Annotated in this window: 48 protein-coding genes and 2 pseudogenes (2 of these 50 cut by a window edge); 21 read left to right on the top strand and 29 right to left on the bottom strand. The window is 61.6% G+C overall.

The features are described from left to right. From hisG to GBEM_RS03575, 5 genes are all read right to left on the bottom strand, one after another. Positions 1-537, bottom strand: partial view of an ATP phosphoribosyltransferase gene (gene hisG / locus GBEM_RS03595; RefSeq protein ID WP_012529161.1) — the 5' portion only. 336 nt of this gene lie to the left of the window's left edge; 537 of the gene's 873 nt are visible here — the first part of the coding sequence; it begins with the start codon at positions 535-537; its stop codon lies off the left edge, out of view. 152 nt (positions 538-689) lie between these two features. After that, a complete protein-coding gene (hisI, locus tag GBEM_RS03590) occupies positions 690-1,067 on the bottom strand; it encodes a phosphoribosyl-AMP cyclohydrolase (protein WP_012529160.1) in 378 nt (125 codons plus the stop codon). Between the two features lie 219 nt (positions 1,068-1,286). After that, positions 1,287-2,084 carry an ABC transporter ATP-binding protein gene (locus tag GBEM_RS03585; protein ID WP_012529159.1) on the bottom strand — a complete coding sequence of 266 codons (798 nt, stop codon included), beginning with the start codon at positions 2,082-2,084 and terminating at the stop codon, positions 1,287-1,289. After that, positions 2,081-2,980, bottom strand: a complete 900-nt coding sequence (locus GBEM_RS03580) for an ABC transporter permease (RefSeq protein WP_012529158.1) — start codon at positions 2,978-2,980, stop codon at positions 2,081-2,083. The genes GBEM_RS03585 and GBEM_RS03580 overlap by 4 nt, the downstream gene beginning before the upstream one ends. Before the next feature lie 194 nt (positions 2,981-3,174). Further along, positions 3,175-4,173 (bottom strand): ABC transporter substrate-binding protein, encoded by a 999-nt coding sequence (locus GBEM_RS03575; protein ID WP_012529157.1) that lies wholly within the window; start codon positions 4,171-4,173, stop codon positions 3,175-3,177. A 532-nt stretch (positions 4,174-4,705) separates the two neighbouring features. Between GBEM_RS03575 and GBEM_RS03570 the strand changes: the two genes are divergently transcribed. After that, positions 4,706-5,908, top strand: a complete 1,203-nt coding sequence (locus tag GBEM_RS03570) for a hypothetical protein (RefSeq protein ID WP_012529156.1) — start codon at positions 4,706-4,708, stop codon at positions 5,906-5,908. A gap of 130 nt (positions 5,909-6,038) precedes the next feature. Here GBEM_RS03570 and GBEM_RS03565 read toward each other — a convergent pair whose 3' ends face one another. Together GBEM_RS03565 and GBEM_RS03560 are read right to left on the bottom strand one after the other, a co-directional pair. Then, positions 6,039-6,815, bottom strand: a complete 777-nt coding sequence (locus GBEM_RS03565; RefSeq protein ID WP_012529155.1) for an NRDE family protein — start codon at positions 6,813-6,815, stop codon at positions 6,039-6,041. Between the two features lie 23 nt (positions 6,816-6,838). After that, positions 6,839-7,525, bottom strand: coding sequence for a PilZ domain-containing protein (locus GBEM_RS03560; protein WP_012529154.1), 687 nt, complete (start codon positions 7,523-7,525; stop codon positions 6,839-6,841). Positions 7,526-7,807: 282 nt separating this feature from the next. Between GBEM_RS03560 and GBEM_RS03555 the strand changes: the two genes are divergently transcribed. Continuing rightward, the gene (locus GBEM_RS03555) at positions 7,808-8,077 is read left to right on the top strand and encodes an acyl carrier protein (protein WP_012529153.1); all 270 of its coding nucleotides are present in this window, start codon (positions 7,808-7,810) and stop codon (positions 8,075-8,077) included. Positions 8,078-8,081: 4 nt separating this feature from the next. Here the strand turns inward: GBEM_RS03555 and GBEM_RS03550 are convergent, their stop codons facing one another. Beyond that, a complete protein-coding gene (locus GBEM_RS03550; protein ID WP_012529152.1) occupies positions 8,082-8,558 on the bottom strand; it encodes a GreA/GreB family elongation factor in 477 nt (158 codons plus the stop codon). Between the two features lie 231 nt (positions 8,559-8,789). After that, a complete protein-coding gene (locus GBEM_RS03545; protein WP_012529151.1) occupies positions 8,790-9,785 on the bottom strand; it encodes a PilZ-like domain-containing protein in 996 nt (331 codons plus the stop codon). A 194-nt stretch (positions 9,786-9,979) separates the two neighbouring features. Between GBEM_RS03545 and GBEM_RS03540 the strand changes: the two genes are divergently transcribed. Continuing rightward, a complete protein-coding gene (locus tag GBEM_RS03540; protein ID WP_012529150.1) occupies positions 9,980-10,288 on the top strand; it encodes a cytochrome c3 family protein in 309 nt (102 codons plus the stop codon). Between the two features lie 6 nt (positions 10,289-10,294). Here GBEM_RS03540 and GBEM_RS03535 read toward each other — a convergent pair whose 3' ends face one another. Together GBEM_RS03535 and GBEM_RS03530 are read right to left on the bottom strand one after the other, a co-directional pair. Then, entirely contained in the window at positions 10,295-10,819 is a 525-nt protein-coding gene (locus GBEM_RS03535) for a chromate transporter (RefSeq protein WP_012529149.1), read from the bottom strand. Further along, positions 10,819-11,376 carry a chromate transporter gene (locus GBEM_RS03530; protein WP_012529148.1) on the bottom strand — a complete coding sequence of 186 codons (558 nt, stop codon included), beginning with the start codon at positions 11,374-11,376 and terminating at the stop codon, positions 10,819-10,821. Before GBEM_RS03530 ends, GBEM_RS03535 begins: the two co-directional genes overlap by 1 nt. Before the next feature lie 356 nt (positions 11,377-11,732). Here GBEM_RS03530 and GBEM_RS03525 point away from each other — a divergent pair, with 356 nt between their 5' ends. The 3 genes from GBEM_RS03525 to GBEM_RS03515 all read left to right on the top strand — a co-directional run bounded on the left by GBEM_RS03525 (position 11,733) and on the right by GBEM_RS03515 (position 15,798). Next, on the top strand, positions 11,733-13,739 hold the full coding sequence (locus GBEM_RS03525; protein WP_012529147.1) for a molybdopterin oxidoreductase family protein: 2,007 nt from the start codon (positions 11,733-11,735) through the stop codon (positions 13,737-13,739). 81 nt (positions 13,740-13,820) lie between these two features. After that, the gene (locus GBEM_RS03520) at positions 13,821-14,762 is read left to right on the top strand and encodes a chemotaxis protein CheV (RefSeq protein ID WP_012529146.1); all 942 of its coding nucleotides are present in this window, start codon (positions 13,821-13,823) and stop codon (positions 14,760-14,762) included. Next, the gene (locus GBEM_RS03515; RefSeq protein WP_012529145.1) at positions 14,752-15,798 is read left to right on the top strand and encodes a TIGR04283 family arsenosugar biosynthesis glycosyltransferase; all 1,047 of its coding nucleotides are present in this window, start codon (positions 14,752-14,754) and stop codon (positions 15,796-15,798) included. Before GBEM_RS03520 ends, GBEM_RS03515 begins: the two co-directional genes overlap by 11 nt. Here GBEM_RS03515 and GBEM_RS03510 read toward each other — a convergent pair. The 11 genes and pseudogenes from GBEM_RS03510 to GBEM_RS03460 form a co-directional block, all read right to left on the bottom strand. After that, positions 15,795-16,517 (bottom strand): response regulator, encoded by a 723-nt coding sequence (locus tag GBEM_RS03510; protein ID WP_012529144.1) that lies wholly within the window; start codon positions 16,515-16,517, stop codon positions 15,795-15,797. The genes GBEM_RS03515 and GBEM_RS03510 overlap by 4 nt on opposite strands. 176 nt (positions 16,518-16,693) lie before the next feature. Further along, positions 16,694-17,563, bottom strand: a complete 870-nt coding sequence (locus GBEM_RS03505) for a diacylglycerol/lipid kinase family protein (protein ID WP_012529143.1) — start codon at positions 17,561-17,563, stop codon at positions 16,694-16,696. A 176-nt stretch (positions 17,564-17,739) separates the two neighbouring features. Continuing rightward, on the bottom strand, positions 17,740-20,199 hold the full coding sequence (locus GBEM_RS03500) for a Lon protease family protein (RefSeq protein WP_012529142.1): 2,460 nt from the start codon (positions 20,197-20,199) through the stop codon (positions 17,740-17,742). 30 nt (positions 20,200-20,229) lie between these two features. Continuing rightward, positions 20,230-20,853, bottom strand: coding sequence for a lipoyl(octanoyl) transferase LipB (gene lipB / locus GBEM_RS03495; RefSeq protein WP_264175528.1), 624 nt, complete (start codon positions 20,851-20,853; stop codon positions 20,230-20,232). 13 nt (positions 20,854-20,866) lie between these two features. Beyond that, positions 20,867-22,280: pseudogene (gene lpdA, locus GBEM_RS03490) on the bottom strand (dihydrolipoyl dehydrogenase). Between the two features lie 51 nt (positions 22,281-22,331). Next, the gene (odhB, locus tag GBEM_RS03485) at positions 22,332-23,603 is read right to left on the bottom strand and encodes a 2-oxoglutarate dehydrogenase complex dihydrolipoyllysine-residue succinyltransferase (protein WP_012529139.1); all 1,272 of its coding nucleotides are present in this window, start codon (positions 23,601-23,603) and stop codon (positions 22,332-22,334) included. Between the two features lie 160 nt (positions 23,604-23,763). Continuing rightward, positions 23,764-26,454, bottom strand: a complete 2,691-nt coding sequence (locus GBEM_RS03480; protein WP_041262976.1) for a 2-oxoglutarate dehydrogenase E1 component — start codon at positions 26,452-26,454, stop codon at positions 23,764-23,766. Positions 26,455-26,521: 67 nt separating this feature from the next. Beyond that, a complete protein-coding gene (locus GBEM_RS03475; protein WP_012529137.1) occupies positions 26,522-26,899 on the bottom strand; it encodes a DUF190 domain-containing protein in 378 nt (125 codons plus the stop codon). Positions 26,900-26,960: 61 nt separating this feature from the next. Then, positions 26,961-27,335 (bottom strand): fluoride efflux transporter CrcB, encoded by a 375-nt coding sequence (gene crcB, locus GBEM_RS03470; RefSeq protein ID WP_012529136.1) that lies wholly within the window; start codon positions 27,333-27,335, stop codon positions 26,961-26,963. Between the two features lie 27 nt (positions 27,336-27,362). After that, entirely contained in the window at positions 27,363-28,151 is a 789-nt protein-coding gene (locus tag GBEM_RS03465; protein ID WP_012529135.1) for a hypothetical protein, read from the bottom strand. Positions 28,152-28,164: 13 nt separating this feature from the next. Beyond that, on the bottom strand, positions 28,165-30,924 hold the full coding sequence (locus tag GBEM_RS03460; RefSeq protein ID WP_012529134.1) for an Rne/Rng family ribonuclease: 2,760 nt from the start codon (positions 30,922-30,924) through the stop codon (positions 28,165-28,167). A 375-nt stretch (positions 30,925-31,299) separates the two neighbouring features. On the opposite strand from GBEM_RS03460, the gene GBEM_RS03455 reads away from it, so the two are divergent. Genes GBEM_RS03455 through GBEM_RS03445 form a run of 3 tightly spaced genes read left to right on the top strand, consistent with a single transcriptional unit; the run spans position 31,300 to position 33,077 of the window. Continuing rightward, positions 31,300-31,791 carry a hypothetical protein gene (locus GBEM_RS03455; RefSeq protein WP_012529133.1) on the top strand — a complete coding sequence of 164 codons (492 nt, stop codon included), beginning with the start codon at positions 31,300-31,302 and terminating at the stop codon, positions 31,789-31,791. A gap of 13 nt (positions 31,792-31,804) precedes the next feature. Beyond that, entirely contained in the window at positions 31,805-32,248 is a 444-nt protein-coding gene (locus GBEM_RS03450) for a DUF2721 domain-containing protein (RefSeq protein ID WP_012529132.1), read from the top strand. A gap of 22 nt (positions 32,249-32,270) precedes the next feature. Continuing rightward, positions 32,271-33,077, top strand: a complete 807-nt coding sequence (locus GBEM_RS03445; protein ID WP_012529131.1) for an amidohydrolase family protein — start codon at positions 32,271-32,273, stop codon at positions 33,075-33,077. Between the two features lie 2 nt (positions 33,078-33,079). On the opposite strand, the gene GBEM_RS03440 is transcribed toward GBEM_RS03445, so the two are convergent. The 3 genes from GBEM_RS03440 to GBEM_RS03430 all read right to left on the bottom strand — a co-directional run bounded on the left by GBEM_RS03440 (position 33,080) and on the right by GBEM_RS03430 (position 36,853). Continuing rightward, entirely contained in the window at positions 33,080-33,553 is a 474-nt protein-coding gene (locus tag GBEM_RS03440; RefSeq protein ID WP_012529130.1) for a hypothetical protein, read from the bottom strand. 149 nt (positions 33,554-33,702) lie between these two features. Continuing rightward, positions 33,703-34,305 carry a LysM peptidoglycan-binding domain-containing protein gene (locus GBEM_RS03435; RefSeq protein WP_012529129.1) on the bottom strand — a complete coding sequence of 201 codons (603 nt, stop codon included), beginning with the start codon at positions 34,303-34,305 and terminating at the stop codon, positions 33,703-33,705. 1 nt (position 34,306) lies between these two features. Then, positions 34,307-36,853 carry a tetratricopeptide repeat protein gene (locus tag GBEM_RS03430; RefSeq protein WP_012529128.1) on the bottom strand — a complete coding sequence of 849 codons (2,547 nt, stop codon included), beginning with the start codon at positions 36,851-36,853 and terminating at the stop codon, positions 34,307-34,309. A gap of 183 nt (positions 36,854-37,036) precedes the next feature. Between GBEM_RS03430 and GBEM_RS03425 the strand changes: the two genes are divergently transcribed. From GBEM_RS03425 to GBEM_RS03390, 8 genes are all read left to right on the top strand, one after another. After that, entirely contained in the window at positions 37,037-37,978 is a 942-nt protein-coding gene (locus GBEM_RS03425; RefSeq protein WP_012529127.1) for a DMT family transporter, read from the top strand. Between the two features lie 111 nt (positions 37,979-38,089). Then, complete coding sequence (locus GBEM_RS03420; protein ID WP_012529126.1) at positions 38,090-38,665, top strand: HDIG domain-containing metalloprotein; 576 nt, start codon at positions 38,090-38,092, stop codon at positions 38,663-38,665. 21 nt (positions 38,666-38,686) lie between these two features. Further along, on the top strand, positions 38,687-39,025 hold the full coding sequence (locus tag GBEM_RS03415) for a YajD family HNH nuclease (RefSeq protein ID WP_012529125.1): 339 nt from the start codon (positions 38,687-38,689) through the stop codon (positions 39,023-39,025). A 243-nt stretch (positions 39,026-39,268) separates the two neighbouring features. After that, positions 39,269-41,215 carry an ABC-F family ATP-binding cassette domain-containing protein gene (locus GBEM_RS03410; protein WP_012529124.1) on the top strand — a complete coding sequence of 649 codons (1,947 nt, stop codon included), beginning with the start codon at positions 39,269-39,271 and terminating at the stop codon, positions 41,213-41,215. Between the two features lie 84 nt (positions 41,216-41,299). Further along, complete coding sequence (lon, locus tag GBEM_RS03405) at positions 41,300-43,684, top strand: endopeptidase La (RefSeq protein ID WP_012529123.1); 2,385 nt, start codon at positions 41,300-41,302, stop codon at positions 43,682-43,684. 164 nt (positions 43,685-43,848) lie between these two features. After that, positions 43,849-45,333 (top strand): M16 family metallopeptidase, encoded by a 1,485-nt coding sequence (locus GBEM_RS03400; RefSeq protein WP_012529122.1) that lies wholly within the window; start codon positions 43,849-43,851, stop codon positions 45,331-45,333. A gap of 43 nt (positions 45,334-45,376) precedes the next feature. Continuing rightward, positions 45,377-46,864, top strand: coding sequence for a M16 family metallopeptidase (locus GBEM_RS03395; RefSeq protein WP_012529121.1), 1,488 nt, complete (start codon positions 45,377-45,379; stop codon positions 46,862-46,864). A gap of 10 nt (positions 46,865-46,874) precedes the next feature. Then, entirely contained in the window at positions 46,875-46,982 is a 108-nt protein-coding gene (locus GBEM_RS03390) for an RCKP-type rubredoxin-like domain-containing protein (protein ID WP_012529120.1), read from the top strand. Positions 46,983-47,127: 145 nt separating this feature from the next. Here the strand turns inward: GBEM_RS03390 and scpB are convergent, their stop codons facing one another. Then, complete coding sequence (gene scpB, locus GBEM_RS03385) at positions 47,128-47,907, bottom strand: methylmalonyl-CoA decarboxylase (protein ID WP_012529119.1); 780 nt, start codon at positions 47,905-47,907, stop codon at positions 47,128-47,130. A gap of 93 nt (positions 47,908-48,000) precedes the next feature. Continuing rightward, positions 48,001-51,357, bottom strand: coding sequence for an alpha-amylase family glycosyl hydrolase (locus GBEM_RS03380; protein ID WP_012529118.1), 3,357 nt, complete (start codon positions 51,355-51,357; stop codon positions 48,001-48,003). Between the two features lie 275 nt (positions 51,358-51,632). Between GBEM_RS03380 and mltG the strand changes: the two genes are divergently transcribed. The 4 genes and pseudogenes from mltG (at position 51,633) to GBEM_RS03365 (ending at position 56,290) form a co-directional block, all read left to right on the top strand. Next, entirely contained in the window at positions 51,633-52,634 is a 1,002-nt protein-coding gene (mltG, locus tag GBEM_RS03375) for an endolytic transglycosylase MltG (RefSeq protein ID WP_012529117.1), read from the top strand. Continuing rightward, positions 52,631-54,550, top strand: a complete 1,920-nt coding sequence (locus GBEM_RS03370) for a response regulator (RefSeq protein ID WP_012529116.1) — start codon at positions 52,631-52,633, stop codon at positions 54,548-54,550. The genes mltG and GBEM_RS03370 overlap by 4 nt, the downstream gene beginning before the upstream one ends. Before the next feature lie 228 nt (positions 54,551-54,778). Then, a pseudogene (locus GBEM_RS21180) lies at positions 54,779-54,913 on the top strand (hypothetical protein); the annotation flags it as partial. Between the two features lie 384 nt (positions 54,914-55,297). Then, entirely contained in the window at positions 55,298-56,290 is a 993-nt protein-coding gene (locus tag GBEM_RS03365; RefSeq protein ID WP_012529115.1) for a cytochrome c3 family protein, read from the top strand. Positions 56,291-56,362: 72 nt separating this feature from the next. On the opposite strand, the gene GBEM_RS03360 is transcribed toward GBEM_RS03365, so the two are convergent. Together GBEM_RS03360 and GBEM_RS03355 are read right to left on the bottom strand one after the other, a co-directional pair. After that, the gene (locus GBEM_RS03360; protein WP_012529114.1) at positions 56,363-56,908 is read right to left on the bottom strand and encodes a hypothetical protein; all 546 of its coding nucleotides are present in this window, start codon (positions 56,906-56,908) and stop codon (positions 56,363-56,365) included. Positions 56,909-56,949: 41 nt separating this feature from the next. Continuing rightward, positions 56,950-57,671: the 3' portion of a cytochrome b/b6 domain-containing protein gene (locus GBEM_RS03355; RefSeq protein WP_012529113.1), read on the bottom strand. It continues 13 nt past the right edge of the window; 722 of the gene's 735 nt are visible here — the last part of the coding sequence; the start codon falls outside the window, past its right edge; its stop codon occupies positions 56,950-56,952.

Raw genomic sequence — 57,671 nt, 5'->3', positions numbered from 1 at the left:
TTCGGTGACTATGCGCAGACCGTTGGCCTTGATGGTGGAGCCGGTCTCTGTCACCTCAACGATCGCGTCGCAGAGCCCCTCGACCACCTTCGCCTCGGTGGCGCCCCAGGAAAATTCCACGTTGACCGGGATGTTGCGCTCGGCGAAGTAGCGCTTGGTGAAACCCACGAGCTCCGTCGATATGGTCGCGCCGCGCAGGTCCTCAGGGCCCTGCACCTTGGAGTCGCCGTTTACCACCAGCACCCAGCGAGCCGGGCGGCGGGAAACCTTGGAGTACACCATCTCGCACAGTTCAAGGACGTCCGACTGGTTCTCCCGCACCCAGTCGCGGCCGGCGATGCCGACATCGATGGTGCCGCGCTCGACGTACTTCGCCATCTCCTGCGGACGCATCAGCGAGCACTTGATTTCCTCATCGTCGATAGTGGGGAAGTAGCTGCGTGAAGAGATAGATATCTGCCAGCCGGCTTTTTTGAAGAGATCGACGGTGGCGCTTTCCAGGCTCCCCTTGGGGATGCCGAGTTTCAACTGTTCCATGGTGCCCTCTCCATTCAATAGAATAAAAGCAGAAAACCCGAGAACCATTAACAAGGAGAACTTCTGAGGAAATCTGAGACAAGCAAAAGGCTTGAGAAAATCCAAAGCTTTCTCAGAAGTTCTCAGATTTCCTCCTTGCCAATGGTTTTGTCTTACTTCTTATAGACGGTGTTGGGATCGAAGAGCGGGTTGGAGTGCTCGACCCAGGCGCCGTTCTCGTATCTGACATAGAAGCAGCTGCGGTTGCCGGTGTGGCAGGCGGCGGGACCGTTTTGCTTCACCTTGATGACGACGGTGTCGGCGTCGCAGTCGGTCAGCACCTCGACCACGTCCTGCGTATTGCCGGATTCCTCCCCTTTCATCCAGTACTTGTTCCTGGTGCGGCTGAAGAACCAGGTCTTGCCGCTTTCCAGGGTCAGGTTCAGGGTCTTCTCGTCCATGAACGCAACCATCAATACTTCCCCGCTCTCGTTGTCCTGGATAACTGCCGGGATCAATCCACCCATCTTTTCGAAATCGATCTTTATCATGGTTTCTCTCAGTCCTTCCGCAGCATTTATTGATAAAAAAGTGTCTTTTAATACACCTTGGGCGCGAGCTATGTCAACGATTATGTAGACATCAAAACCATTAGCCACTTCTCCCTTCTCAGATCTTCTCCGTGGCCGATGGTTTGTTTTTTTGAAAAAAAAAGGCCCGACAGAACGTGTCTGCCGGGCCCCTCCGATTGTCTCTTCTTACCCCCGCACCTACTCCTCGGCGAGCAGGGTCCTGTCGTTCTCGAAGGTCTTGTGACGCAGTTCGTGGAACTTCTGGATCAGCTTCTCCACGGTGAGCGCCTTCTTCTCCTCCCCCTCGATGTCGAAGATGATCTCGCCGCCGTCCATCATGAGCAGGCGGTTGCCGAACTCGATGGCGTGAGTCATGTTGTGGGTGATCATCATGCCGGTCAGGTTGTACTCGCTGATGAACTTGTCGGTCAGCTCCAAGACGATCTCGGCGTTCTTTGGGTCGAGAGCCGCGGTATGCTCGTCCAAAAGGATCAGGGACGGCTTGGAAAGGACCATCATGAGCAAGGTGAGAGCCTGGCGCTGGCCACCGGAGAACATCACCAGGTTCTCCTTCATGCGGTGCTCGAGACCCATCTTTAGCTGCACCAGTTGCTGCCTGAAGACCTCGCGGGTCTTGTTGTTAAGGCTGCGGCGCAACCACTTCATCCCCTTTTTGTGGGTGATGGTCATGTTGTCTTCCAGGCTCATGTTGCCGGCGGTGCCGAGCAGCGGGTTCTGGAAGATGCGGCCGATGTACTTCGCCCTCTTGTATTCGGGATCCCTGGTCACGTTCTTGCCGTTGGCCAAGATCTGTCCCTCGCTGGGAAGATAGGTTCCGGCGATGGTGTTGAACAGGGTCGACTTGCCTGCTCCGTTGGAGCCGATGATGGTGATGAAGTCGCCTTCTTTCACCTTGAGGTTGATGTTCTTCAGGGCCTTGTTTTCGTTGATGGTCCCCTGGCCAAAGACGACGGAAACGTTTTTAAGCTCGATCATTTTGCCACCTTAAACGAGACCTTCAGTTTCTTCGCCTGGGTCGCGATGAGCAGGACGATGATCAGCACGCCCTTGATGAGGTTCAGGTCGCTCGGGGTCATGTGGATGAGGTACCCGTAGAAGCGCCCGACATACATGACGGCGTAAAAGCAGATGGAACCGGCAAGCGCACAGAAGGTGAGCACACCGATCCGGTTGCTCTTGAGCATCAGGAATTCGCCGATCATGACCGAAGCCAGGCCGGAAACGATTATTCCCTGGCCCAGCCCCACGTCGGCAAAGCCCAGGTACTGCGCGGCAAAGGCGCCGGAGACTGCGACCAGGCCGTTGGAGAGGCCGACCCCGATGGTCTTCAGGGTCTTGGGGTTCACCCCCTGCGAGATGACCATCTGCTCGTTATTCCCCATGGCGCCCAGGGTCATGCCGAGGTCGGTGCGGAAAAAGAGGTCGAGCAGCACCTTTACCACCAGGGCGACGACCAGGAAAAACACCAGGAGGATGTACTCGTCCGGGATGATGCCGGTGAACTTCTCGGTGACCTGCTTCAGGAGGGTCGGCTGATCCAGGATGGGGACATTGGCGCGGTTGCCCAGAATGCGGATGTTGACCGAGTAGAGCATGGTCATGGTGAGGATACCGGCCAAAAGGTTCGGCACCCTTAAGTGGTTGTGGATCAGCGCCGTGACGGCGCCTGCCGTAACACCGCCGGCAAAGGCCACCAGAAGCGCGAGCCAGCCGTTCATCCCCATGAGGAGGCACTGCACCATGAGAGCGGCCCCCAGGGGAAAGGAACCGTCGACGGTAAGGTCGGGAAAGTCGAGGATCCGGAAGGAGATGAACACCCCGAGAACCATGATGCCGTAAATAAGCCCTTCAACAAAAATGCCTTCGATCATAACTGGAACCGTTTACCCTTCTGAAGAAACAAAAAAATCAAAACCATTGGCACCCACCTACGCGCTGAAGCGCTACGGTGGGCAAGCTACGAACTTCTGAGGAAATCTGAGAAAAACCAAGGCTTGAGGGGAAAACCCTTAGACAGGTTCCCTCAGAAGTTCTCAGATTTCCTCCATGCCAACGGTTTGTGGTTTTACTTTTTGGTCAGCTTGCCGTTCTGGCGCACGGTCTTAGCACTCTTCACGATGTCCGCCGGGACAGTGAGGCCGAGCTTCTTGGCCACGTCGAGGTTGACCAGCAGGTCGACGTCAGAGGCCTTGGTCATGAAGCGGGTCGGCATCTGCTCGGGCTTCTTCCCCTTCAGAATCTCCACCACCATCTTGCCGGTGGTGCGCCCCATCTTGTAATAGTCGAAGCCCCAGGCGGCGAGGACGTCATAGGTCTCGGAGGAGCTCGGGTCGGCGGACACGATGGGGATCTTCGCCTTGCTTGCCACATCCGCGACCGCGCTCATGGCGGAGACCACGGTGTTGTCGGTACTGATGTAAAAGGCGTCGACGCGGTTCGCAATAGCCTGGGCCGCCTGCTTCACCTCTGCCGACTTGGTGACGGTGGTCTCGACGAATTCAAGCTTCTTCTCCTTGCACACCTGCTTCACCATCCCGGCAAGAACCACCGCGTTCTCCTCGGAGCTGGTGTAGATGTGGCCGATACGCTTGGTCTTCGGCTTGATCCTGAGCAGCATCTCGATCTGCTGCCGGACCGGAGTCATGTCGGAGACGCCGGTTATGTTCTTGCCACCCTTGGCGAGGGAGGGAACGAGGCCCGCTTTGACCGGATCGGTGACGGCGGAGAAGACGATAGGAATTCCCTTGAGCGTGTTCACCAGGGCCTGGGCGGTCGGAGTGGCGACGCCGACGGCGATGTTCACCTTCTGGGACTGGAACTTGTTGGCGATGGAAGCCGCAGTGTTGATGTCGCCGTTGGCGTTTTGCACGTCGAAGGTCGCGTTGACCTTGGCGTCCTTCAGTTCGTCCTGGACCCCCTTGACCACCGCATCCAGCGCGGGGTGGGAAACGATCTTAGAGATGCCGATCAGCACCGGCTTGGACGGGGCCGCCGCGAAAGCCGTTGCGGCGCAGACCAGGGACAAAGCGAAACAGAGCATCACGCTACGAAAATTCTTGCTCACCAGACACCTCCAGTTACATTGTAAGTAGATTTTTGCTGCGACTCCATATGGCAAGTGACGATAATCGTGGGAAGTCTACCCGGCTAATGCAAGGCGGGTGCAAGAGGTCAGACCGATTTCGGTGCAGGAGCATATCACTCATGAAGAGCTACCGTCAACTTCATACTGTAAATTGGTGGAACAAAGCTTTGATAAAACGGAAAAAAACGCTTTTTAAAAGCGAAAACCGACGATCAATTAGAATCTCTTATAAAAAGAAGTCGGCTCACTGTTGACACCGCCGCGGTAAAAAAGGTAAAGTACCGCGAGTTGCAAGGTTTTGAGCTTTTGCAATGAGTACCAGGCAAGAAGAGCCCGCCCCTTTAACGGCGTAATCGGTCTCTGGACGCCGTTCCGGTATTTCCCAGCAACCTCCTATAAAGAAGACATCTAGAGATCTGCGGTCTCGAACAGAGACGCCCTGAAGGTCGTGCGACCAAATTGAGTTACCAGCCGTTTGCGGCATTGACATACCCATTCAAGGAGAAACTACGTGAAGCACCCGCACCTGCTCAATCGTCAACATCGCAGCGCCATGCTGCTATTTGCCCTTTTGGCGCTCCCCATCGGGCTTTGGGGATGCAAGGATAACAAATCCAGCGCAGCCACCGCGTCCGCACAGACCATGCCCCAGGGACAGGCAAGCTCGGCTACAGCGCAGCCGCAGGCAGCACCCGCGGCTCCCGCAGCCCCGGCTGCTCCCGCGGCAACGCAGGGTCAAGCCCCCGGCACCGCACCCGGTTTCAACAACCAGACCGGCGCGGCAACCCCCAAGGGGGCCAAGGGCGCCAAGGGCAAGGGTGCCGAGGGGAAGGCTGCCGCCGGCCCCAAGGTTGTCTACCGCTCCGGCGAGGACCCGGACTACGCAGCCAGGAAAGGTTGGCCGGTGAAAACTCCGGCTACGCTCCCCGGCTCCATCCTCCCCCAGAAGAGGATCGTCGCCTACTACGGCAACCCCCTCTCCAAGAGGATGGGGGCCTTGGGGGAATACCAGAAGGATGACATGCTGCAGCGCCTCAAGCGTGAAGCCGCCAAATGGCAGTCAGCCGACCCGGCGCACCCGGTCCAGCCGGCCCTGCACCTGATCGCGGTGGTCGCCCAGGGCGAACCGGGCAAGGCGGGTCTTTACCGCATGGTGATGCCGGACAAGATCATCAACGACGTGTACAGCTGGGCCAAGCAGGCCAACGCCATCATGTTCATCGACATCCAGACCGGGCACGACAACATCCGCAACATACTGCCGCGCTTCGAGTGGATCCTCAAGAACCCGGACGTGCACCTGGGGATCGACCCGGAGTTCAACCTGATCAAGAGCGGTAAGAAGCCCGGGACCAAGATCGGCACCTACGACGCTGCCGACATCAACTACGCGTCAGGGTACCTGAAGGAGCTGGTGAAGAAGTACAACCTCCCCCCGAAGGTCTTCATCGTGCACCGCTTCACCCGCAACGGCGTCACCAACGCGAAGAACATCGCGCTGCGCCCCGAGGTGCAGATCGTGATGAACATGGACGGCTGGGGCGCCCCCTGGTTGAAGCGCGACTCGTACAAGGACTACGTGGTTTCGGAGCCGGTCGAGTACACCGGATTCAAGCTCTTCTACCACAACGACACCAAGAAGGGCGACGCGCTGCTCACCCCGAAAGAGGTGCTGATGCTGAACCCGAAACCGCTCTACATCCAGTACCAGTAACGAACCCGATTTGAACTGAAAAAGCGGCATCCTCCGCGATGAAGGCCCGAGGCCATCGCGAAGGGTGCCGCTTTTTTTGCTTCAAGGGGGACACTTCAAGGGGGACAGGCACCTGGCGGAGCCAGTCCCCTCACCCCACTGCCAGGACACCGGACCAGTCCATGGTGACGGCAGCCTCGCTCTGCCTTCCTCCCTCGAAGCTCCTCTCGACGAACCTCGCCTCCCCGTCGCGATCCAACAGCAGCACCGTGCAAGAGCGCGTCCCGTAGCGCTCGCTTTCGATGAAGATGGGGGACAAAAGCCGCTCCAGTTCCAGCCCGACACCCGTGTCCGGCAGCTGGTCGTCGGGAGGACGGGTCCGGTCCGAGAGAATGGCGAAGAGCTCCTCCAGATCCGGGTCGGCTGCGAGGAGCGCTTGCTCCAGCGCCTTTTTCCCACGCACCACCTTGGGCCAAGGCGTATCCAAAAGTCGGTTGCTCAGCCCGTGGATCCCCGGCTCAAGGATAGAGGTCCGGTCGGTCTTGCTGGAATAACAGCTGAGGCGCTCAGGCGTCCCCACGAGGAGGTTGTAGCCGCCGAAGGGGCCGGCCGCCTCCCTCAGGCACTCCAGGTACGCTTCGGAGTCGCCTGTTCCCTTCAAAAAGCCGCTCACCAGCCTGCCGCGGGACAGCCCGTGCCTGACCAGGTCGGCAGGGTCGCGGTAGTTGGTGAGCGCTGCGATCCTCGCGGTCGTGGTGATGCCGAGCCAGGTCCCGCCATGCAAAAGATCCCTCCCGCCGAAGACCTGCGGCGCGTCCTCCCAGAAGGAGGCCTGGGCGGTGGGACGTTCGTAGTACTCGTCCCTGTTGGCGAGGAGGACAAGGGGGTAACGCGGATGGGCGCGGCAGGCCAAAAGCAGAGTGCACATGGAATTTCCTGCTGGGGAAGGGTTCAGAGGTTGACGATGCGATCTACGTCCTGCCTCTGGCTCTCGGTAAGAGACTCGAACTTGACGCCGGCGCCGGGGACGCAGCGGGTGACTCCCCACCGCTGCGACCAGCAGACGGTGGCCTCGACTGGGGTCTGGTCGGCGAACTCCAGAAAACGGAGCCAGATCGTTTCGCCGACCCGGAATTCCTCCATTGTGTGCAGAAACACCCCGGTCGGACTGATGTTGATGGTGAACGACTTGCACGCCTCCCCGTCCAGGAAGCGGTTGTCACGGCAGTAAAGCAGGTTCAGGTTGACCAGCTTGCGCTTCTCCTTGCGCAGCGACCGCGCGGGAAAGGCCTTGCAGCGGGTCTGGATGAAAAACCTAAGCGCCGAGTCGGTGTCCGGCGAAAAGCTCTGCTCCAGCGGGGTCAGCTTGATCTTCTTGTGCCGCGGCTCCCACTTGACCCGCAATACCGGGAAGAGGTTGATAATCTCGTAGGCTATGACTTTCTCTTCCTTGCTGCAGCGCACCAAGGTAAGGATGTCGACGACAATACCGTTGTAGACCCTGTCTGTCGCCAGGGCGGACATCTCCTGGAAGGAGTGCGCGACGTCACAGGTGGCTCCACTCTCTGTCACCGCATCGACGTACGCGCTGGCTGTCTCAGCATCTTTTACGACTATGAGTATCCTTATTTCTGACATCGGAGTATTTCTTCCTTTGGTGCCATGAGGCTACTGGAGTAATCGACGGATGGCTTTTAAAGCTTGCTGCATTGCGAAAGTCTGAAGTCACCGCATTCGGACAGCTACACTATAACCGCTGATAAAGGAAGGTCAAACACTTTCAGACCCAAAGGTTCCAGGAACAAGAACCGGCAGTTGTAAGCATCGAAGCGGTTTTGACATTGCCCTGTATATGGATAAACTCTAAGGCGTCCAATTAAAGCCTTATTCTGCCAACAGTTCAACAGCGGGAGAGCGATTATGCACATCGATCATGGTCTGGTAACGCTAATCGACTTCATCAAGACAGAACTGGGAAAGGGAAAGCACGTCCATCATCTGAGCGAGAGCGACGACCTGGTAGAGGCGAAGGTGATGGACTCCCTAGCTGTGATGAAACTCATCCTGTTTCTGGAGGACCAGTTCGACGTCAAGATCGGCGACGAGGACATGGCGCTCGACAACTTCAGGTCGGTGGAAACCATCTACGCCCTGGTGGAGAAGAAGCGGAAGAAAAGGAACAAGGGGTAGCCCGTTACCCGGGCCTGCTGGAACTGATGGCGACAATGGTTACGGTCAGGTCCCCGGCGGGGCGCTTGATGGTGATCTCGTCGTCGACCTTGCGCCCCAGAAGAGCCTTGCCGACCGGCGAGTCGACGCTGATCTTTCCCGCGGTTACGTCGAACTCGTCGGGTCCCACCAGCTGATAGCAGCGTTCCTCCCCTTCCTCGTCCTCGTAGCTGACCCAGCAGCCGAAGCTCACCGTGGACGGGTTCAGCGGCGGGTAAACCACCTTCACCACCTTAAGCCGGTCCCCCAAGTGCCTCAGTTCCCGATCGATCTCGCGCAGCCTCTTCTTCGAATAGATGTACTCGGCATTTTCGGAGCGGTCCCCTTCCGCAGCCGCGTCCGCCATATTCTTAACCATGCGCGGCCGCTCCGTCTCCCACAGGAAGTCGTAGCGCTCCTGCAGTCGTTTGCGCCCTTCCGCGCTGATCATGTTGCTTACCATTATTTCCACTTCCTTGTTAACCGTTAGTCGCCAGAAGGCGCCAGTCCCTGAGCCCGAAACGCGGCCCCCTTTGCCGCTCACTGTTCGGGCGGAGAAGGGGCACCCGAAGGGGAGCGGGCCGGGGGAGCATGATAGTCGAGTTTGGCGCGCAAGGCAATACGGGAACACCAGCCAGGACGGGAGCGCACGTGAATCAGGCCAAAGCCGCAATTGTGGCGGTCTCGCCTGCTCTCAGTCCTGGTGCCGGTACTTCTTGAGGGATTGCTCGTAGGTTTTCTCGATTTCGTTGGAAGGGGAATAGTTGCTGAGGAACCTGGTCAGCGCCCAGGTCAAAAGCAGCAAGACAGCGACCCAGGCCAGCCGCGCCAGGATCTGCCGCGGTGTCAGCTTGCGCCGGCCATAGCCGTCGACGTCTCCAAGCTCACGCTTGTCCGCTATCTTGCGCAGGTGCTCGATCTGAGCCACGGAGATCTGCTTGAAGATCAGGTCGCGGTCCCTCTCGTCCAAAAGGTCGAACTGCATCCCGGTGTCGTAGCGGTAGGAGCCGTCCTTGAGCTGCCGGGGGGGCTTGATGTGGATCACCCTGACCACCGTATGCACCACCCGCGGAGGATCCAGGGGAAGATGCAGCTCCAGGTTCATCAGCTGCTCGGGCTGGACCTTCTGCGGGATCCTCAGGCAGACCCCGCCCCCCCCGAGGTTCAGCTGCGCACGCAACAGGTCCTGCCACTCGATCGGCTTGGCGGGGCGGAAGCGGGCCATCTGCGCCGCGATGACGTAATCGTCGTACCCCTGGAACTTCATGTGCTCGTGCTCTTTGCGGACCTCCCAGTCCCTTTCCACGTCCCTGCGTAGCGATTCGTCGATGATATCGTACTTGACCCTCATCCCCAGTTCGATGCGGAAGAACTGACGGCGCTCGCGCAGCGTGAACGAGCCGAAGAGGCGGATGCGCAAAACCCGCCCACCCAGCTTCTCGATGACTATCCCACTGCAGGTGTAGACGTCGACCCCTACCCGGACGCTGACATCGAGGATGAAGCCGATATCGAAGCGCACCTCGGAAGGGAGGACGTCGCGCGAGATCTGCACCACCAGTTCGTCCTGGTTCCCCTCGCTGACTTCGGCCCAGTCCCGGAACACGCCCCCGCCCGAAAGCGGGATCCCGATCTCGATGCGCATCCCCTCGCCGAGGTATTCCCTGTACTCGCTGTATTCGTCTTCCATGGCAGTCCCGTGCGATTATCTTAATAAGAAATTAAGCTGATATACACATTAAACTCGACCTGTGAGTTTTGCAAGGGTGAAGACGCAGAGATTTACTGAAACGACAGGGAAAGGAAGCCGCCTTGACAAAGAATTCGCCTGTGTTATCACAGGAAGGGTTTGTAATTAATGAGACCACAGAGGAGAGGAGACTTATGAAGAAGATCGCCAGATCGGCAGCAGCACTTATCGTGGTATTCGCAGCGTCGCAGGCCCTGGCCGTCGGCAACGGCAAGAAGCTGGAGTGGAACACCTCCATGGGGAAGGTGGTTTTCGAGGGGAAAGACCACGCCGGCAAAGGGATGAAGTGCAACGAATGCCACACGAAGATCTTCAAGATGAAGAAAGATTCGGCCCAGATGAAGATGGCGGACATCAACGGCGGAAAGTACTGCGGCGAGTGCCACAACGGCAAGAGGGCGTTCAAGCCTGCCGGCAACTGTGCCAAGTGTCACAAGAAGTAGGCTGCCTCAACTGAAATTCAGCAGCAACCCGACGGCGGCAGCCCCAAGGATCACGGCCATAGGCGCTATGGCCGTGAACTGGAGCAGCAGGAATCCGGCGCCCAGGAGGATGAAGTCGCGGGCGGAGCCAAGGGAGGTCCGCCCCAGCGTGAAGGCGGCGGCCAGAACCAGCCCCACCACCGCCGGGAGTATCCCGTTCAGGAAGTGTTTCACCGCCTGTATCTTGCTGAACTGCCGGTAGCGGCTCGAAATGAGGAGCATGAGCGCGGTGCAGGGAAGGAAGATGCAGACGGTCCCGGCCAGCGCCCCAGCGAATCCCCCGGCCTTGAACCCGGAGAAGGTGGCGAGCATAGCCAAAGGTCCGGGGGTAAGCTGCGAGAGCGCCACCCCGTCCAGGAACTCCTTCAGGGAGAGCCACTGCATCTGATCCACCATGACCCGGTGCAAAAGCGGGATCAGGACGTATCCCCCTCCGAAAAAGACCACCCCGATCTTGAGGAACACCCCGCAAAGCTGCAGCAGCGCCGCCATCAGTTGTTCCTCCCGGCGCGCCACCCCTGGTACAACCCCCAGCACCCGGCGATGGCCAGCACGGTGAGACCGCTCACCCCGAAAAAGGCGCTGGCGGCAAAGGCGATCAAGGCGATGGTCGCGCTGTCCCAGCGGGTGGCGTTTTTGCGCGCCATCCCGAGAGCCGCCACCAGGATCAGCGCGATGACGATCGGGTTGGAGCCAAGGAGGGCGGACTTCAGCTCCGGGAGCTGGTGGTAGCGGAAGTAAAGCAGGCTCAAAAGGCAGACCAGCAGAAAGGACGGGGCGATGAACGAGGTGGCGGCGACTATGCCGCCCAAGGCTCCGCGCAGGTAGTAGCCGACGAAGGTGCAGCTGTTGAGCGAAAAGGGACCTAGGATCTGGCTGAAGGCAAGCCCGTGCATGAACTCGGTATGTTCCAGCCATTTTTTCTCGTTCACGCAGCGCCGCTCGACCAGCGCCACCACCGCCATCCCCCCGCCGAAACCGGTCGCCCCTATCATGAAGAAGGTTGCCGCCAGTTCGGCCAGGGTCACTTTTTGCGCCTTTTTTTCCATCCGGGCTTTATAGCAGGATCGCCGCCTTTAGAAAAGATCGTTTTTCAGTTGCCGAAGGGGAATATTGCCGAAGGGGGACAGGCTACTTTTTCTTTTGAAAAAAGTAGCCTGTCCCCTTTTTCGATTGCTTGTCCCCTTTTCGATTTTATGTTGCTCAAAAGCGGCAAAAAACATACAAAGAACGTTCGGGATGGATGCAGAGATCGCAGTCGCGGGTGCGGAGACCATCGGCTTGGAAAGCCGCTCTTGGTCCCCCCTCCCGTCAAGGGAGGGGGGGGTAAACCCCTAAAAACCTTCATTCGAGAAGACCAGGCGACCGCTTACCGCCGGTTTTTGCCGTGCAAAGGAGATGCAAGATGAGCGTCATTACCAAGAGATCGGTCTGCCCCTTCGACTGCCCGGACACCTGCGGCATGCTGGTGGAGGTGGAGGGGGGAAAGGCGGTAAGCGTGAAGGGAGACCCGCTGCACCCCTTCAGCCGCGGCACCCTCTGCCCGAAGATGCGCCACTACGAGGAAAGCGTGCACTCCCCCCTGAGGCTCACCACCCCGCTCAAGAGAACCGGCGCCAAGGGAAGCGGCGAATTCGCCCCGATCTCCTGGGAGGAGGCGGTCGCGACCATCGCTTCTCGCTGGCGCGCCATCATCGCCGAGCACGGGGCCGAGGCGATCCTCCCCTACTCCTATGCGGGTACCATGGGGATCGTGCAGAGAAACGCCGGGCACCCCTTCTTCCACCGGCTTGGGGCCTCCCGGCTGGACCGCACCATCTGCTCCCCGGCCAAGGGGGCGGGGTGGCAGGCGGTGATGGGGCAGACGGCGACACCTCCCCCTGAGACAGCCGGCAAAAGCGACCTCCTGATCCTGTGGGGGATCAACGCGGCCGCCACCAGCATCCATTTCCTGAATCAGGCGAAGGAGGTGCAGGCAAAAGGGGGCACGGTGTGGCTGATCGACACCTACGAGACACCGACCGCCTCGGCCGCGGACCGCACCTTCCTGGTCCGCCCGGGAAGCGACGGGGCCCTGGCCTTGGGGATCATGCACATCCTCGCCCGGGAGGGGCTCACCGATATGGCGTTTCTCGACTCGCAGGTGCTGGGTTATGAGGAGCTTAAGCGCGAGGTGCTCCCGCTCTACCCGCCGGCGGTATGCTCCCGCATCACCGGTCTTGCCGTTGAAGAAATCGAACTCATGGCCCGCTTCTTTGCTTCCGCCCGCGCCCCCTTCATACGCCTGGGTAGCGCACTGTCGCGCTACGGCAACGGCGCCATGACCGTGCGCACCATCTGCTGCCTCCCGGCTCTTGTCGGTGCCTACGGCAAGGAAGGAGCGGGATGCTTCCCCGACACCGCCACCGGCGCCGCCTTTCCCATGGGGCTCTTGCTTCGGGAGGACCTGATCCAGGGCTCGCCGCGCCTGATCAACATGAACCAGCTGGGGCAGGCGCTGAACGAGCTCTCGGACCCGCCGGTCATGGGGCTCTACGTCTACCACTCCAACCCCGCAGCGGTCACCCCGGACCAGAACGCGGTCCTGAAGGGGCTCGCGCGGGAGAACCTCTTCACCGTGGTGCACGAGCGCTTCATGACCGACACGGCGCGCTACGCCGATATCGTGCTTCCGGCCACCTCTTCCCTTGAGCACAGCGACATCTACCGCTCCTACGGCACCTACTGCATACAGAGGGCGCAGGGGGCGATTGATCCCGTCGGGGAGAGCAAGTCCAACTGGGAGGTCTTCTCGCTCCTCGCGGCAGAGCTCGGTTTCCAGGAGGAGCTCTTCAACCTCTCCGCGGACCAGGTGATCGACCGGCTCTTAGCCGTCCCTACGCCGCTGCGCCAGGGGATCGACGAGGAGGCGCTCGCCGCGGGGCTCCCGGTGGAACTCGCCGCGCGGGAAGGGGGATACCGGACCACCTCGGGGAAGATAGAGATCCTGAACCGGCAGCTGGCGCACCCGCTCCCCGTTTACCTTCCCACCCACGAGGAGAACGGGACCCTCCCCTTCAGGCTCATGACCGCCCCTAACCCCTACGCCCTGAACGCCACCTTCTACGAGCGGGAGGAACTAAGGGCGCGGCAGGGGGGGATGCAACTCAGGATGAACCCCGCCGACGCCGCGGCCAAGGGGCTTGCCGACGGCGAGCGGGTGGTGGCCTGGAACGCGCTCGGAGAGGTGACCTTCCTGCTCAAGACGACGGACAAGGTCCCCGCCTGCCTCGTGGTCGCGGAGGGGGTGTGGTGGCTCGCCTACGCGCCGGGGAGCCGCTCGGTGAACGCCCTCACCTCGCAGCGCCTGACCGACGAGGGCGGAGGAAGCACCTTCTACGACAACCGCGTCGACGTGCGCCGGGAGCTCTAATGGAGATTTTTGCCTCATGCTTTTAATCATTGTGCCGATGTAGCAAGGAGAAAGCGGCAAAAAAAGCGATGCGGGGGGCACATGGAACCGAGCAACAAGATCCTGTTGGAAAGCGGCACCAACGAACTGGAAATAGTGGAATTCAGAATAGACGAACTGGACGGCAAGGGGAACGTCGTCCCTTGCTACTTCGGCGTCAACGTCGCCAAGGTGCGCGAGATCATCAGGCTCCCCAACACGCGCAAGGTGGTCAACGCGAACCCGTCGGTGAGCGGCATGATCAAGCTGAGAGACCAGGTGATCACGCTGATCGACCTCTCCCGCGCGCTCAACAAGAACTGCGAAGGGATCGTCGCGGACCGCGTCATCGTCCTTGAATTCAACAGGATCATCGTAGGGATCCAAGTCCACTCGGTCTCCCGCATCTACCGCATCTCCTGGGAGCACGTGGAGCCGCCGGTAAAGGCGATCCACGACGCGAACATCACCGGCGTGGTCAAGATGGAGGACCGCATCATCCTGATCCTCGACTTCGAAAAGATCATAGGGGAACTCTCCTCCACCATGGCGCTGGCCGCCCCCACGGACGACCTCATGCTCGCCCACTCGTCGATCAACCGCAATGAGAAAACCATCCTCGTCGCGGACGACTCCGCCTTCATACGCAAGACCATGTGCGGGACCCTGCGCGAAGCCGGCTACCAGGTGGTGGAGGCGGAAAACGGCGAGGAGGCCTGGGAGTACGTCTGCACCGTGCGCCAGCAGTGCGCCGACAGCGGCAAGGCTGTAACCGACAGCCTGCACCTGGTCATCACCGACATCGAGATGCCCCGCATGGACGGGCTGCACCTCACCTCCCTGATCAGGAAGGAAGGGACGCTCGATAAGCTCCCCGTGGTGATCTTTTCCTCCCTCGCCAGCGAGGACAACATGCTTAAATGGCGGGACCTCGGGGCAAGCGGCATCCTCACCAAGCCCGACCTCCCCCACCTGGTCGAGAAGGCGGACACCCTTGTCCTTTGAGGGGAGCCCCGAGCTGTCGGTCGTCGTGCCGGTGTACAACGAGGAGGGGAATCTGCTCCCCTTCTTGGGCGCGATGGCTAGGCAGCGCGAGCTGCACCTGGAGGTGATCATCTCCGACGGGGGTTCCAGCGACGGCGGCATCGGGGTTGCCCGCGGCTTCGCCAAGGACGCCCCCTTTGCTATGACAGTAATCGAGGGGGCCAAGGGAAGGGGAGCACAGTTGAACCTAGGGGCGGACGCGGCGCGTGCTCCCCTTTTGCTTTTTCTTCATGTGGATTCGAGATTCGATGACCCGCTGGCGCTGAGAAAAGCCGTGGACGCGCTCGAGAAAGCGCGCCGCGCTGACAGCAGGGTCGCCGGCCGCTTCTCCCTTTGCTTCGATTTCGAGGGGGCCGCCCCGCTCCCCTACCGCTTCTACGGGGCCAAGGCGACCTTGGACCGCCCCGGATGCACACACGGCGACCAAGGGTTCATGATGGGGAGCGACTTCTTCAACGAGCTCGGCACCTTCCAGAGCGTGCTCCCGCTCATGGAGGACACCTTCCTCGCCGAGAGGGTGAGGGAAAAGGGAAGCTGGATCCTCTTTCCAGCCCGCATCGCCACCTCGCCCCGCCGCTTCCTCATGGAGGGGCTCCTCCCACGGCAGAGCCTGAACGCCATCCTGATGAACTTAGCCACCCTCGGGCACCTCTCGCTGATCCAATCCCTGCGGCAAAGCTATCGCAGCCAGGACGCGGCGAAGCGTCTGGAGCTGCGCCCCATTCTGCGCCCCCTCAAGCTGAATATGGCGCAACTGCCGCGCCGGGAGCGGTGGCGGCTTTGGTACCGGACCGGGAGCTACGTGAGGAGCAACGCCTGGCAGATCGCGTTTTTTCTGGACGTGGTGACGGGGGGGGCGGGGGATGGGAAGGGGGGAAGTTTTCTCTCGCTGCACGACCGCCTTTTGGGGCGGCTCATCGACAACTGGGCCGGCAACTGCGCCGCGGCCCTTTTCACCTGGTTCTGGTTTCAGGCAACCTTGCGTCTTTGCCGCTAGGATGCCGACGGCTCTTCCGGCCTGAGCGAGGCGAGGTACGATTTCAGCGCCGCACTCTCCTCTTCGCCCAACTCCAGGAACTCCATCCCGAAGCCGGCTGGCAGCGAACTGTGCACGCGTTTTCCCTCCTCGTTCAGCCAGGCCGCCCACCCTTTTAGTTCCAGCAGTACCGGACGTTCCCCCTCCAGATAGAGCGCAAGGCGCAGCCTCTGGTGCAAGAGCAGCCGCTCCTTGGTTGCCACGAAGACGCCGCCGTCGCCTATGTCGAGGACAAGGCCGGCGGCGGGGGCCTTGCCCACCAGGAACAGAGCCGGCAAACGGCAGGGGAGACGCTGCTCGCGCCGGTCCACGGCGTTGGTGTACTTGCGGGCCAGGTCCAGGAATAAGCGGCGGTCGACCGGTTTGGTCAGGAAGTTGTCGCAGCCGGCCGCTTTGGCCAGCTCGCGGTCTTCCTCCTTCCCCGCCGTCGTCAGCATCACCACCGGGATGCCGCAAAGAAACGGGTCGGCCTTGAGTTCGGTGCAGCAGGCGATGCCGTCCATGACAGGCATATGCATATCCATGAAGATCAGATCGGGGGGATCCTTACGGATCAGCTCCAGCGCCTCCGCGCCGTTGCCGGCGGTTACCACGTCCACGTGCGACAACTTGAGGAAACTCTTCTCAAGCTCCAGTATCAGCCGGGTGTCGTCCACCAGCATTATCTTTGGATAAGCCATGCCAAGTCCCCCTGTGATGCATGTCTACAGCTAAAAGTCCTGCCCGAAACCGCGCTGAAGAGCCGCCTGCAAGCCAAGCCGCCGGGAAGCACCGCCCCCCGGCAGGGGGCGAATGCCACATTAATCCGATATTGCCGTTACTTTGTCAACAGGGGAATTTGGCCGCCAGCGGCGCCTCAGACCACCAGGCGGACCAGCTCCGGGAGCGTCCTGATGTGCAACGGGGTGCAGCAGAAATAGTCGCCGTCCAGTTGCACCGCCTTGTCGCCGGAGAGCTCCAGTTCCGTCGCGGCGAACGAGGTCACGCAGCTGGGGGGCGCCCCCCTGCCGGATAGCAGCATGAGGCCGAGCTTCAGGTAGGCGAGCCGCCCCCCCTCGATGCAGAGCACCTGGAACCCCGGGGAGAAGAGGTCCGCCTCGGGGGCGAGCACGAAATTGCCGCCGTACTTGGCGGCGTTGCAGACGATCACGCCGTGGCAGGAGAGGCTCCGCCCACCGCCTGTAACCCGGAGTTCCGACCGGTCCCAAGAAAGGAGCACCCTGAGCGCCGAGAGGAGGTAGGCCCCTTTTCCTATGACCCGCTTCTCGGAGAGGCGCACCCCGCGCACCACCGCACCGTCCATCCCGGCGCCCGCCATCAAGAGGAAGCGCCTCTTCTCCCCGTCCCGCTCGATCTCGCCCACGGAGATGGGTCGGGTCGTCCCTCTGGCCAGGCGGTCCAGGGCGTCGGCGACGGAAGAGATACCCAACTCCCGCGCCAGGACGTTGGCGGTCCCCAAGGGGACCACCCCGAGGGTCGCCCTACCGGGGACCAGGCCGTTCAGGACGCCGTTCACCGTGCCGTCGCCGCCGGCGACTATGACCAGCGGATCGGAGTGTTGGGCGCAAAGGCGTGCAGCGAAGAGCGCCGGGTCGGCGGCGCTTCCCGTCGGCATCAGCTCGGGTGCGAGCCCCCTCTCCCTGAGGCCGGCCATGATCTGATCCACGGTTCTCTGGGAATAGCTTCCCGAGGTGGGGTTCACGATGAGAAAGCAGCGTCTGGTCAAGCGGGACTCCTCGTCCGGATGAAATGAAAGGCCCCCTCCCTAACCCTCCCCCTCCGGGGGCGGGGACTCGTGAGGCACCTTTTTCTTTCCAATCTGTATAAAAAAAGGGCCGCGGCGTGCGGCCCTCGCGGGAAGGTAGCAAATCCCCCTCCCCTTTTCAAGTCCTCGTTACTCCCTTAATCCTTCAACGGGCCGGGCTCGGGAAGGGGGAGAGCTCCCTCTTCCTTCGCCTGCTCCTTATCCTGCTGCGCCAGCCGCCGCATGTTGTCGAACATCTTCTTCAGCCGCTGCTGCACCAGGAAGTTGACGCTCCCCTCGGGGTAGCTCCCGTCCTCGCCCATCTTCCCCGCCGCCACGCCGGTCAGGATCTCGATCCCCTGGTCCACTTCCTGAACGCTCCAGATGTGGAACATCCCCTCCTGGACCGCCTGCACCACCTCGTCGCTCAGCATCAGGTTGTGCTCGTTGATCTTGGGAATGAGGACTCCCTGCTCGCCGGTGAGCCCCTTGGCCTTGCAGACGTTGTAGAACCCCTCGATCTTGTAGTTCACCCCGCCGATGGGCTGGATCTGGCCGTGCTGGTTGACGCTCCCGGTGACCGCTATCCCCTGCCGAATGGGGAGCCCGGAAAGCGCGGAGAGAAGGCCGTAGAGTTCGGCGCTGGAGGCGCTGTCCCCCTCGACCCCCTCGTAGGACTGCTCGAAGCAGATGTGGGCGGAGAAGGAGAGCGGCTGGTCCTGGGCGAACTTGCCTGCCAGGTAGCCGGTCAGGATCAGCACCCCCTTGTCGTGGATCGGTCCGGAAAGCTTCACCTCGCGCTCGATGTTGACCATGCCGGCGCGCCCCTGCGAGACGCGTATGGTGAGGCGGGAGGGGCGGCCGAAGGCGTAATCGCCGAGGGTCATGACGGAGAGGCCGTTGATCTGGCCGACCACGCTCCCCTTGGTGTCGCACAGGATCACCCCCTGGGCCAGGTATTCCTGGATCCGCTCCTCGATTCGGTTGGAGCGGAAGGTCTTCTCGTGCACCGCCCGCTTCACCCAGCTGCGGTCCACCACCTCGGCCCCATCGCGCTTGGCCCAGTAGCTCGCCTCGCGGATCAGGTCGGAGAGTTCGGTGAACTGCGAGGAGAGCAGCTCCTGGTCCTCCACCAGGCGCGAGGCGTGCTCCAAAAGCGCGGCGACCCCGGTCGCGTCGAAGGGAAGGAGCCCTTCCTTGCAGCAGTGCGCCGCCACGAAGAGGGCGTAGTCGTGCATCACCTCGGGGGTGCGGTTGATCCGGTTGTCGAAGTCGGCCTTCACCTTGAAGAACTTCCGGTAGTCGGGCTCCATGTGGAAGAGGAGGTAGTAGATCCAGAGCGACCCGATCATGATGATCTTGGCGTTAAGCGGTATCGGCTCGGGCTTGAGCGAGACCACCGTCATGAAGCGGTACTGCTCCAGGACGTCCTCGATCTTTATCTCCATGTTCCTGATGCAGCGCTTCAAGGACTCCCAGGCGAACGGGTTGATCAGCACCTCGCGCGCGTCCACGATGAGGTAGCCGCCGTTGGCGCGGTGCAGGGCGCCCGGCTTGATCAGGGTAAAGTTGGTGCTGGCCATCCCTCCCATCTGCATGATGTTCTCGATCCGCCCGAAGAGGTTGGTGTAGGTGGGGTTGGATTCGAACACCATCGGCGCGCCGTTTTCCGGGTTGTTCTCCACCAGGACGTTCACCTCGTAGCGCTCGAAGGTCGGCTCCTGCTTGGGAAGCTTCAGCCCCGGGATCTGGGGAGGCGCCGCCTGCGGCTTGAAGTCCTCCAGGTTCAAAAGGAGGTCCTCCTGGACGTCGTCCAGGTACTTCTGGACCTTCTGGAAGCCGACGTACTTTTCCTTGAGGGGGTCCAGGTGGTGCCCGACGGCGGAAAGCCCCAGTTCGCGGTCCAGCTGCGACAGGGCGTCGCGCAGCAATTTCTCGTTCTCGCGCACCTGGCGCAGGCAGTCGTTGAGCCTTTCGGTTAGTGCGCGCCCGACTGAGTCCAGTTGCTCACGCTCGTTTTTTTCCAGCGCCTCGTATTCCTCCTGGGTAAAGTTGCGCCCCTCCTTCTGGGGAACGATCACCAGACCGGAGACGGTGCGCTGCAGGGCGAAACCGCGTTCCGCCGCCTCCTTTTCCAGCGCGGAGAAGATGTCGCCGTTTTTCTCCTGGAACTGCTCGATCAGGGTGACCCGGTTGGTCTCGTACTCCTTGCTCTCCAGGGCCGTCGGGATGTCGGAGCGCATGTAATCCAAGAGTTCCCGCATGTCGGCGGCAAGCTCCTTCCCCATGCCGGCGGGAAGGGCTAAGGCCAAGGGGGCGTCGGGGGAGTGGAAGTTGTGGACATAGCACCAGTCGCTGGGGGGGGAGGTGTCCTTTACGTACTTCTGCAGCATCTGCCGGATGGTGGAGGTCCTTCCGGTCCCGGCGTCACCGGCGAGGTAGATGTTGAACCCGTTGTTGGGCATGCCCAGGCCGAAGTCGATCGCGGCCGTGGCGCGGTGCTGGGCGACGCTCCCCTCCAGCCCGGCGATGTCTTCGGTGGTCTTGAAATTGAAGAGGGCGGGATCGCACACCCAGCGAAGCTTCTCTACAGGGACGCGGCAGTCGGTTTCGGACATGAGGAGCCTCCTCGCCCACCTTTCATTGGGCTATCGTGGCAGGTGCAGGTTCAAAAGCGGTTGGAAACGGATGGCGACCATTTCTTTCAACTCATCGACGAATAGCTCCTCCCCCAGTTCCAGGCTCAAGGAGGTGATGCTGCAGCCCGGCATGCCGCAGGGGTTGATCCTGGAGAAGGGGGCGGTGTCCGGTGAGACGTTCAGCGCGAAGCCGTGCATGGAGACCCAGCGCCGTACCCCTACCCCTATGGAAGCGAGCTTGCCGTTGCCGGTCCAGACGCCGGTGCGGCCGGGGACGGTATGGCAGCCGACCCCGAGGCCGGCGCAAAGCTCGACCAGGAAGCGCTCCAGGAAACGAAGGTAGCGGTGCAGGTCGCGCCCGCGCCGGGACAGGTCGAGGATCGGGTAGCAGACCAACTGGCCCGGGCCGTGGTAGGTGACGTCCCCGCCGCGGTTCACCCGGACCGGCTCCAATTCCGGATCGAGGACGTTGCCCCGGTCCCCCCCCGCGCCGATGGTGTAGACGGGGAGGTGCTCAAGCAGCAAGAGGGCCTCCTCGCCCCCCTGTTGCACCTCCGCCACCAGTTGTTCCTGTATCCGGAGCGCCTCGGCATAGCCGATGACTCCGACGTCCTTGAAGATCATATGCTCCACCGAAAAAACCGAATCAGCCGTGTATCGCCCTCTTGTCCACGTCCAGCGCCGCTTCCTTCATCGCCTCGGAGAGGGTCGGGTGGGCATGCATGATGAGGGCGATGTCCTCGCTGCTGCCGCCGAAGCTCATCACGGTGACCGCTTCGACTATCATGTCTGAGGCGCGCGGGCCGAAGATGTGCACCCCTAGAAGCCGCGTCCCTTCCGCGTCGGAGAGCACCTTGACGAAACCTTCGGTCTCGTCCATGCACTTGGCGCGCCCGTTGCCCATGAAGTTGTACTTGCCGCTTTTATAGGGGATACCCTCTTCTTTGAGGGCATCCTCGGTTTTCCCCACCGACGCAGCCTCGGGCCAGGTGTAGCAGACGCCGGGGACGCAGCCGTAATCCACCTGGCTCGGCTCCCCGCGCATCCTCTCGACGCAGACCGCCCCCTCCTCCATGGCCTTGTGCGCCAGCATCGGTCCCGCTATCAGGTCTCCGATGGCGTAGATGCCGGGGACGCTGGTCTGGTACTCTTCGTTCACCTGGACCCGCCCTTTTCCCAGGGCGACGCCCAGCTCTTCCAGGCCCAGCCCCTCCGTCAGCGGCCTGCGCCCCACCGCCACCAGCACCTTGTCGCAGCTTATTTCCTGCACGGCACCCTCGACCTCCACCCGCGCCAGCAAAGCCCCTTCGCGCTTTTCGACACCGGCCACCTTGCCACCCAGCAAAAAGCGCATCCCCTGCTTCTTGAGCGAACGCAAAAGCGCCTCCGCCACCTGCCCGTCGCTACCGGCGATGAGCCGCGGGAGCATCTCCACCACGGTGACCTGGGCGCCGAGCCTGAGCCAGACCGAACCGAGCTCAAGGCCGATGTACCCGCCACCGACGACGAGGAGGTGTTCCGGGACCTTGCCGAAACTCAAGGCCTCGCGGGCGCTCACAACGGCTTCGCCGTCGAAAGGAAGGGAGGGAAGCTCTACCGCGTCGCTGCCGGTGGCGAGAAGCACCTTCTTGGCGAGGATCTGCTCCCCCCCCCTGCGCTCCCTGCACCTCGACCTTGTGCACCCCGCCCGCCTCGCTGCCGGCAAGCCTTGCCGTGCCGTTCACGCTCCTGATCTTGTTTTTCTTGAAGAGGTAGGTGACGCCGTCGGTGAGCTTCTTCACCACGTCGTCCTTTCTGGCCATCATCTGCCCGAGGTTGAGGGTCGGGGGCGCCACCTCTATGCCGTGCGCGGAGAAGCGGTGCCCGGCCAGATGAAAGAGCTCGCTGGAGTCAAGGAGCGCCTTGCTGGGGATGCACCCCTCGTTGAGGCAGACGCCACCGAGTGTCCCCCGCTTCTCCACCACTGCCACCGTCATCCCCAGCTGCGCTGCGCGTATGGCGGCGACGTAGCCGCCGGGCCCCGCCCCGATAACCACCAGATCGAAAATTTCTTCTGCCATCTCGCCTCCCTACTACTCCCCCTGCCACGCGGGCAGCGGTGTGCGTTGTAGCTACCCTTCGAGCAGCAACTCCTCCGGCTCCTCGATGTACTCCTTGACCAGCTTCAAAAACCCCACCGCCCCCTGCCCGTCCACGATGCGGTGATCGTAGGAGAGCGCCAGGTACATCATGGGGCGGACCACGATCTCGCCGTCGACGACCACGGCGCGCGGCTGTATCGCGTGCATCCCCAGCACCCCGCTTTGCGGCGGGTTGAGGATGGGGGTGGAGAGCATGGAACCGTAGACCCCGCCGTTGGAGATGGTGAAGGTCCCCCCCTCAAGGTCGGCGATGGCGATGCGGTTTTGGCGCACCTTCTCGGCGTATTGTGCGATCTGCTGCTCGATCCCGGCGAGGGTGAGCGACTCGGCACCTCTCAAGACCGGTACCACCAGCCCCCTTTCGCTCCCGACGGCAACGCCGATGTCACAGAAGTTGTGGTAGACGATGTCGTCGCCATCGATCTGCGCGTTCACCTCGGGATACTGCGCCAGCGCCTCGCAGCAGGCGCGGACGAAAAAGGACATGAACCCCAGCTTCACGCCGTGGCGCTTCAGGAAATGTTCCCCGTACTTCTGGCGCAGCAGCATCACCTGGCTCATGTCCGCCTCGTTGAAGGTGGTGAGCATGGCGGTCTGCTGCCGCACCGAGACCAGCCGCTCCGCAATGCGCTTTCTGATCTGCGTCATCGGCTTGCGGACCACGCGCTCCGCTTCTTCGGCTGGGGCGGGACGGGGCGGAGCAGCGGGTGCCGGCTCGGTTTTCCCGACCGGCGCAAGCTGTGCCGCAGGGGAGGGTTCGGCCTCGGCGGGAGCGGGCTCTGCCCCCTCCGCCTTCAAAAGGTCTTCCCTGGTCACGCGCCCTCCGCGCCCGGTCCCCTTGACATCCTGGGGCTCCACGCCCAGCTCGCGTGCCAGCTTGCGCCCCGATGGGGAGATGGGAGGCGCCATACCCTTGGGGGTCGCTTTGGCCGGGGCGGTCCCGGCTGCCGGGGCGCCGGAAGGCGGGGGCTCAGGAGGGGCGGCGCTCCCCGAGGGGGGCGCGGCCTCTGCGCCGCGGGCGTCTATGGTCGCGATCACCGCGCCGATCTTCACCGTCTCCCCCTCGGCCGCCAGCGTGGTCAACACGCCGTCCGCCTCCGAGGTCACCTCCAGGGTCACCTTGTCCGTTTCAACCTCGCAAAGCGGCTCATCCTTGGCCACAACCTCGCCCGACTTCTTGAGCCACCTGGCGATGACCGCCTCATAGACCGACTCACCCACCGCGGGAACCTTAATATCCATTTTCCGACTCCTAAACCGGCCAAAGGTGCAGGTTCACGGCTTTGACCTTCACCGGGACCGGTGCTTCTTAGTTACTGAGTTAAGCGCTAGGCAAAAGCGTCAAACTTAATTTGTTGCGGTGCATTACCACGGAGGGAGACGCTATTTGATCTGCAGCCACTCAACGCTGCAGCGCGTCCTCTATGATGCGCTCCTGCTCCACCCGGTCCAGCCGGTGCGAGCCGGAGGCCGGCGCCGCTGCTTCCGGCCGCCCGACGTAACGGGGCACCACCCCGAGTATCTCGCAAAGAGGCTCGTGCAGGAATCGCCACCCTCCCATGTTGCGAGGCTCCTCCTGCACCCAGCTGTAGCGGACGCCGGAGGGATAGCGTTGCAACTCCTCCCGCAGCAGGTCCATCGGCAGGGGGTAGAGCTGCTCGATACGCACCAGCGCGCGCCCCTGCACCTGATCCTTCCTGATCCGCCCCAGAAGGTCGTAGTAGATCTTGCCGCTGCAAAGAAGCACCTCTTGCACCTCTCCACCCGCCGGTGGCTCCGAGATCACCTCTTTGAAGCCGCCGGAGGAAAGCTCCTCCAGCTTGGAGACGCAGTCGGGGTGCCGCAGCAGGCTCTTGGGGGTGAAAAGGATGAGCGGCTTGCGGAAAGGCTGCAGCATCTGCCGCCTGAGCACGTGGAAGAGCTGCGCGGGCGTGGTGGGGTAGACGACCTGGATGTTGCCGGCCGCAGCCAGTTCGAGGAAGCGCTCGATGCGAGCGCTGGAATGCTCGGCCCCCTGCCCTTCGTAGCCGTGCGGGAGCATCAGCACGAGACCACTGGAGCGCCCCCACTTGGCCTCGCCGCTCACGATGAACTGGTCGATGATCACCTGCGCGCCGTTGACGAAGTCGCCGTACTGAGCTTCCCAGATGGTGAGCGCCTCGGGCGCCTCGATGGAATAGCCGTACTCGAACCCCAGAACCGAGAACTCGGCAAGCATGCTGTCGTAGACGCAGAAGGGCGCCCCTTGCGCACCGGCTCTCGACAAGGGGAGGTAGGAGCTGCCGTTTTGCTGATCGAAGAGGACGGCGTGTCGGTGGCTGAAGGTGCCGCGCCTGACGTCCTGCCCCGAAAGGCGAACCGGGACTCCCTGCGCCAGCAGGGTGCCGAAGGCCAGCGCCTCCACGTTCCCCCAGTCGAGCGGTCCACCTTTCAATACAGCCTCGCGCCGCTTCTGCAGTATGCCCGTCACCTTGGGGTGCGGTTGGAAGCCGTCCGGGATGAGGCTGAGCTTTTCCGAGAGCTCCATGAGCGAAGCCGCCGCCACCGCGGTGGAGACGGGTGCCTTTTCGGTCCCGGGCTTCATGCCGCTCCAGCGTGCCAGGAAGGCGCTCTCGACCGGCTCCGCGCTTTTCCCCCCTGCCTGTGCCAGGCGCTGCACCACCTCGTTCTCAACCTCCTTCAACTCCTCCTCGGCGAATCCCTCTCCCTGGAGCTCCATCTCGTAGAGCGAGTGCAGCGGGGGGCGCAGCTTGATCTGCTCGTACATGAGCGGCTGGGTGAAGTAGGGCTCGTCCCCCTCGTTGTGGCCGTGCCTGCGGTAGCAGATCACCTCGACCACCACGTCCTTTCGGTAGCGGTCCCGGTACTCGAGCGCCAGTTGGGCGATGTGCACCACCGCCTCGGCGTCGTCCCCGTAGACATGGAAGACCGGCGCCCGCACCATCTTAGCCACGTCGGTGGCGTAGTGGCTGGACCGGGCGTCGGCGGCCGAGGTGGTGAACCCTATCTGGTTGTTGAGGACGACGTGCAGCGTGCCGCCGGTCCTGTAGCCGGCAAGCTGCGAGAGGTTCAAGGTCTCCGCCACCACCCCTTGCCCCGCGAAAGCCGCGTCCCCGTGGATCAATAGCGGCAGCACCCGGGCCTCCGCTCCATCCCCCATCCGGTCCTGGCGGGCCCGGCATTTCCCCTGCACCACCGGGTCGATCGCCTCAAGGTGGCTCGGGTTGGAAGTGAGGGTTAAGTGGATGGCGTGCTCTCCGGTCAAGATGAGATCGACGGAATAGCCCTTGTGGTACTTGACGTCTCCCTCGCCGACGACGCCATATTCCGTGTTGTCGCCGAATTCGGCGAAGAGGTTCTCGTAAGGCATGCCGAAGACGTTGGCCAAGACGTTGAGGCGGCCGCGGTGCGGCATTCCGAAGACGACGTCGGTGACGCCGAGCTCGGCGGCTTTCACTACGGCGGCGTCCAAAAGCGGGATCAGGGCGTCCCCCCCTTCCAGCGAGAAGCGGGTCTGTCCCGGAAACTTCTTGTGCAGTTCGCGTTCGAAAAGCGCCGCCTCTTTGAGCTTCTTCAAGAGCCTGAGCCGCTTTTCGGCGTCGAAGCGTCCCCGGTTCGCCAGGGGCTCCATGCGGTCGATGAGCCACTGCCGCTCTTCGGGGTTTTGCAGGTGCATGAATTCAACGCCGACGGAGCCGCAGTAGGTGCTGCGCATCACCTGCAGGATCTCCTTCAGGGTGGCGCTTTGCTTCATGAAACGCTTGGTATGGAAGGTCTTATCGAGGTCGGACGGCTCCAGGCCGAAGGCGTCCAGGGAGAGGAGCGGGTGTTCTATCTGGCAGGGAGAAAGCGGGTCGGTGCAGGCGAGCAGGTGCCCGATGTCGCGGTAGCGGTAGATGAGAGATTGGACCCCCGAGTGCTTCAAAGCCTCCTTCAGCCCAAGAGTGGCGGCCTCTTGGGGCGGTTGATTGACTCCCAGTTCGAAGCCGTTGAAGAAGGCGCGCCACGCCTCGGAAAGCTGCTCCGGATCCTTCTTCCATACCTCGTACTGGTTCTCTATCCAAAGCGGACTCAGGTTGTCCAATATCCCCATCATTAGCTCCCCATTATCATGAATTGACAGAGTGTAGCAGATGAAGATTTCGTTTCAAGCCAAAGTGCTAGCTTGAGCGCTTCCTTGCGTAGCGCACCACCAGCACCTTTTCCATGGTGATGAGCCCGCCGTCCATCATCTCCTCCACTGTCGGAAGCACCGCCTCTATGCGCTCCCTCTGGTCCACCACTTCCAGCACTATCGGGAGGTCGGTGGAAAGGCGCAGCAACCGGTCCGTGTGGTACATGCTGTGCGCGCCGAAACCTGCTATCCCGCGCAGCACCGTGGCGCCGGCAAGCCCTTCCTTGCGGAACAGCTCGACCAGGGCCTCGTACAGGGGTATGTGCTTGTACTTGTCTCTTTCTCCAATGAAGATCCTGAGCAGCACTCGCTCGCCGAGCATCGTGTTTCTGTCTTCTTCCAGCGTCATGTTCCTGCTGTCCATGCAATCTCCTATTTAATATAGCTGCCAGGTTGAAGCGGTTGCCGGTTCCCTGCCGAATGGCCTAAAGCGCACGCGCCACCATGATCCCGATCCAGGTGCAGGTAAGGCAGGCGACGACGCTGACCAGGACGTTGACGATAGCGATCAGCAGCGCGCCGTCTTCCAAAAGCCGGAAGGTCTCGAAACTGAAGGTGGAAAAGGTGGTGAGTCCCCCGAGAAACCCTATGGTGATGGCAAAGCGCAGGGTGGGGGGAATGGCGGCGCTCCTCACGGAAAACTCCATGATGAGCCCGATCAGGAAAGCCCCGATCAGGTTCACGGCAAGGGTTCCATAGGGAAAGGAGGTGCCGAAAACCTGATAGACAAAGCCGGAAAGGAAATAACGGCAGAGACAACCGAGGGCGCCTAAAAGCGCTATGTAGACCAACTGCTCCATGTGGGGAACCGCCCTGGATCGGTGATGTCAGAAGCTCCATCCGAGGCTCGCGCCGAAGATGTCGGAGGAGGATTCGGGCTGAAGGTAGCGTGTCTCCTGCACCCGTTTCGGGGACGAGGCGGAGAACCGGAATCCCTCGTATGAGAGGGCGAGCTTGAGGTTCCCCATCCGGATACCGGTCTCGGCGAACCCGCTCCAGGCGGCTCCGGGATGAAAGGTGACGACGCCGCCGTCGACGAAATCGACGCTGTTTCCGGTGTAGAAGGGGTACTTGGCGCCCCCCTCGGCGAAGGCCACGCCCCCCGAGGAAAGCGCCAGCTCGCCCCGGGCACCGAGGCGTCCGTACACCGTCTGCCACAGCTCTGTATATCCCTTGACGGCGGAGCCGCTGGCCGTGGCGGTATCCTGCAACTCCCTCAACCACCAGCGGTGCCCAAGCCCCGCGAACGGTTCCAGGCAGCCCCTCCCCCCTGAAACCCGGTAGCCCAGGTCCAGCTCTTCGCGCGTGCCGAAGTAGGCCACATCGGTGCGGATGGGTTGCGGGTTCGGCGGCTGTGTCTCGCCCCGGTAGCCGACCTGGCCGCCGAAGAACTCCCCCTTTCCCCGTATGGTAAAGGAGGAGTCGGCGACGAGACCGGCAACGCCCCCCAGGGAGAAGAGAGGGCCGCTCTCCTTGAGAAGCCGCCTCCCGTTGTCCCGCTCCTGCCAGGTGAAATACTGGGGCGAGAAGTGCCAGGTCAGTGTTTCCAGGGTTGCGGCGGCAGCAGGCAAGGCACAAAAAGCCCAAAGCAGCAGAGCAAGAAGGAATGTCTTCATCACTTCCCCTTGGCTATTCTGCGGGCGCTTCTTCTTTTTTCTTGCGGGGAGCCCGCGGCTTCTTGGGCTTCTCCTCGACCGGCGCGGCCGGTGCCTGCCCGGTGCCCTCCGGTGCCTCTTTCTTACGGGAGGCACGGGGTGCGCGAGCCTTGGCAGGCGCTTTATCCTGAGCCGGTGCGGGGGGCGGTTCAGGCGCTGCGGTGGCAGCTTCCTGCTCCTTTTTCGCCTTGGGAGCCTCGGCGCTCTTACCCTTGGTGCTCTTTCCCTTCGCCTTGGCGGGAGCCTCCGTTCCTTCGGTCACCGCGGCGGGGGCTTTCTTTCCGGCCGGCGCGGCCTTTGCCTCGCCGGCTTCCGGGACAGGGGTCGCTTCAGCGCCCTTGGCGGCCTTAGCTCCCCTCGGTTTCCTTTTGGCCTTCGCGGGCTCCGCGGGGGCCGCGGCTCCGGCGGGTGCCTCAGGTGCTCCACCGGGCGCCGCTGCGACCACAGCCGGCGCGCCCTGCTCTGCGGCGGCTTCTTTCACCTTCCTGCCGCCGCGCGGACGCTTCGGCTTCGCGGCGGGTTGCGCCGACTCGATGACCTCTGCCGGAACGGTTATCGCCTCGACCTGAGCCGCGCCCGCCGAAACAGCAGGCTCCTCGGCACGCGCCTTACCCCTTTTGCGCCCCTTCTTCGCTGCTGCGCCAGGTTCGGCGGAAACGGCGGAGGCCGTTATCACCGGGGTCACTTCCTGCACCGGGATGGCACCCGCTGCCGCGAAAGCTTCCAACTGCGGCGGGAACTCGGCTGCGGACTCATGCAACTGCGCCTCGTGCCCTCCCTTGCCGCGCCGCCTTTTGCGCCGGCGCTTCTTCTTCACTTCTTCGCCCGCCTCGTGCTGGAGCTGCTCACCCTCGGCGGCAGCCGCCTGCTCCGTGACCGGTCCCGGCGCGGGAAGGGTCCCTGGCTCTGCGGCCGGAAGCTCCACTTCTGCCTCGACCGATTGCGACGCAGCGGCCTCGGCACCCGCTTCGGCTGCGCCTCCCTTGCCCCGCTTGCGCTTGCGGCGGCGCTTTTTCTTGTGCTCCTCGGGTTCGCCCTCGACGGTCACCACCAGCTCGGCGCCGGTCGGCTCCTCCACGACGGCAACCGGCAGCGCCTCGACGTGAGCTGCGGCCTCCGGCTCCTGGGCCTTTTTCCCCTTCTTCTTTTTCTTGCGCCCTTCGGCTGCGGGCTCCTGGGCCGCTTCTTCCTTAGGCAGCGCACGCCCATGGGCCGGCTTCTCCAGCGGCAGCTCGTCTGCGGCCTTCTCCCGCTTGATCAGTTCCAGATCCATCTGGTTCAGGAGGTAAGACGGTTTTCCTTTCACCGTCACCTCGATGTCGTAGTCGCTCTCGATCTGGGAAAGCTCGTGGCGTTTGCGGTTCAAGAGGTAGTAGGCCACCTCCAGCGGCAGGCCACCCACCACCTCGCCGATGGTCCCCTTGGCCGCGGCGGCGTGCACCTTCCGCAGGAACGAGAGCGCCATCGCCTCGACCGATTTCACCTTCCCCCTGCCGTCGCAGTGCGGACATTCCAGGGTGGAGGCCTGGTTCAGGGTCTGGCGGATGCGCTGGCGCGACATCTCCAAAAGGCCGAATTCCGAGATGCGCGAGACGTTCACCCGCGCCTTGTCGGCCTTGAGCGCCGTCTTCAGCGTTTTTTCCACTTCGGAGTTGTGCTTGCGGTCGCGCATGTCGATGAAATCGATGACGATGAGCCCGCCCAGGTCGCGCAGCCGCAGTTGCCGGGCAGCTTCCTCGGCCGCTTCCAGGTTCGTCTTGAACGCGGTATCCTCGACCCCCTTCTCGCCGGTGGACTTGCCCGAGTTGACGTCGATCGAGACCAGTGCCTCGGTCGGCTCGATGAAGATGGACCCGCCCGACTTCAGGGGGACCTTCTTCTCGTAAATCAGGTCGATCTGCTCCTCCAACTGGTAGCGCGAGAAGATGGGGCGCTTCTCCTGGTGCATCTTGACCAGCTTTTCGAAGGCCGGGTCGATCTCCTTCAAGCAGTCGCGGACATCGTTGTAGACGTCCTTGCTGTCCACCAGAACCTCGTCGATGTCGGCGGAGAAGTAGTCCCGGATGGTCCTGATGATGAGCGCGGACTCCTGGTAGATCATCCCCGCTCCCTTCATGGCCAGACCTTTCGAGCGGATCCCCTGGTAGGTCGCAATCAGGTTGTCGAGGTCCTTCTGGAGCTCTTCGCGGGTCCTCCCCATCGCCTCGGTCCGGATGATGTAGCCGTACCCCTCGGGAATGGCCATCTCGGCGATGATTTCCTTGAGCTTCTTGCGCTCTCCTTCCCCCTCGACTTTCCGGGAGATGCCGGCCGAGTCGCTCCCGGGCATCAGCACCATGTAGCGCCCAGGCAAAGAGACGTAGGTGGTGAGCGCGGAGCCCTTGTTGTCCCGCTCCCCCTTCTCCACCTGGACGATCAGCTCCTGCCCCCTGCGCAGCACTTCCTGGATGCGCGGGCGGCGGTGCCTCTGGTCCTCGGGGATGTCGTCGCGCCACTTCCAGTTTTCCGGATGCAGTTCGCCCATCTGCAGGAAGCCGAGCTTCTTCAGCCCGATGTCTACGAAGGCGGCCTGCAGCCCCTGCTCCACTCGGACCACGACCCCCTTGTAGATGTTGCCGCGGATCTGCTCGTTGCCGGCGATCTCTACATCCAGATCAACCAGGCGGCCGTCCTCGACGATCGCCACTCGCGCTTCCTCTGGGTGGAGCGCATTAATCAGCATTTTTTTTGACATAAATCCTTATTTCCCTTTCGTTTAGGGGCTGCGTTGCCCGGTCGCAACTGACCGCCGGCACGCCTCGCGCCCAGTATTGTTCCCGCCGGATATCCCGGCTTGAGACTTTCTTTATATCCATCCCCCAGCATTAGGGGGCTGTCAAAATTAATGAAAACCGAGTGATTATAACAGAGAATATGTTTGTCGCACACAAAAAAGCGCAATCTCCTCGCGGCATTGTGGTTCGGAGGCGGCAGCGGCTTTTCCCATGAGGATTCCTCAGTATCCTTCTAACCAAAATTCTGCGCGAAACGGCTTCAGGTAATTAGCTGTTTATGACCTTTCTTTTTTGTGCTAATGCATTGGTAAAAATTTTCCCTGAGAGGGCATGCCATGCCGGGCGTCAAGATCGATACCTCAGCGCTGAACCCGATCTATCTGGAGATGGGAGCGGCCGTGCAAGATTGCCAGCGCTTAGAGCTTTACATCTCCTTCATCGTCACCCTCCTTACCGACCGAAGCGACGGCAACCTCTCCGACCACGAATTCCGCGGGTACATGGAGAACCTGGGGAGCCAGACCTTGGGGCGCCTCGTGGAGGAGATCAAGCAGAGGGTCGGGTTCACCGACGAAGCCGTACTGGCGCTGCGCAAGGCCCAGAGGGCGCGCAACTTCCTGATCCACCGCTTCTACAACGAGCGCTCGAACCTCCTGCTGAGCCATGAGGGGCGGGAAAAAGCGCTTAAAGAAATCCAGGAGAAGCGGTCGGCGGTAAACATCGCCAACGGCATGCTGGACCCGGTCATGAACGACCTGATCAGGCTGAAGGGAATCGACCTGGAGCAGTTCAGGTCCGAGGTTGAGCAGAGATTCGAAAGCTCATAGATAAGGAGCACATATGCTGCGGGATACGCAATCGCTTGGGGCCGTCGCCCACGTCATCCAACTTTCGGTCGCCCCGGTCTTTCTCCTCACGGCGGTTGGCACCATGCTGAGCGTGATGACCAGCCGGCTGGCGCGCATCATAGACCGCGCCCGCTATCACGAGGGGAAGCTGGAGACTGCCTCCGCCGACACGGTCCCGGAGCTGCACGCGTACCTGCGCGTGCTGTCGCGACGGGCCGACCTGATCGGTCACGCCATCTTTCTTTGCACCGCCACCGCGGTGCTGGTTTGCACCGTCATCGCCATGCTTTTTCTGGGGGACTACCTCCGTTACGACATCTCGCTTCCCGTCGCCATCCTCTTCATCCTGGCCATGATGCTGATGGTTGTGGGGCTGATCAATTTCCTGCGCGAGATCTTCATCGCCAAGGGAAGCCTCAAGATAGGACCTAACTAAGGCGGCAACCCCGGAGGTATCCATGTCAGAAGCACTGAAGCTAGCAGGGGGGATTCCCGTCTTCGACAGCCATTTCCACATCGTGGATCGCCGCTTCCCCCTGGTGCCGAACCAGGGGTATCTCCCCGACGACTTCGCCTGCGGGGACTACCTCGCGCGCACCGGCGACATGGCCCTTTGCGGCGGCGCCGTCGTTTCCGGATCCTTCCAGGCCATGGACCAAGCCTACCTGCTGGACGCGCTCGCCACCCTTGGGCCGGCCTTCGTCGGCGTCACGCAGCTGCCGTCGACGGTGAGCGACGCCGAACTGGCGAAGCTGGACGCGGCCGGGGTGCGGGCGGTTCGTTTCAACATCAAGCGGGGGGGATCGGAAGGGATCGAGCACCTGGAGCAGATGGCGCACAGGGTCTACCAGTTGCTGCGCTGGCACGTAGAGCTTTATATCGATTCGAGGGAGCTTGCGGGATTGGAGCAGACCCTGCTCACGCTGCCGGCGGTGAGCATCGACCATCTTGGGCTGTCAAAAGAGGGGTTCAAGACGCTGTTGAAGCTGGCCGAGCGTGGGGTGCGGGTAAAGGCGACCGGTTTTGGGCGGGTGGACTTCGACGTGAAGCAGGCTCTGAGGGATATAGCCTCGGCAAACCCCGAGGCGCTCATGTTCGGTACCGATCTTCCCTCGACCCGGGCGCCGCGCCCTTACCGGGACGAGGATCTGCTCCTGGTGCTGGATACGCTGGGGGAGGAATTGGCAAGGAAGGCGCTTTACCAAAACGCCCTGTCGTTCTACCGGCCGGCGAAGGACAGCTCTGCGGCCTTTGTTTCGGCTTAGGTTCAGGCCCCAGCCAGACGCTGGCAGGCCTCCTGCAACAACTCCAGGCGCTTACTGTTGGTGATCGCCAGGAAGGATTTCTCGTAGGTCTCGTCCGCGAACTGCACCACGTTCTGCCTCATGAGGTGGTCCAACTGGGTCTCCAGCTCCATCCCAATCTGCAGCGCCTCTCTCAAAGTCGGAGGATTTTCCTTAAGCTCCGTCAGCAAACCGCGGATGTGCTGCAGAGTCTCTTCCGCCTGGGCCAGTTCCAACACCACCGAGGCGATGATGTTGTCGTGCCGCAGCTTGGCCATCAAAGCGAAGAGCCGGGCTCGGTTCTCCTCCTCCAACGCCGTCCTCAGCCAGAGGTAAAAGATCTCCCGGTCGTCCTTGTAAAGATCCGCGAAGTAGTGGTACAGCTCGGCACAGGCGAATTCGGCTTTTTCGCACACGCCCAAGACCTCGACCATGCCTGCATCAATACTGAAAGGCATTTTTTCCCTCCTGTGGCATTTCATCAAATGACTGCATCGCATTGCATAACATTCAGCACCTCCCGCACAGAAGCCGCGCCCGCACCGGCAGAGGTAGAGTCGGGGCGGGAATCGGGCTGCCTTTCGTGTCCGCGATCGGGAGGCGGTTCCTACTCCCCGGACAAGTGCAGGTAACAGTCAGCGCGGTAAAGGGAAGCGTCAGCCGCGTAGCCGGAGCGGGGAAACTTTTTCAGGAAGCCCGAAAAGAGCTCCAGCGCCCTCTGGTAATTCCGGTCCAGGTACGCTTTGCGAGCCTGATGGAAGCTCTCAGTTTCTCCGGCCTGGGCAGGTTTGGTGACCTGGAGGGGGTGTCCGGCTGCAGCTTTCGCGCGATGCGTGGTGCGGTGCGCGGCACGATGCGAGGCTCGGCGGGAGGCAGGCGCCGGTACGGACGTAGACTTGCCGGGGCGCACCGGCACCAGCAGCTTGTCGCCCGGGTGAATCAGGTCAGGGTTCTTGATGGTATTGAAGACGAGGACCTGGGGGAACCAGCCGGCAACGCCGATGTGTTTTTTGGAGATGTTCTTTAGCGTGTCGCCCCGCTTGACCGTCACCGTCGTGACCAGCACCCCGTCCTTCGGATCGGCCGGGGCCTGTTCCCCTGCGGCGGGCTTGGGGGCATAGAGAAGCATCTCCTCGCCGCGGCAAGGAAGAGACCCTGCGACGGACAGCACCAGCAGGGAGGTGACGATCAGTAGGTTGCGACGTGCCATCTTAGTACCTGTTTCCGATGGGATCCTGGTAGTTCAGCAGGTTCTTGAGCTGCATGTTGGTTCCGACGGCTATGCCCGGTTTGACGCGATAGGTAACCTTGATGTTGCGCTTCTCGCCGGCGCCCAGCTCGTCGAAGCGCCAGGTATAGACGCCGTTGTCGGCCCGGGCAAAGCCTGGATCGGCCGCCACCAGCTCCAACTGGGCCGGAAGGAAGCTTTGTAGGGTCACCTGCTTGGCCAGGTTGGTACCGCGATTGATGCAGTTCAGTTCCAGCGAGGAGACCTCGCCAGGCTTGAGCCTTCCACCCTTTGCAGCCATGGTGAGTTCGAGGATGGGGCGGGAATAAGTCAGCTGCAGATTGACGGAGGCGAACCTGTCGGTGGCGTTCTCCGGCTGGAACTGGACAGACGCAGCGGCAACGGCACCGTCAGCTGCGGTAGTCGGGGTGGAGATTTCCAGCACGATGTAGGCCTCTTCCTTGGGAGAAAGCGGCCCGACGTGGTTGATGATCGGTTCATCGGCCTGCCGCTTCCCGTCGCGGTTGACGTCGTCAAAGAAGGTGTAGCTGGCGTTCGCCGGCATCGTCGACTTGATCAGGTACAGGTCGCGGGCGTTTCCGGTGTTAGTCACGATCAACGGAATCGCCACGGTCTGGCCGGGGATGACCACCAGCTTGCCGGCGGTGCTCCTCGCGGCGACAGAGCTGACCTTCTGCACCACGCTGGTTGCCGATACAAACGATTCCTTCTTGTCGAGGTCGTTGTTTACAACGTCGGCCCGGACGAAGAGTTCCTGGTCGGCGAGCGCCTCGTCCTTCAACTGGAAGGTGACGTTGAAGTCCTGGCTCTCGCCCGACTTGAGCTGCATCCCATCGAGCACCAAGGCGGCCTTCGCCTCCTGTCGGAACCCGGTGGGGAGGAAGCTGACCGGCTCGTACTGCGGCGGATAGTTGAGCCTCATGGTGACCCCGCGCGCAGCGGCGGTGCCGATGTTCAGCAAGGAGATCCGATAGGAGATCTTCTCGCCCGGGAGCAATTTCGTCTTGTCGCTCTTCACCACGGCACGCAGCAGCGGTGCGGAAGCAACCAGCGTGATTTCCCTGGACTGGGACACCTCGCGGGCGAACGCGGAGCCGATCTTCACCGGGAAGCTGCTCTTTTGGCCGTCTATGGTACCGCGCGGCATGATGCCTACAGCAACGGCGCGGAACTTCTCCCCTACCTCAAGGGGGGGAGTGGTGTTGATAGGGGTGTCGGGGGAAGTCGCAGCGGCGAAATGGAAAGCGTATTCCGAGGGGAAACCCGACTCCAGGTAGAAGCTGTCACTGCCGTTGCCGTTGTTGACGATGTCCAGCGGAATGATGAACTTTTTGCCTGCTTCCTGGGTCTCAGCCGCCTGGCCGAAGGTAACGTCGAGGTCGGCGTATTGAGCCACCTCCAGGTTGAAAACCTGCGAGACTTCGGCCTGGGGAGCGGCACTTGCAGCGGTTTTCTGGGCAGCGGGGTAGTCGATGCCCATCTGCTGCAGCTTAGCGGAGGCATTCGCGGCGGCAGTAGTTCCGGGGTAGCGGTCGATAACGTCCTTGTATGCTGCAATGGCCTTGGCGCGCATAGCGTTCGCCGTCTTCTGCTCGCGGGTTTCTTTTTTCTTAGCCTGCTTTGTCTTCTGCCGCACTACCTTCTGGCTGGCGGCCTTCTCGGCAGCGGCTCTATTTGCAGCGACTTTCTCGGCAGCGGCTTTCTCGGCAGCGGCTTTCTCGGCAGCGGCTTTCTCGGCAGCGGCTTTCTCGGCAGCGGCTTTCTCGGCAGCGGCTTTCTCTACAGCGGCTTTCTCGGCAGCGGCTTTCACAGCAGCAGCTTTCTCGGCAGCGGCCTTCTCCACAGCGACCTTCTGAGCGGCAGCTCTCTCGGCGGCAATCTTTGCGACAGCAGCCTTTGCCGCAGCGACCTTCTCTGCAGCGATCTTCTCTGCAGCGATCTTCTCTGCAGCGATCTTCTCTGCAGCAGCCTTCTCAGCAGCAGCCTTCTCTGCAGCGGCTGCCTTTGCAACGGCAGCGGCGTCCGGCGCCGCAACCGGTTTCTGAACCGGCTTCGCAGTCAGCTCAAGAGGCTCGCCCTTCTCATATTTGTCCGCCAGCGCCAGCAGCCCATCCTCGACCGTCGCTTTGAGCGGGCTCTCCGGGTATTCCCGCAGGAACTGCGCCATGTATTTTGCTGCGTCCTGCTGATGCCCAGCCTTATAGTGCGCCCTCGCCAGCCAAAATATCGCCATGTCCTTGAGCGGTGTGTCAGGATACTTCTTGAGAAGCACTGACATACTGTCAATGGCAGTCTTATATTCCTTTTTCTGATAGGCATTAAATCCTGAGATAAAGATCTGGGAATCTTCTGAATCAAGAGCAAAGGAGGGCGCCGGTACTGTGAGCGCAACCAAAAGCAGGACAATGAGGATCTTTGACAATGAAGCACGGAAAATATTGTAAAAATGCACGTGTGAACCTTTCCGAGCGGTAGGGTATAAAGCGTTGAACGTGTCGGAAAGTATCATTATAGACAAATATTGTCAACGCAGAATGGCGGTCTTGACACCTGTGCCGAGCCCCATTCCACGGTGTTTTTTCGAGCGTTTGCGCTTGCCCTAGCCCCGGAGTTTTCTCTTTACCTGGAGCGGGATTTCAGTTACAGAGTTACGCCTCAGGCAGAATTGATCGTTTACCAAGTAAAGGCCCCAATGACGCAACTGATAATAACCGGCGTATTTTCCGCACTTTTTTTCAGCAGCACCTTCGTCCTCAACCGAGCCATGAGCCTGCAGGGAGGGCACTGGCTCTGGAGTGCAAGCCTTCGATACCTTTACATGTTCGCCATGTTCAGCGCTTGGCTGGTGCTGACAGGAAAGTCGCGCCTGCTTCGTGAGGTTTTCACCACCTACCGGAAAAACTGGTTTTTCTGGACCATTGCAGGGAGTACCGGGTTCGGGCTTTTTTACTCCCTGCTCACCTTCAGTTCGTCCTTCGCCCCGGGATGGGTGGTCGCCACCACCTGGCAATCGACGATTTTGGCCACGCCGCTGGTGCTGCTCCTTTTCGGCAAGCGGGTACCTGTGCGGGGGATCCTCTTCACGCTTTTGATCTTCACCGGCATCGTCCTTGTCACCTGCGAGCAGGCAACCGCCGCGTCATGGAAGGAAACCCTGCTGGGCATCCTCCCGGTCCTTGCCGCCGCGTTCGCCTACCCCCTCGGCAACCAGCTGATGTGGGAGGCAAGACACGGGAGCATTGGGATCATCCCGAAAGTGGAAAGTTGCGTGCTTGACAGTGGCATCGGCAGGGTCTTGATCATGGTGATTGGCTCCCTCCCTTTCTGGGTGGTGCTGACAGTCGTACTGCGGCCTCCCGCACCGACCGGGGGGCAACTGCTCAATACCGCCATCGTTGCCGTCTTCTCCGGCGTCATCGCCACCACGCTTTTCTTCAAGGCGCGGCACTTGGCGCGGACCCCTTTCGAGCTTTCCGCGGTGGATGCCACCCAGGCTATGGAGGTGGTCTTCTCGCTGTTAGGGGAGATCGTCTTTCTGGGCGGGGCGTGGCCGGGATACGCGGGGGGCGCCGGGGTCGCGCTGTCGTTATTGGGACTCGTGCTCTATGTCAGATCGCAGGCCGTTGCCGATTGAGATGGCACGTCCCCTGGAGCATTGACACCTCATCCGTTGTTGGCTACAGTCGCGTCCGTCGCACGCATTTCTTTGTCTTTGTCTAAATCGATGAAAGCGGAGGGAAGGCCTATGAGTAATAAACCGACCAGGGAGACGACCTGGGAACTAATCAAAGAGTACCTGCCAAGTGACCAGATGCAGAGGCATTCGCTGGCGGTCGAAGCCGTGATGCGGCACCTGGCTAAGAAGTACGGGGAAGACGAGGAGATGTGGGGGGTGATCGGGCTGGCGCATGACGTCGATTACGAGCGGTATCCGGACCAGCACTGCCACCGGGCCCCGGAGATCCTGAAGGAAGCGGGGTGGCCCGAAGAATACATCCGCGCCGTCGTCTCCCACGGTTGGGGGATCTGCAGCGATGTCGAACCGCTCTCCCGGTTGGAGAAGACCCTTTTCACCATCGACGAATTGACCGGCCTCGTGGCAGCCTCAGCCTTGGTGCGGCCGTCCAAGAGCATCCTGGACCTCCCGGTGAAGAGCGTCACCAAGAAATGGAAGGACAAGGCATTTGCCGCCGGCGCCGACCGGTCGGTCATCGAAAAGGGTGCCGCCATGCTCGGCGTGGAACTTCCCGAGTTGATCGCCGACACCATCGACGGGATGCGTGCCGAGGCCGAAGCCATCGGACTTAAAGGGAACCTGTAGCGCCCCGAAAAGGAGACAGAGATGAGTCCATCGTTTCGTCCGCGCGGACCTAAGAGCGTCCCGCCCAAGAGCGCCGAGGAGATAGACGAGTTGGTCCGCAAGATGCGCGGCGAACAGCAGCGCCCCGACAACTACCGGGAGCGCTCGCTCAAGCTGCACGGCTGGATCTGCGCCAAGTGCGGGAGGGAGTTCGAGCTTGCCAACCTGCACCTTTTGACCGTGCACCACAAAGACGGCAACCATAACTACAACCCGCCGGACGGGAGCAACTGGGAGAACCTCTGCGTCTACTGTCACGACGACGAGCACAGCCGCACCATCCTCGCAGAGTATCTTGAGGGGAAGGAGAAGAAACCCTGAAACCTCTCACAGGGAGAACTTCTGAGAAAATCTGAGCACGGCGGGAGAGAGGCCGAGATGCTTTACCCCGTTCAGCCTTTGGTTTTCTCAGATTTTCTCCGTGGCTAACGGTTTTGTTCCATTTTTCTCTTTGTCTTTCTCAGAAGTCCTCAGAAGTTCTCCTTGCCAATGGTTTGTTTCCCGGTTTAAGTTAATGTGCAGGGCTTGGCCCCACCTCTCATATCCCAAAAGGAACATCCAGACATGCTGCACCTGAAGAAGCTTTCCAAGGACTTCGCGGGGAAACCGCTTTTCACTAATATCAGCTGGCACCTGAAAAAGGGCGAGCGCGTGGGTCTCGTCGGCGAGAATGGCGCCGGCAAATCCACCTTGATGCGCATCATCGCGGGCGAGGTGGAAAGCACCAGCGGCGAAATCCAGATCGCGCGCGGCGGGACGGTAGGCTACCTCCCCCAGGACGGCATCGTGGCGAAGGGACAGCCTCTTTTCGCCGAGGTGATGACGGCGCTCTCGGAGCTGCAGGAAATAGAGAGCGAGATCGCGCAGCTCACGGCGCGGCTGGAGCGGGAATCCCACGACGCCCCGGGACACGACCAGTTGCTGGACCGCTTCGGGCATCTCCAGGAGGAGTTCCGCCTCAAGGGTGGCTATTCGATGGAGAGCGAGGTGGGAAACGTCCTCACCGGCCTCGGCTTCTCCCCCGCCGACTGGGAAAAGGAGTGCGGCGAGTTCTCCGGCGGCTGGCAGATGCGCATTGCCCTGGCCAAACTGCTCCTGAAAAAACCGAACGTGCTCCTTCTTGACGAGCCGACCAACCACCTGGACATCGAGGCGCGCAACTGGCTCGAAGGGTACCTGCAGGGTTACCCGTATTCGGTAATGTTGGTCTCGCACGACCGCTTCTTCCTGGACCAGGTCTGCTCGCGCATAGCCGAGGTATGGAACCACGACATCTCCGACTACCACTGCAACTACAGCCGCTATCTGGTGCTCAGGGAGGAGCGGGTATCCGCACTCAGGGACGCTAAAAAACGACAGGACGAGGAGGTGGAGAAGATCGAGGACTTCATCTCCCGGTTCCGCTACAAGACCGACAAAGCGGCGCTGGTGCAGTCGCGCATCAAGCAGCTGGAGAAGATCGAGCGCATCGTGCTGCCGCCGGAGAGGAAGAAGATCCGTTTCAGCTTCCCCACCCCTCCCAAAAGCGGCAAGACCGTGATGGAGTTGACCAACGTCACCAAGGCGTACGGCAGCAACGTGGTCCTGGACGGCATCGACTTCACGGTGGAAAGCGGCGAGCGGATCGCCCTTGTAGGGCACAACGGCGCCGGCAAGTCGACCCTGATGCGGGTAATGGCGAACGCCGACGTCACCTCCGGGAGCGTGAAAGACGGCCACAACGTGATCAAGGATTACTTCGCCCAGGACCAGGCGCAGGAGTTGGATGCCTCCAGGAGCGCCTACGACGAACTCCTGGCGGACGCCCCCTTCGACATGGTGCCGCAGCTGCGCGACATCCTTGGGGCCTTCCTCTTTTCCGGCGACGATATCCATAAGAAGGTCGCGGTCCTCTCGGGGGGCGAAAGAAACCGTCTGGCATTAGCCAAGCTGCTCCTGCGCCCCTCCAACCTGCTCCTCATGGACGAGCCGACCAACCACCTCGACCTCTTCAGCAAGGAGGTCCTCCTCGAGGCGCTCAAGAATTTCCCGGGCACCGTGGTCTTCGTCTCCCACGACCGCCACTTCATAGACGGCCTCGCCACCAGGGTGGTCGAGGTCGGCGGGGGCAAGCTGGAAAGCTTCTACGGCGACTATGAATATTATCTGGAGAAGACCTCCGGGATGGCGCCGTCATCAGCTACCGACGGCGGAGGACGCCTCACCCCTTCGCCCGCGGAGCAGAAAAAGACCGAATCTTCCGACAGCGACGCCGGGGGGGACCGGCTGTCACGGCAGCAGCAGCGCGAGCAGGACAAACAGCGCCAGAAAGAGGAGCGCGCCCGCGAGCGCAAGCAGACAGAGCTAGAGCAGAAGATCGCCGTGAAGGAGGGGGAACTGGCCGAACTGGAGCAAGCAATGGCGGCACCCGACTTCTTCTCGGACCATGAAGCCGCTCGTCTAGCGGGTGAACGGCACGCGCAACTGACCGAAGAGATCGCGTCGCTGTACCAAGCATGGGAGTCAGCGTAAACGGCAGTTGCGGTTGACACTGCAAAGGGTTCCAGTACTCTATTAAAGTTTTAAACCCCCTAACAAAAACACCTGGAACCCGCCATGACAGAGAACATCACCATAAATATGCCGGAGATCGTCCCGCTTTATCCCTTGCGGGAAATCATTGCTTTTCCGTACATGGTCTTCACCATTTTCCTCAAACAGGAGGACATGCCTCCATTCGAGGAAGCGGTGCTGTTCAACAACCTGGTGGCACTGGTCAAACTCCGGGAAGAGCCGACCGGAGAGTTGTTTCCGGCACTGCATGAAATCGGCACACTGTGCAAGGTGATGCAGATCAACAAACTGGCCGGCGGCGGAGCCAAGGTCGTCCTTGAAGGGGTGATCAGAGTCAGGTTGCTGGCCATCGTGCAGCAGACGCCGGTGGCGCTCTCCAGGCTGGAACCGGTGCGCGAGTTCGCCGAAAAGTCCATGGTGTCCGAGGCGCTGGTAGGAAGCCTCAACGCCCTCCTCAAGATCGCCCTCTCCTACGGCCGCCCCCTCCCTGACGACGTCATGAAGATGATCGACTTTATCGACAACCCGGCGCGCCTTTCCGACCTGGTAGCACTCTACCTGAACCTCCCCATCGATGAACTGCAGAAGCTCCTTGAAACCGTCGACCCCCTGGAGCGGCTGAAAAAGGTCTACATGCACCTGACCAACGAGGTCCAGCGCCTGCAGATCAAGGGTGAGGTGCAGGCTGAGGTAACCAAGAAGGTCGGGAAGAGCCAGAAAGAGTTCCTGCTGCGCGAGCAGATGAAGCAGATCCAGGAGGAACTGGGGGAGGAAGACTCCAGGCTGGGCGAGGCGAACGAACTGAGGTCCAAAGTCGAAAGCGCCCATATGCCCGAAGACGTGCGCAGGATCGCCGAAAAGGAGATGCGCAGGCTGGAGCGGATCAACCCAGCCTCCCCCGAGTACACCGTCTCCCGCACCTACCTCGACTACCTGACCACCATCCCCTGGCAGGTCAGCACCCCGGACAACCGTGACATCAACCAGGCCGAGACCATCCTCAACGAGGACCACTACGACCTGAAGAAGGTGAAGGAACGCATCCTGGAATACCTGGCGGTGCGGTCGCTCAAGGACAAGATGAAGGGTCCGATCCTCTGCTTCGTGGGGCCTCCAGGCGTAGGCAAGACCAGCCTCGGGAAATCCATAGCACGTACCCTCGGGCGCAAGTTCATCAGGATCTCTTTGGGCGGCATGCGCGACGAGGCCGAGATCAGGGGGCACCGGCGCACCTACATCGGCGCACTTCCCGGGCGCATCATCCAGGAGATCAACCGGGCCGGCTCCAACAACCCCGTCTTCATGCTGGACGAAGTAGACAAGATCGGCGCGGATTTCCGGGGCGACCCGGCCAGCGCGCTCCTCGAAGTGCTAGACCCCGAGCAGAACTTCTCCTTCACGGACCACTATTTGGACGTCCCGTTCGACCTCACCAACGTGATGTTCATCACCACGGCAAACCAGCTCGACCCCATCCCGGCGCCACTCAAGGACAGGATGGAAGTGATCACCCTCTCCGGGTACACCGACGAGGAGAAGCTGAATATCGCCAAGAGCTATCTGGTCGCACGCGAGGTCGAGGAGAACGGGCTCGCCAGCATGGCGCCCCAGTTCACCGACGAGGCCATCTACCGGGTCACCCACGACTACACCCGCGAGGCCGGCGTCAGGAACCTGCAACGCAACATCGCCTCCATCTGCCGCAAGATCGCCAAGGAAGTGGCCCAAGGGAAGAAGGCGCGCCCCATTGTCAATCCCGAAACCGTCTCCGAGCTCTTAGGGGCGCCGAAGTTCTTCGACGAGGTCGCCTCGGAAAAGGACCGGGTCGGCGTAGCGACGGGGCTTGCCTGGACCGAAAGCGGTGGGGACATCATCTTCGTGGAAGCGACCAAGATGAAGGGAAAAGAGGACCTGATCCTCACCGGCTCGCTGGGCGAGGTGATGAAGGAATCGGTGCGGGCCGCGCTTTCCTTCGTGAAGGCCAACTGCGCTGAACTCGGTATCGACAAGAAGATGTTCGACGAGACCACGCTCCACATTCACGTCCCGGCCGGGAGCATCCCTAAGGACGGCCCTTCCGCCGGGATCACCATGGCCACCGCAATCGTCTCGCTCTTCTCCGGACGCGCAGCGCGAAGGGATGTGGCCATGACCGGCGAGATGAGCCTCACCGGGCGGGTCCTCGCCATCGGCGGGCTCAAGGAGAAGGTGCTGGCCGCGCGGCGCGCCGGGGTGAAGAAGGTGCTGGCCCCCGCCAAGAACAAGAAGGACCTTGAGGACATCCCCGAGAACGTGAAGAACGAACTGGAATTCTTCTTCGTAGAGGATATCCGCGAGGTGTTCGTTCAGGCTCTCAACCCCACTTCCCCTGCTCCTACCGCCGCCACTTCTGCCCGTACTCCGGCGGGAGCGCCTCCTCCTCAATAACTAAATCGTCCCCCCTCCCCACCCAGCTGGGCGAGGGGGGATTCCCCGCCATCCCCAAGCTATCCTCCCCAGCATCTTTAAGCCCCCTTCCCCCCTTGCGCTTCAACAGGACAAATGCTATCTTTTTGTTCGCTTCACATTAAACGGACCAAGCTGAGGTAGTCATGAAGACCATATCAAGATGCGTCGTCGTTCTCGCCATTGTCGCCGGCGCCGCCACCAGCTTCGCACAGGGGCTCGCGGAGCGGGTGCAGGAACACACCCTGAAAAACGGGATGAAGCTCCTCATGGTGGAGCGTCACACCTCCCCCACCGTCGCGGCCTGGATCCGTTTCAGGGTGGGGAGCGTGGACGAACGCAGCGACGAGCGCGGCCTGGCCCACCTGCTGGAACACATGCTTTTCAAGGGGACCAAAACGCTCGGGACCCGGGACTATGCTGCTGAAAAGCCGGTCCTGGACCGGATCGAGGCTACGGCCCAGAAGCTGATGGCGGAGAGAATCAAGAGGGATCAGGCCGACCCGAAGCGGATCGAACAACTGACCGCTGAGCTGGCAAGCCTGGAGAAGGAGGCGGAGAAGTACGTGGTTAAGGAGGAGTTCGCCGACATCTACGCCCGAAACGGCGGGTCGGGCTACAACGCCTTCACCAGCAAGGACGGGACCACCTACCTGATCAACCTCCCCTCCAACAAGCTGGAACTCTGGGCCAGCATCGAGAGCGACCGGATGCGGAACGCGGTGCTCAGGGAGTTCTACACCGAGAGAAACGTGGTGATGGAGGAGCGGCGGCGCTCGTATGACGCCGAACCCCAGGGAAAACTTTGGGAGACCTTCATCGCCGACGCCTTCAACGCGCATCCCAACGGCCAGCCGACCATCGGCTGGATGTCGGACATAGAGAACCTGACCAGGACCAAGGCGGAGAACTTCCTGCACAAGTACTACGCCCCCAATAACGCCATCGTCGCGCTGGTGGGGGACATAGATCCCCAGAAGGCGATCGCGCTGGTGGAGAAATACTTCGGGAACATCCCTCCGGGGACGCCGGTCCCACCGGTTGCCGTGGAGGAACCGGAACAGGCGGGCGAGAAGCGGGCCGAGGTGGTAGGGGATGCCGAGCCGGAGTTGATGGTCGGGTTCCACAAGCCGACCCTTCCCGCCCCGGACGACTACGTGTTCGACGTGATCGACATGCTACTGACCGACGGCCGCACCTCCAGGCTTTACAAGAAGCTCGTGCTGGAGAAGAAGCTGGCCACCTCGGTCTCCTCCTTCGGCGCACCCGGAAGCCGCTACCCTAACCTTTTCATCATCAACGCTACCCCCAGGGCGCCGCACACGGTGGCGGAGGTGGAGGCGGCGATCTACGAGGAGCTGGAGCGGCTGAAGACTGAGCCTATGACGAAAGACGAGCTGCAGCAGATCCTGAACCACCTGGAGTTCGAGGAATCGCGCCAGATGGCGTCCAACGGCGGCCTCGCCAGAAACCTGACCGAATACGAGGCGATCGCAGGCACCTGGCGCTACCTCATCGAGCATCGCCAGAAGGTAGCCCGTATCACCCCCGAGGACGTGATACGGGTGGCCAAGCAGTACTTCACGCGGGAGAACAGGAACGTAGGCTTCATCACCCCGAAGGCCCAGTAGCCATAGAGAATCCCACTGCAATTCGACAAGGGGACCATAAGTAATGATTTCATTCGGAAACAGCTTGTTTAACAAGAAAAGCCAAGCGAGGTTGACGCTCTTTGGGATACTGCTGGCCTTTACCGCCGGCTGCAGCACCATGCAGGGAAGCGCTGCGAAACCCGACGCCCCGCAGGCGCAACAGCTGGCGCAGCCCCGCAACATGAGCTTCCCGCCGCTTAACTTCAAGCTCCCCAAGAGCGACCGGGTCCAGCTCAAGAACGGCATGATCGTCTACCTTTTGCAGGACCGCGAACTCCCCATCGTGAACCTGACCTCGTACCTGAACGCGGGGAGCATCTACGAACCCGAGGAGAAGGTGGGACTTGCCGCCCTGACCGGCGCGGTGCTCAGAAGCGGAGGGACGCTGAAGACCCCGCCCGAGCAGTTGGACCGAGAGCTGGAGTTCATGGCCTCCTCCATCGAATCCTCCATCAACTCCGACCACGCAGGGGTTTCCTTCTCGACCCTGAGTGTCAACCTGGACAAGACCCTGGCGCTTTTCGCCGAGATCCTCAAGGAGCCGGCGTTCGATCCGGCGCGGGTCGAGATCGCCAAGAGCCACGCCTTTGAGGGGATCCGCCGGCAAAACGACGACCCCAAGGAGATCGCCGGCCGCGAGTTGGCCCGCGCCATTTATGCGGATCATCCGCTGGGGCGCATACCGACCATCGCCACGGTGAAGGCAGTCACCCGCGAGGACATGGTCGAGTTCCAGAAGCGTTATTTCTACCCCGCCAACATGATACTCGCAGTCTCCGGCGACTTCGACCGCGAGAAGCTGCTGCAAAGCCTCGAAAAGCTCTTCGCCGACTGGCCCAACAGGAACGCGCCTTTCCCGCCGGTCCCGAAACCAAACGAGGAGCTGACCCCGGCCGTGCTGCACGTGCAAAAGGACGTGAACCAGTCGGTGATCCGGATGGGTCACCTGGGCATCGACAAGAACAACCCCGACCTATACGCGATCAAGGTGATGGACTATATCCTGGGGGGCGGCTTCACTTCCAGGCTGACCCAGGAGATCCGCTCCAACCAGGGGCTTGCCTACAACGTGGACAGCTACTTCGAGGTCGGGCGGCGCTTCAAGGGGTCGTTTGTGGCCGAGACCGAGACCAAGTCGGAATCGACCGTTAAGGCGATCACGCTGCTCAACGCCATCATCACCGGCATGACGCAGGCGGAGGTCTCGGACGAGGAGCTGAAACTCGCCAAGGACTCCATCATCAACTCCTTCATCTTCGGGTTCGACCGGAGCAGCACGGTGGTGAACCAGCAGGCGAGGCTCGAGTTCTACGGCTACCCGGAGGGGTACCTGGAGCACTACCGCGACAACATCGCCCGCGTCACCCGCGCCGACGTGCTGAGGGTGGCCAGGCAGTACCTGCGCCCGGACGCCATGAAACTGGTGGTGGTAGGAAACGAGAAGAAGTTCGACCAGCCGCTCTCCCTGTTCGGGAAGGTGCAGGAAATAAAGCTGAACAACAACAAATAGGAGGAAGGCCATGGCAAACTGGAAATGCAAGAGCTGCGGGTTCACCAAGGAAGGAAGATGCAAGCCTCAAAAGTGCCCCCAGTGCCAGGAGAAGGGGAACTTCGAGAAAGAGGAGTAATCGAGGAATTATCCCGGAAGAAGTCCAAAAACAAGAGGGCCAGGCGTTTTGCCTGGCCCTTCTGCGTTTCATCTGCTGCGTGCGGCTCGCCTTGGCGCCGCCCTCACCCCAGCCCCTCTCTCACCCGGCGAGGGGTCCGACATTGCTACTCGCCGCTGAACACCGGAGTCCGCTTCTCCAGGAACGCCTTGATCCCCTCCGCGTAGTCCTTGCTGTCGTACACGGTGCGGCGCAGCCCCTGCACCCTCTCGAAGGTGAGCGGGGAAAGCGGGTGGGCGCTCGCCAGGAGCCGGATCTGCTCTTTGATCACCCCGATGCTGAGCGGGCTGTTCTTGGTGATCTTGCCGGCCATGGCGTAGGTGAAATCCTCAAGCTGTTCGCTCTCCACCAGGTGGTTCAAAAGCCCCGCCCTGACCGCTTCCTCAGCAGAGAGCGGCTCCGCGGTGAAGAACATCTCCTTGGCGAAGTTCACCCCCATGATGTTCATGAAATGCAGGATGCCTGAGACGTTGTAGGGGACGCCGATCTTCGCGGGGGTCATGCAGAAGGTGGAACTGTGGCAGCCGATCAGGATGTCGCAGGAAAGCGCCAGGTCGCAGGCGCCGCCCCAAACGCTTCCCTCTATCATGGCGATCACCGGTATGGGGAGCGACTGGATCGACCTCAAGACGGTGACCAGCGGGTCGTTGTAGGCCAGCGGGTCGCGGCCGGGCATGGGCAACTCGTGCACGTCGTGCCCCGCCGACCAGACCTTCGACCCCTTGGGCGCCCGGATCACCAGCACCCGCATCTTACCCTTTTGCAGTGCGCCGATCGACTGCAGCATCTCGTCTATCAGCACGCCGCTCAAGGCGTTCCTGTGGTCCGGATCGTTGAATGTGATGGTCCCGATATTGTCCTGCAACTGGGTACTGATGACCGCCATTGGTTTCTCCCTCCACGTTACTACCGCCGATAGATAGGACGCCCCGCGATGGTCAAGCGCCAGCCTCTGATTTTATCAGGTTAAAACGAAAAATCAGGAAGGAGACCCCAAGATTTTAATTAGCTCATCGAGCCGGTAGCCGGCGGCCGCAGCACTCTCACTGAGCATCCCGTGCAGCGCACGGTCCTCGTCCAGTTTCAGGAACCAATCGAGCAGGAGCCCGAAGCGCTCCTTGTTGAACCACTGCACCCCGGCGCTTTCATGCAGGTAGACAAACCCGGCCGCCGGCGGGTCGGAGAAAAGCGCCGCACAGCTCTTCACCGCCCCAACCTCGTGGCAGCGCGAGAAGAAGGAGTCATGGCGCAAAAGCACCCGCAAAAGCTTCCCGTAAGCGTCCGGCGACAGGTCGGCCGTCTCCTCCGGCTCGGCTGGGGGAAGCGCGTGAAAGGCGTGCACCACCGGGCGCACCAGGCCCAGCGCATCAACCACCTCCGCCGATTCCTCGCCGGAGAGATCGCCGATCCGGTGCAGGGCCAGATAGGCGCAAAGAAGGAGCCAGTCCCCGGGGGCGCGTGCCGGATCGGCCGCGCCCCCCCGCAGCGCGTCGTTCGCTTCGGTTCCGAAGGCGCTCACCAAAAGGCGCTGCACTTTTTCGGGGGCCTGCGGCGCGACGGCCTTGAAGAAGGCTGCCAGAAGCGGCTCCAGCTGGGACAGGATGGTCTGCGCGGTGGCGCCCGGCTCCTGGGCTGCAGCGGCCGCCTTGGCGAGCAGCGATTGCAGGGCGCCGTGGGCCGAGGCGTAGCGAACCTGCTTCACCTCCTCCTCGATGCTCTCCACCCCCGCCCCGTTCATGCGGTAGCAGAGGGCGCCCCAGGTCCCGAAGTCGTCGTCGTAGATCTCCTCGAAGTCAAGGAAAGCGTGGTACTCGTACCCCCCCATCTCCACGTAAAGCCCCTGGTCGCACAGGTCCCGGCCGTTTCTCAAGTAGCTAAGCCCCGAGGCGTAATCCCGAAACGAGTAGTAATGACGGCCGTCCCCCTTGAAGCCCAGCGCTTCCCCCAGGTTGGTCTGGACCAGCGAGGTCCCCCCTGCAGCGTTCTTCCTGAGCACGGCGCAAGAGCTCCTGATCCACCCTGCGGTGGAGGCGTAGGCGTTGTGGAACAGGATCAGCCCGCGTTCGCCGTCGTTGCGGTTGGAGTAGGCAAAGACGTTCTCGTTCACGCTGTTGCCGCTGAAGAAGTCGTACAGGGTGAACTGCTCGCTTCCCGAGAAGATGTGGCGCCTGCGCATGAGCGGAAAGATGTCGCTCTCGTGCCTAGCCACAAGGTGCTCGTCCACCGGCTCGTCCCAATAGGCCCGCTTGTACTCCATGCCGTACTTCTCGTGGAACCCCTCGATCTGCCCGTGCCCGACCATGGGGAGCCCCGGCATGGTCACCAGGAGCACGGTCGCGCCGAAGTACTTCCCTTCCTTGCCGAACTGCTCGACGGCCGTGCGTTCGTCGGGGTTGTTCATGAAGTTGACGAAGCGCTTCAGGATCTCCGGCTCGAACTCCAGCACGTTCTTCACCGTCTGCCGGTACTTGGCGTTCTCCTCCATCTTCAGCATGTTCATGAAGGCGCTGTTGTAGACCCGGTGCATGCCGAGGGTGCGCACGAAGTACCCCTCCATGAGCCAGAACGCCTCCGCCAGAAGGAGCGTGTCGGGAGCCTCGACCGCGACCCGGTCCACCACGTCGCGCCAGAACTCGACCGGGAAGACCTCGTCGAAACTCGGGCGGTCCATGCCGTGCTCGGCCCTTGAGGGGACGCCGGAGCCGTGCCCGGGGAGCGGGAACCACAGGCGCTGGTAGTGCTTCTTGGCAAGGGTCATGGCGGCGTCGAAACGGATGATCGGGAACTGGCGCGCCACATGGAGGATGGTCCCTATCACCGCCTCGCGCACCTCGGGGATCAGGTAGTTCAGCTGCGCCGTGTCGTTCCAGGGGGTGCTGGTGCCGTCGTTGCCGTGATAGATGTAGCGCACCCTGCCGTTGCCGCGGTCCAGGTGCTTGAACACCACCGCCGCGTCGCGCTTGTCCCAGTATCCGTCCTCGATGAAAAGCCCCACCCGGCCGTCGGGGGAGAGGTCGGGCCCGTTGAACTGGTAGTCGGGATAGGGGGGGTAATCGAGCTGGATGAACCAGTCGGGGTGCTCCACGGTCCACTTGGAGTAGAGGCCGGTATGGTTGGGGACCATGTCGCTCGCAAGCCTGATGCCGCGCGCGGCGCAGCGCCTTCTCAGGTTCTCCAGGGCCCACTCACCACCCAGGTCGTGCGCGATTACATAGTCGTAGAGCGAATAGGCAGAGGAGATCGCCTCCTGGTTCCCGGAAATGCGCTTGATGGTCTGGGAGGCAGGGGAGCGCTCCCAGATGCCGATCAGCCACAGGGCCGAGAAACCGTAGCGCGACAGCCGGTCCAGCTCGGCATCCGGGATCTGGTCCAGCGTGTGCACCTCGGTCTGGTAGCTCTTCGCCAACTGCCCCAGCCAGACGTAGACCATCTTCGCGATCATCACCACGTTGGCCATCCAGTCGGCGTCCCGGGAGAAGCGCTCATACTCGGGATAGTCGTCACCGCCGCGCTGGGCGTTCCTGCCGAACTTAAGCACATTCGGCTCGCCCGGTCCGCCGAAGAAGGCGCGCCCTTCCTGGGAGACTATGTCGAGCGCGGTAGCGAGCTCGCCCAGAAGCTCCTGCGGGAGAAAAGAGGTCCAGTTGTCCCTGATGTAGGCGATCTGGCCGGAAAGGGAATCGGGGGAGGCTTTCAGCGGGGCGCGCAGAAGCTCAGTGAGCGCCACCCCCACCGGCTCGAAGGGGGGGGCCTTCGCCAGGCGGCGGTCGAGCTCCAGGGTCACGGCGAGGTAGGGGGAGGAGGAGGCCAGTTCCGAAGCGTCGAAGATGCGCCTAAACTGGTTCAGCGCACGGTTCTCCCCGTTTAAGAGCATGAGGAGCAGCTCCGCGGTCAAGGCCTGCCGGCGCGCCAGGTCGTTGCCATCCTGCGCCAATAGCCCTTCCGGGGTTTCGTTCCCCAGCACCATCTGCCGGGAAGGAAAAAGCTCCATGAAACGGTAAAGGGCGCGGCCGGCGTCGCCGGAGAACTCCGGGTAGCCCGCCTGAGCCAACAAGGCCGCCAGTATGCCCGGCTGCTGTTTGGAGCAGTACTGGCTGAGCACGTAGCGGTAAACCCGGCTCAGGATGGAATATAGGTGCAAAAGGCCGGGCTGGACCGGGGTTTCCTGCGGGGCCAACTGGCGGTTCAGCTTAGCCGCCACCCGCCTGGCGTATATGATGCCGGGCACCTCTCCCAGCTCCTCGAGCAGATCGCGCAGCTCAATCTTCGAGCCGCAATCCGCCGAGATCTGTATCTGGAAGGGGAAATAGTCGGAGTTAATCAATCTCTGCTTCATCGGACACCTCGTGGCCTCGGTATGGTTGTGGTCGGGTCCCGGCAGGGCGGGACGGTCAGATATGATACATTGGAATACTTGGACTGTCTTTAAAAAAATTATTATTAAGTTTGGGAAATATCCAGTAGTATCCCTTTCCGGTCAGGGATTTGCCCTTGACACAGTTTGAGATTTCCCCTACACCTAGTCACTGAATCAGCAATAGCCCGTTTTTACATAGGATAAGTGCCATCATACCTTCCAGCCTTATAAACGCCCTCAAAACGCGCCGCAAGTTGTTCATTGCGTTGCTTGTGATAGTCGTACTGCTGCCTGCTGCCCGTTTCGCCCTCTTCCTGTCATTGCCGGCAGGCGACGGCAGACTAACCGAAATGGTCGAACTGGGAAAAGGCCGCCCCCTGCGCGCCGTGGCACAGGAGTTGGAGAGCCGCGGCATCGTCTCCAGCGCGCGACTCTTCACGCTGTACGCCCGCCTCATGGGTGGGGACTCCAGGGTGAAGGCCGGCGTCTACCTTTTCGACAACGGGATGCGGCCGAGCCGGATCCTTTCCAAGATGCTGACCGGAGACGTGTACCAGCGGCTCTTCGCGCTCCCCGAAGGGTACTCGAGCTTTCAGGTGGCCGAAATGCTGGACAAGCGCGGCATCTTCACCAAGGAAAAGTTCCTCATGGCCTGCCGCGACGAGGTGATGCTGTCCCAGCTGGGGATTCAGGCGCCCAGCGCGGAGGGATACCTCTTTCCCGGCAGCTACAACATCCTTCCCGGAAGAACGGAGCAGGAGGTGGTGCGCGAGATGATAGAGCGGCAGCAGGAATTCCTGAAAAACGGGGTAAGGAACCGTTTGAAGGCCCGCGGGCTTTCCGAGGTCCAACTGTTGACCCTCGCCTCGATGGTGGAAAAGGAAGCGGTGCAGCCGGCGGAGAAGCCGCTCATCGCCGCGGTGTTCCAGAACCGGCTCAAGATCGGGATGCGGCTGCAAAGCGATCCCACTGCGCTTTACGGCGTGCGCGCCTTCGCCGGCAAGGTCTCCCGTGACGACATCATGAAAGAGACCCCCTACAACACCTACCGGATACCGGCACTCCCTCCGGGCCCCATCGGCAACCCCGGCAGGGACGCCATCGAGGCGGTGCTGAGCCCGCCCAGCGTCCCCTACCTCTACTTCGTGGGACGCGGCGACGGGAGCCACCAGTTCTCGCGGGACCTGGCTTCCCACAACAACGCCGTGAACAAGTACCTGAAGGCACCGCCAGCGCCCCCGAGAGGGACCAAGTGAAACACCGCATCCTTCTGGTCGAGGACAACGACCGCCTGGCGGGGATGCTGACCAGCTTCCTCGCGTCGCTCGGGCACGAGGTGCTAGCTTTGGCCGACGCCGAGACGGCGCTAGCCCTCCTCGGGAAGGAAAAAATCGACCTGCTGGTCCTGGACCTGAAACTCGCCGGGATGAACGGGGTGGAACTGCTGCAGCGGGTGCGCAGGAACCCGGAGCTGAAAGAGCTCCCGGCAATCATCATGACCGGCGTTTTCCGCGGCGAGGGATACGCGCGGGCAGCCGCGAAGCTTGGGGTAAAGGCGTATCTGGAGAAGCCGTTTGGCAAGGACGCCTTTCTTGAGGCAGTCGGCGCCGCCCTCGCCCCGCCGCCGGGACCAAGGGAGTTATCAGCCATGCTGCTCGACCTCTACCATAACGGCAAAAGCGGCGTACTTCAGTTGGGAGGCGGGACGCGCGTCGTTTTTCTCGCCGGGGAACCCGCCTCTTTCTCCTCGCCCGGGTTCGTCCCGTTCCTGTTGGCGGAGGGGCGCCTGTTGCGCGGCGACCTGGAGAAGTACCCGCTCAGCCGGCCAGGCAAGATGCCGCTTTGCGAGGCGGGGCTTTTGAACTACGACGAACTACAGGAGCAGTCGCGCCTGTTCCTCTCCAAGGTCCTGGTCGAGGCGGTGCTGCAGAATCAGCCCCCGCAGTTTCTGCCGGACGTAGGCGCCATCGAGCCCCCGCTCACGCCCCTTTCGTTGCCGCGCCTGCTGTACCAGGCGGCGAAACAGGGGGCCGACCGTTTCGGGGCCGACAGCTTCCTGAACCGTACCGGAGCGCTCTTCCCCTTGAGAACGGAGAGGTACTTCCGCCTAGCCAACCTGCTGGGGCTGGGCCCCGAGGAGATAGGAGTACTGGAGCAGTTGGGGCAGGGTAAAAGCGTCCGGGAGATCTTCGCCTCAGCCCCCCCCGCGCGGCAGGCGTGGTTCCTCGATTTCCTGGTGCGGATGGGCATGGTGAACCTCGCCCTGGAACCGGCCGAGGACCGGGATGCGGGTTTCCCCCAGAAGATGCTCTTCAACCGCCCGATCGAAGAGGTGGTCGAGGTGGAGGTCCAGGGGATGAGCTTCGAAGACCTGGTGGACGAGGTCTCGGACTCCATCGACCTGGCGGTGGGCGAGACCGGCATGGCCGCGCCGCTTTCGGCAAGCGAGATCGACTTCGAGCAGGAGGTCCAGCGCGACTACGCCGCCATCCAGAACAAGAACTACTACGAGATCTTCGGGCTCTCCCAGGCTAATTTCAGCTTCGCGAGCCTCAAGGAATCCTATTTCTCCAAGACGCGCCAGTACTCCCCGGAAAAGTTCATGCAGCTTTCCGGCGACACCCTCTCCCGCGCGCAGGACGTCCTATCCCACTACGCCAACGCCTACAACACCCTCTCCAGCGTCATCGCCAAGGAGCGCTACGACGAGATGCTGAACGCCAACGTGATCGGCCTCGGAGGGCGCCAGGAAGACGCACTCCAGGCGCGCATACAGTTCCAGTCCGGCAAGGTCTTCCTGGAGATGGAGGACTACAAAAACGCCGAGCGCGCCCTGCAGGATGCCTACACCCTCGACGCGGAGGACTCGCAGACCAGCGCCTATCTGGCCTGGTCCATCTACAAGAACCCCGCCAACCACGGGTCTCAGGTCGCGCTGGAAAAGTGCCGCATGCTCCTCTCCAAGAGCCTGCAGATGGGGCGCAGCGCCGAGGCTTTCGCCTTCCGGGGGTGCATGCTGCTGGACGAGGGAAGAGACGGGCTCGCCGAGGGTGAATTCCAGAAGGCGCTCAGGCTGAACCCGCAAGAGCGGCATGCCCTGGGGGGGATGCGGCTGATCCGGGAAAGGCACGAAGCCGAGAAGAAGGGACTCTTCAAGAGGATCTTCGGTTAGCCGCGCCGCGCCCCGCCACGAACAAATTCCCTCTCATTGGAAAGCCTGCCCTGCGCAGGCTTTTTTAGTTCATTAGAAATCGCGGCCTCTCCGCACCTCCCCGGCCATCACGCTCCTTCGCGACATCCCCTCCCACAGCGGCTCTGCAGCCCGGGATCAAGACCCGCCCCGCCACCTCCGCTTAGCGTAGAGCACGGCTTGCCAAGCAATCATTAGCACACCTCGACGCCGGGGCTTGGCTACATCAAGGAGCAGACCGGCAACGACCTGGCCGACCAGGGGTACGCCTGCGTCTTTCCCTTCGCCACCATAGGAAAGATCATCCTGGTGCACATAGTGCTGGTGGTGACCGGCCAGGGGTGACCCGGAAATAAATGGCCCGCCGCAACTGCGAACGGGCCTCTTTACCTGCCCGATTTTCTGCTTTTGGCACACGTATATCTTTTCTATACATCTCGCGGCGAACCCCTAAGCGCCTACCAATAGAGAACTTATGCGTTTTCCCAACCGACTGCAGCTGGGCCAAAAGCCCCGCTGTATAGCGGCGCTATACATTTTTGCCTCCAGCCGCAAGACCCTTCTTAGGCGCCGGAAAGGGAATGCCTGCGAAAACGGGCAGTTGCACATAAAGGGGGTGCTTGAATCAGATTAGGCACGACTGATGCTAAAGAGATCGACGTGAAAATGTTTTTCGGCTACCAGAGCAGAGGGACGCGTGGCTCATAAAAGCATACAAGGAGGATAACCATGGGATTCAGATCGGCATTCATCGTCATGGTCGCGCTCGCAGTCGGGTCATCCGGAGCGTACGCCCTTGATATCAAGGACGTCACCTACAACACCGATGGCGGGGGGAAGGTGGTCTTCAGCCATCAACAGCACCTGAAAAAGAAAACCGCCAAGAGTCCTAACGTAAGCTGCAAGAGCTGCCATGAAAATCCGCGCACGGCCAAGACCAAGTACACCATGGCGGATATGGAGAAGGGGAAATCGTGCGGCAAGTGCCATAACGGCCGGCGGGCCTTCAGCGTAGCCAAGTGCACCGGCTGCCACAAGGTGAAGAACGTCACCTTCCAGGTCAAGGAGACAGGGCCTGTGCTCTTCAGCCACGTCAAGCACCTGAAGAGCATGCAGTGCAGCGCCTGCCACAACGCCCTGTACAAGACGGGTCCCAACAAGACGGTCTCGATGGCCGAGATGGAGAAAGGGAAATCGTGCGGCGCCTGCCATAACGGCGGCAAGGCCTTCGCCCTCGCCAAGTGCGACGGGTGCCACCCCACTCCCAAGCAGGTGGTGTTCAAGGTGAAGGAAACCGGACCGACCGTCTTCAGCCACTCAAAGCACGTCGAGATGTACAGCTGCAGCGCCTGCCACACCAAACTCTACCCTATCGGATCGAGCAAGTCGGTCACCATGGCGGCCATGGAAAAGGGGAAATCATGCGGTGCGTGCCACAATGCCAAGGAAGCGTTCGCTGTTGCTCAGTGCGAGAAGTGCCACCCGGTGCAGGAGGTGAAATTCCGGGTCTCCCGGGTTGGGGACGTCAAGTTCAGCCATGCCACGCACCTGGGGATGTACAAGTGCGGCGAGTGCCATACCAGGACCTTCCCCACCAAAAGGGGAGGGAAGCCGGTATCGATGGCGGAGATGAATAAGGCCAAGTCATGCGGTGCCTGCCATGACGGCAAGAGCGCCTTCTCGGTCACCGGCAACTGCGACTCCTGTCACCAGCGCGGCTAGCGGTAAAAACGAGACCGGCCGCTCGATGACGAGTGGCCGGTTTCGTATCGGTCGCTGCGGTTGTGGCTTTTGTCATAGGGGAAGCCGGCTGAGTCTATCGTTGGCCTCGCGGATCACCTTGCGGGCATAGCACACGGCAAAGCCGTGTTCCAAAAGCAAGAGGACGAGCCCGGCGCAAAAGACCGCGGGAAAGTAGCCGCCGGCTGCATCGGAGAAGACGTAGAGCGGGTAGAAGGCGGTGGGAAGCGCAATGTTGCACCAGTTGTAGCCAGGTTTGCCGTCCGCCCCCCGGCGCCCCAGGATCAGCACGAAACCCGAGAGCCAGGAAACGGCCAGCACCACATGCAACAGATCGCTAGGGGGGGGAGGTCCGAAGATCTCCTTCAACTGGAGCTGGATCAGGCTGCACGCTTCCATCTGGCTCAGGTAAAGGGCGGCAGCGCTCACGCCAAGGAACAGTAGCAGTCCCCAGAGTCCCCTGCGGGAAAGCGCGTGCAGTTCGTCGATGTTTCTGGCCAGCTCTTCGCGGCAGCGGTTGGCAGCAATCGAACTCTCTACGCTCCGGTCCAAAGCGGCAGCCGGCTTGGTCTTTATCTGTTCTATGACATGGCCTGACATGGCGTTTCTCCTTTCCCTAAGGGAGCAGCCCGTAGGAACAACTATCCTTGTCGCTGCTCATGCTGCATCTCGGCGTACTCGGGGTAGTGGCGCACCGGGCGGTATCCCGGTATGGCGGCCGGCGCTTCGACATGCTTCTCCTCGTGCTCTTCCACGTCTTCCCACCCGATCAGCATCGGCTTTATGTAGTTGCCCAGTGTGGCGAGATAGACGTGGGTGCAGAGAAAGGCGAGAAGCGAGCAGGCTAACAGGAAATGCAGCGCAACGATGAACTTGATGCCGCCCCACATGAGGACGAGGATGCGCAGCGGGGTGACGTTCAAAAGCAGTATCCCGGTAAGTCCCACCAGCGGCATCAGGACGAACATGACGGCTAGGTAGGCGTACTTCTGCATCGGGTTGAACTTGTGGTCGGGCGAGGCATGGTACGGGCTTGGCCTGCCCAGGAAGTACCAGAAGCAGTAGTAAAGCAGTTGGCGCACCAGGCCGTGCTTCAGGTCCTCCTCGTCCGGGATGTACAGCTTGTCCAGGGTGTTCTTCACCATCTTGTAGTAGAAGAACCAGAAGGAGAACGAGATGGAGACGATGAGCCCGGTTACGTTGTGGACGTCGATGGCGCTCTTGTAGCTCGACAGGACGGCGACGCTTTCCGGGAAACGGATCTGCGCGCCGGTTACGATCAGGACGATGATGCCGGTGGCGTTGATCCAGTGCCAGATGCGGACCGGCCAGGGCTGGAGGTAGATCCTCTTTTTCTCGCTCG

Source organism: Citrifermentans bemidjiense Bem (genome assembly GCF_000020725.1).
Classification (GTDB): Bacteria; Desulfobacterota; Desulfuromonadia; order Geobacterales; family Geobacteraceae; genus Geomonas; species Geomonas bemidjiensis.
Note: the sequence above shows the minus strand (reverse complement) of the source record. Positions and strands in the feature narration are given on the sequence as shown.

Excerpts from the sequence above, each read along its gene's own strand:
- hisI (WP_012529160.1), bottom strand. The coding sequence starts at position 1,067 with ATGATAAAGATCGATTTCGAAAAGATGGGTGGATTGATCCCGGCAGTT.
- GBEM_RS03585 (WP_012529159.1), bottom strand. The coding sequence starts at position 2,084 with ATGATCGAGCTTAAAAACGTTTCCGTCGTCTTTGGCCAGGGGACCATC.
- GBEM_RS03580 (WP_012529158.1), bottom strand. The coding sequence starts at position 2,980 with ATGATCGAAGGCATTTTTGTTGAAGGGCTTATTTACGGCATCATGGTT.
- GBEM_RS03565 (WP_012529155.1), bottom strand. The coding sequence starts at position 6,815 with ATGTGCACTCTGCTTTTGGCCTGCCGCGCCCATCCGCGTTACCCCCTT.
- GBEM_RS03560 (WP_012529154.1), bottom strand. The coding sequence starts at position 7,525 with ATGTCAGAAATAAGGATACTCATAGTCGTAAAAGATGCTGAGACAGCC.
- GBEM_RS03555 (WP_012529153.1), top strand. The coding sequence starts at position 7,808 with ATGCACATCGATCATGGTCTGGTAACGCTAATCGACTTCATCAAGACA.
- GBEM_RS03550 (WP_012529152.1), bottom strand. The coding sequence starts at position 8,558 with ATGGTAAGCAACATGATCAGCGCGGAAGGGCGCAAACGACTGCAGGAG.
- GBEM_RS03545 (WP_012529151.1), bottom strand. The coding sequence starts at position 9,785 with ATGGAAGACGAATACAGCGAGTACAGGGAATACCTCGGCGAGGGGATG.
- GBEM_RS03540 (WP_012529150.1), top strand. The coding sequence starts at position 9,980 with ATGAAGAAGATCGCCAGATCGGCAGCAGCACTTATCGTGGTATTCGCA.
- GBEM_RS03535 (WP_012529149.1), bottom strand. The coding sequence starts at position 10,819 with ATGGCGGCGCTGCTGCAGCTTTGCGGGGTGTTCCTCAAGATCGGGGTG.
- GBEM_RS03530 (WP_012529148.1), bottom strand. The coding sequence starts at position 11,376 with ATGGAAAAAAAGGCGCAAAAAGTGACCCTGGCCGAACTGGCGGCAACC.
- GBEM_RS03525 (WP_012529147.1), top strand. The coding sequence starts at position 11,733 with ATGAGCGTCATTACCAAGAGATCGGTCTGCCCCTTCGACTGCCCGGAC.
- GBEM_RS03520 (WP_012529146.1), top strand. The coding sequence starts at position 13,821 with ATGGAACCGAGCAACAAGATCCTGTTGGAAAGCGGCACCAACGAACTG.
- GBEM_RS03510 (WP_012529144.1), bottom strand. The coding sequence starts at position 16,517 with ATGGCTTATCCAAAGATAATGCTGGTGGACGACACCCGGCTGATACTG.
- GBEM_RS03500 (WP_012529142.1), bottom strand. The coding sequence starts at position 20,199 with ATGTCCGAAACCGACTGCCGCGTCCCTGTAGAGAAGCTTCGCTGGGTG.
- odhB (WP_012529139.1), bottom strand. The coding sequence starts at position 23,603 with ATGGATATTAAGGTTCCCGCGGTGGGTGAGTCGGTCTATGAGGCGGTC.
- GBEM_RS03480 (WP_041262976.1), bottom strand. The coding sequence starts at position 26,454 with ATGGGGATATTGGACAACCTGAGTCCGCTTTGGATAGAGAACCAGTAC.
- GBEM_RS03475 (WP_012529137.1), bottom strand. The coding sequence starts at position 26,899 with ATGGACAGCAGGAACATGACGCTGGAAGAAGACAGAAACACGATGCTC.
- crcB (WP_012529136.1), bottom strand. The coding sequence starts at position 27,335 with ATGGAGCAGTTGGTCTACATAGCGCTTTTAGGCGCCCTCGGTTGTCTC.
- GBEM_RS03465 (WP_012529135.1), bottom strand. The coding sequence starts at position 28,151 with ATGAAGACATTCCTTCTTGCTCTGCTGCTTTGGGCTTTTTGTGCCTTG.
- GBEM_RS03460 (WP_012529134.1), bottom strand. The coding sequence starts at position 30,924 with ATGTCAAAAAAAATGCTGATTAATGCGCTCCACCCAGAGGAAGCGCGA.
- GBEM_RS03455 (WP_012529133.1), top strand. The coding sequence starts at position 31,300 with ATGCCGGGCGTCAAGATCGATACCTCAGCGCTGAACCCGATCTATCTG.
- GBEM_RS03450 (WP_012529132.1), top strand. The coding sequence starts at position 31,805 with ATGCTGCGGGATACGCAATCGCTTGGGGCCGTCGCCCACGTCATCCAA.
- GBEM_RS03445 (WP_012529131.1), top strand. The coding sequence starts at position 32,271 with ATGTCAGAAGCACTGAAGCTAGCAGGGGGGATTCCCGTCTTCGACAGC.
- GBEM_RS03440 (WP_012529130.1), bottom strand. The coding sequence starts at position 33,553 with ATGCCTTTCAGTATTGATGCAGGCATGGTCGAGGTCTTGGGCGTGTGC.
- GBEM_RS03435 (WP_012529129.1), bottom strand. The coding sequence starts at position 34,305 with ATGGCACGTCGCAACCTACTGATCGTCACCTCCCTGCTGGTGCTGTCC.
- GBEM_RS03430 (WP_012529128.1), bottom strand. The coding sequence starts at position 36,853 with ATGATACTTTCCGACACGTTCAACGCTTTATACCCTACCGCTCGGAAA.
- GBEM_RS03425 (WP_012529127.1), top strand. The coding sequence starts at position 37,037 with ATGACGCAACTGATAATAACCGGCGTATTTTCCGCACTTTTTTTCAGC.
- GBEM_RS03420 (WP_012529126.1), top strand. The coding sequence starts at position 38,090 with ATGAGTAATAAACCGACCAGGGAGACGACCTGGGAACTAATCAAAGAG.
- GBEM_RS03415 (WP_012529125.1), top strand. The coding sequence starts at position 38,687 with ATGAGTCCATCGTTTCGTCCGCGCGGACCTAAGAGCGTCCCGCCCAAG.
- GBEM_RS03410 (WP_012529124.1), top strand. The coding sequence starts at position 39,269 with ATGCTGCACCTGAAGAAGCTTTCCAAGGACTTCGCGGGGAAACCGCTT.
- lon (WP_012529123.1), top strand. The coding sequence starts at position 41,300 with ATGACAGAGAACATCACCATAAATATGCCGGAGATCGTCCCGCTTTAT.
- GBEM_RS03400 (WP_012529122.1), top strand. The coding sequence starts at position 43,849 with ATGAAGACCATATCAAGATGCGTCGTCGTTCTCGCCATTGTCGCCGGC.
- GBEM_RS03395 (WP_012529121.1), top strand. The coding sequence starts at position 45,377 with ATGATTTCATTCGGAAACAGCTTGTTTAACAAGAAAAGCCAAGCGAGG.
- GBEM_RS03390 (WP_012529120.1), top strand. The coding sequence starts at position 46,875 with ATGGCAAACTGGAAATGCAAGAGCTGCGGGTTCACCAAGGAAGGAAGA.
- scpB (WP_012529119.1), bottom strand. The coding sequence starts at position 47,907 with ATGGCGGTCATCAGTACCCAGTTGCAGGACAATATCGGGACCATCACA.
- GBEM_RS03380 (WP_012529118.1), bottom strand. The coding sequence starts at position 51,357 with ATGAAGCAGAGATTGATTAACTCCGACTATTTCCCCTTCCAGATACAG.
- GBEM_RS03365 (WP_012529115.1), top strand. The coding sequence starts at position 55,298 with ATGGGATTCAGATCGGCATTCATCGTCATGGTCGCGCTCGCAGTCGGG.
- GBEM_RS03360 (WP_012529114.1), bottom strand. The coding sequence starts at position 56,908 with ATGTCAGGCCATGTCATAGAACAGATAAAGACCAAGCCGGCTGCCGCT.